The 57,671-nt window shown below is 40.3% G+C and carries 52 protein-coding genes and 2 pseudogenes (2 of these 54 running past the window's edge); 24 read left to right on the top strand and 30 right to left on the bottom strand.

Going from position 1 to position 57,671, the window contains the following annotated elements; translation table 11 throughout:
* The 3 genes from J3P37_RS00980 to J3P37_RS00970 all read right to left on the bottom strand — a co-directional run.
* Positions 1–447 carry the 5' portion of a SusC/RagA family TonB-linked outer membrane protein gene (locus tag J3P37_RS00980; RefSeq protein ID WP_256009116.1) on the bottom strand. It extends 2,811 nt beyond the left edge of the window, so 447 of the gene's 3,258 nt are visible here — the first part of the coding sequence; it begins with the start codon at positions 445–447; its stop codon lies beyond the left edge, outside the window.
* Positions 448–512: 65 nt separating this feature from the next.
* Positions 513–1,883 (bottom strand): TlpA family protein disulfide reductase, encoded by a 1,371-nt coding sequence (locus J3P37_RS00975; RefSeq protein ID WP_256009115.1) that lies wholly within the window; start codon positions 1,881–1,883, stop codon positions 513–515.
* 6 nt (positions 1,884–1,889) lie between these two features.
* The gene (locus J3P37_RS00970; protein ID WP_256009114.1) at positions 1,890–2,501 is read right to left on the bottom strand and encodes a hypothetical protein; all 612 of its coding nucleotides are present in this window, start codon (positions 2,499–2,501) and stop codon (positions 1,890–1,892) included.
* Positions 2,502–3,179: 678 nt separating this feature from the next.
* Between J3P37_RS00970 and J3P37_RS00965 the strand changes: the two genes are divergently transcribed.
* The 5 genes from J3P37_RS00965 to J3P37_RS00945 all read left to right on the top strand — a co-directional run bounded on the left by J3P37_RS00965 (position 3,180) and on the right by J3P37_RS00945 (position 13,009).
* The gene (locus J3P37_RS00965) at positions 3,180–3,563 is read left to right on the top strand and encodes a hypothetical protein (protein ID WP_256009113.1); all 384 of its coding nucleotides are present in this window, start codon (positions 3,180–3,182) and stop codon (positions 3,561–3,563) included.
* Between the two features lie 18 nt (positions 3,564–3,581).
* Positions 3,582–4,250 (top strand): hypothetical protein, encoded by a 669-nt coding sequence (locus tag J3P37_RS00960; RefSeq protein ID WP_256009112.1) that lies wholly within the window; start codon positions 3,582–3,584, stop codon positions 4,248–4,250.
* A gap of 246 nt (positions 4,251–4,496) precedes the next feature.
* Positions 4,497–6,221: a DNA phosphorothioation-dependent restriction protein DptF gene (dptF, locus tag J3P37_RS00955; protein ID WP_256009111.1), complete on the top strand. Its 1,725-nt coding sequence runs from the start codon at positions 4,497–4,499 to the stop codon at positions 6,219–6,221.
* 3 nt (positions 6,222–6,224) lie between these two features.
* The gene (gene dptG / locus J3P37_RS00950) at positions 6,225–7,694 is read left to right on the top strand and encodes a DNA phosphorothioation-dependent restriction protein DptG (RefSeq protein WP_256009110.1); all 1,470 of its coding nucleotides are present in this window, start codon (positions 6,225–6,227) and stop codon (positions 7,692–7,694) included.
* Positions 7,694–13,009 (top strand): helicase HerA domain-containing protein, encoded by a 5,316-nt coding sequence (locus tag J3P37_RS00945; RefSeq protein ID WP_256009109.1) that lies wholly within the window; start codon positions 7,694–7,696, stop codon positions 13,007–13,009. Before dptG ends, J3P37_RS00945 begins: the two co-directional genes overlap by 1 nt.
* A gap of 131 nt (positions 13,010–13,140) precedes the next feature.
* On the opposite strand, the gene J3P37_RS00940 is transcribed toward J3P37_RS00945, so the two are convergent.
* The 6 genes from J3P37_RS00940 to J3P37_RS00915 form a co-directional block, all read right to left on the bottom strand.
* On the bottom strand, positions 13,141–14,244 hold the full coding sequence (locus J3P37_RS00940; RefSeq protein ID WP_256009108.1) for an adenine nucleotide alpha hydrolase family protein: 1,104 nt from the start codon (positions 14,242–14,244) through the stop codon (positions 13,141–13,143).
* Positions 14,241–17,459, bottom strand: coding sequence for a hypothetical protein (locus J3P37_RS00935; RefSeq protein ID WP_256009107.1), 3,219 nt, complete (start codon positions 17,457–17,459; stop codon positions 14,241–14,243). The genes J3P37_RS00940 and J3P37_RS00935 overlap by 4 nt, the downstream gene beginning before the upstream one ends.
* Complete coding sequence (locus tag J3P37_RS00930) at positions 17,449–18,309, bottom strand: DUF4007 family protein (RefSeq protein ID WP_256009106.1); 861 nt, start codon at positions 18,307–18,309, stop codon at positions 17,449–17,451. The genes J3P37_RS00935 and J3P37_RS00930 overlap by 11 nt, the downstream gene beginning before the upstream one ends.
* 418 nt (positions 18,310–18,727) lie before the next feature.
* Positions 18,728–19,702, bottom strand: coding sequence for a hypothetical protein (locus tag J3P37_RS00925; protein WP_256009105.1), 975 nt, complete (start codon positions 19,700–19,702; stop codon positions 18,728–18,730).
* Positions 19,695–20,843, bottom strand: a complete 1,149-nt coding sequence (locus J3P37_RS00920; RefSeq protein WP_256009104.1) for an AAA family ATPase — start codon at positions 20,841–20,843, stop codon at positions 19,695–19,697. Before J3P37_RS00920 ends, J3P37_RS00925 begins: the two co-directional genes overlap by 8 nt.
* Complete coding sequence (locus tag J3P37_RS00915; protein WP_256009103.1) at positions 20,827–22,419, bottom strand: DUF262 domain-containing protein; 1,593 nt, start codon at positions 22,417–22,419, stop codon at positions 20,827–20,829. Before J3P37_RS00915 ends, J3P37_RS00920 begins: the two co-directional genes overlap by 17 nt.
* Before the next feature lie 259 nt (positions 22,420–22,678).
* Here J3P37_RS00915 and J3P37_RS00910 point away from each other — a divergent pair, with 259 nt between their 5' ends.
* Both J3P37_RS00910 and J3P37_RS00905 read left to right on the top strand, forming a co-directional pair.
* Complete coding sequence (locus tag J3P37_RS00910; protein WP_256009102.1) at positions 22,679–22,918, top strand: hypothetical protein; 240 nt, start codon at positions 22,679–22,681, stop codon at positions 22,916–22,918.
* Positions 22,919–23,219: 301 nt separating this feature from the next.
* Entirely contained in the window at positions 23,220–23,675 is a 456-nt protein-coding gene (locus tag J3P37_RS00905) for an HNH endonuclease (RefSeq protein WP_256009101.1), read from the top strand.
* 155 nt (positions 23,676–23,830) lie between these two features.
* On the opposite strand, the gene J3P37_RS00900 is transcribed toward J3P37_RS00905, so the two are convergent.
* Entirely contained in the window at positions 23,831–24,223 is a 393-nt protein-coding gene (locus J3P37_RS00900) for a hypothetical protein (protein ID WP_256009100.1), read from the bottom strand.
* 921 nt (positions 24,224–25,144) lie between these two features.
* Between J3P37_RS00900 and J3P37_RS00895 the strand changes: the two are divergent.
* Positions 25,145–25,243: pseudogene (locus J3P37_RS00895) on the top strand (AraC family transcriptional regulator); the annotation flags it as partial.
* A gap of 36 nt (positions 25,244–25,279) precedes the next feature.
* Here the strand turns inward: J3P37_RS00895 and J3P37_RS22985 are convergent.
* Both J3P37_RS22985 and J3P37_RS00890 read right to left on the bottom strand, forming a co-directional pair.
* A pseudogene (locus tag J3P37_RS22985) lies at positions 25,280–25,474 on the bottom strand (putative polyvalent protein kinase domain-containing protein); the annotation flags it as partial.
* Between the two features lie 25 nt (positions 25,475–25,499).
* Complete coding sequence (locus J3P37_RS00890; RefSeq protein WP_256009099.1) at positions 25,500–26,351, bottom strand: alpha/beta hydrolase; 852 nt, start codon at positions 26,349–26,351, stop codon at positions 25,500–25,502.
* Between the two features lie 644 nt (positions 26,352–26,995).
* Here J3P37_RS00890 and J3P37_RS00885 point away from each other — a divergent pair.
* From J3P37_RS00885 to J3P37_RS00875, 3 genes are read left to right on the top strand one after another with little or no spacing between them, the layout of a single operon-like run.
* Entirely contained in the window at positions 26,996–27,331 is a 336-nt protein-coding gene (locus tag J3P37_RS00885) for a hypothetical protein (protein ID WP_256009098.1), read from the top strand.
* Between the two features lie 3 nt (positions 27,332–27,334).
* A complete protein-coding gene (locus J3P37_RS00880; protein WP_256009097.1) occupies positions 27,335–27,529 on the top strand; it encodes a hypothetical protein in 195 nt (64 codons plus the stop codon).
* 55 nt (positions 27,530–27,584) lie between these two features.
* The gene (locus tag J3P37_RS00875; RefSeq protein ID WP_256009096.1) at positions 27,585–27,779 is read left to right on the top strand and encodes a hypothetical protein; all 195 of its coding nucleotides are present in this window, start codon (positions 27,585–27,587) and stop codon (positions 27,777–27,779) included.
* A gap of 192 nt (positions 27,780–27,971) precedes the next feature.
* Here J3P37_RS00875 and J3P37_RS00870 read toward each other — a convergent pair whose 3' ends face one another.
* From J3P37_RS00870 to J3P37_RS00860, 3 genes are all read right to left on the bottom strand, one after another.
* Positions 27,972–28,832 (bottom strand): Rpn family recombination-promoting nuclease/putative transposase, encoded by an 861-nt coding sequence (locus J3P37_RS00870; RefSeq protein ID WP_256009095.1) that lies wholly within the window; start codon positions 28,830–28,832, stop codon positions 27,972–27,974.
* A gap of 213 nt (positions 28,833–29,045) precedes the next feature.
* Positions 29,046–29,552, bottom strand: a complete 507-nt coding sequence (locus J3P37_RS00865; protein ID WP_256009094.1) for an HNH endonuclease — start codon at positions 29,550–29,552, stop codon at positions 29,046–29,048.
* 15 nt (positions 29,553–29,567) lie between these two features.
* Entirely contained in the window at positions 29,568–29,957 is a 390-nt protein-coding gene (locus J3P37_RS00860) for a hypothetical protein (RefSeq protein WP_256009093.1), read from the bottom strand.
* A 193-nt stretch (positions 29,958–30,150) separates the two neighbouring features.
* On the opposite strand from J3P37_RS00860, the gene J3P37_RS00855 reads away from it, so the two are divergent.
* Together J3P37_RS00855 and J3P37_RS00850 are read left to right on the top strand one after the other, a co-directional pair.
* On the top strand, positions 30,151–30,393 hold the full coding sequence (locus J3P37_RS00855; protein ID WP_256009091.1) for a hypothetical protein: 243 nt from the start codon (positions 30,151–30,153) through the stop codon (positions 30,391–30,393).
* Positions 30,394–30,624: 231 nt separating this feature from the next.
* Positions 30,625–30,996, top strand: coding sequence for an ASCH domain-containing protein (locus J3P37_RS00850; RefSeq protein ID WP_256009090.1), 372 nt, complete (start codon positions 30,625–30,627; stop codon positions 30,994–30,996).
* 215 nt (positions 30,997–31,211) lie between these two features.
* Here the strand turns inward: J3P37_RS00850 and J3P37_RS00845 are convergent, their stop codons facing one another.
* The 9 genes from J3P37_RS00845 to J3P37_RS00805 form a co-directional block, all read right to left on the bottom strand.
* Positions 31,212–32,198: a hypothetical protein gene (locus tag J3P37_RS00845; RefSeq protein WP_256009089.1), complete on the bottom strand. Its 987-nt coding sequence runs from the start codon at positions 32,196–32,198 to the stop codon at positions 31,212–31,214.
* Between the two features lie 7 nt (positions 32,199–32,205).
* Positions 32,206–32,448, bottom strand: coding sequence for a hypothetical protein (locus J3P37_RS00840; RefSeq protein ID WP_256009088.1), 243 nt, complete (start codon positions 32,446–32,448; stop codon positions 32,206–32,208).
* Positions 32,449–32,766: 318 nt separating this feature from the next.
* Positions 32,767–33,222 carry a VOC family protein gene (locus J3P37_RS00835; RefSeq protein ID WP_256009087.1) on the bottom strand — a complete coding sequence of 152 codons (456 nt, stop codon included), beginning with the start codon at positions 33,220–33,222 and terminating at the stop codon, positions 32,767–32,769.
* Between the two features lie 142 nt (positions 33,223–33,364).
* Positions 33,365–34,099, bottom strand: a complete 735-nt coding sequence (locus J3P37_RS00830) for a helix-turn-helix transcriptional regulator (protein WP_256009086.1) — start codon at positions 34,097–34,099, stop codon at positions 33,365–33,367.
* 139 nt (positions 34,100–34,238) lie between these two features.
* Positions 34,239–34,556 (bottom strand): hypothetical protein, encoded by a 318-nt coding sequence (locus J3P37_RS00825; RefSeq protein ID WP_256009085.1) that lies wholly within the window; start codon positions 34,554–34,556, stop codon positions 34,239–34,241.
* A 1-nt stretch (position 34,557) separates the two neighbouring features.
* Positions 34,558–34,692, bottom strand: a complete 135-nt coding sequence (locus J3P37_RS00820) for a hypothetical protein (protein ID WP_256009084.1) — start codon at positions 34,690–34,692, stop codon at positions 34,558–34,560.
* Positions 34,693–34,696: 4 nt separating this feature from the next.
* The gene (locus J3P37_RS00815; RefSeq protein ID WP_256009083.1) at positions 34,697–35,083 is read right to left on the bottom strand and encodes a hypothetical protein; all 387 of its coding nucleotides are present in this window, start codon (positions 35,081–35,083) and stop codon (positions 34,697–34,699) included.
* A gap of 342 nt (positions 35,084–35,425) precedes the next feature.
* Complete coding sequence (locus tag J3P37_RS00810; protein ID WP_256009082.1) at positions 35,426–35,833, bottom strand: response regulator; 408 nt, start codon at positions 35,831–35,833, stop codon at positions 35,426–35,428.
* Between the two features lie 14 nt (positions 35,834–35,847).
* Positions 35,848–38,034 carry a PAS domain-containing sensor histidine kinase gene (locus J3P37_RS00805; protein WP_256009081.1) on the bottom strand — a complete coding sequence of 729 codons (2,187 nt, stop codon included), beginning with the start codon at positions 38,032–38,034 and terminating at the stop codon, positions 35,848–35,850.
* A 214-nt stretch (positions 38,035–38,248) separates the two neighbouring features.
* On the opposite strand from J3P37_RS00805, the gene J3P37_RS00800 reads away from it, so the two are divergent.
* The 8 genes from J3P37_RS00800 (at position 38,249) to chrA (ending at position 49,242) form a co-directional block, all read left to right on the top strand.
* Positions 38,249–38,854 carry an RNA polymerase sigma-70 factor gene (locus J3P37_RS00800; RefSeq protein ID WP_256009080.1) on the top strand — a complete coding sequence of 202 codons (606 nt, stop codon included), beginning with the start codon at positions 38,249–38,251 and terminating at the stop codon, positions 38,852–38,854.
* 97 nt (positions 38,855–38,951) lie between these two features.
* A complete protein-coding gene (locus J3P37_RS00795; RefSeq protein ID WP_256009079.1) occupies positions 38,952–39,920 on the top strand; it encodes a FecR family protein in 969 nt (322 codons plus the stop codon).
* A gap of 9 nt (positions 39,921–39,929) precedes the next feature.
* Positions 39,930–43,313, top strand: a complete 3,384-nt coding sequence (locus tag J3P37_RS00790; protein WP_256009078.1) for a TonB-dependent receptor — start codon at positions 39,930–39,932, stop codon at positions 43,311–43,313.
* Positions 43,314–43,325: 12 nt separating this feature from the next.
* The gene (locus J3P37_RS00785; RefSeq protein ID WP_256009077.1) at positions 43,326–44,885 is read left to right on the top strand and encodes a hypothetical protein; all 1,560 of its coding nucleotides are present in this window, start codon (positions 43,326–43,328) and stop codon (positions 44,883–44,885) included.
* Positions 44,882–45,745, top strand: a complete 864-nt coding sequence (locus J3P37_RS00780; RefSeq protein WP_256009076.1) for a DUF4397 domain-containing protein — start codon at positions 44,882–44,884, stop codon at positions 45,743–45,745. Before J3P37_RS00785 ends, J3P37_RS00780 begins: the two co-directional genes overlap by 4 nt.
* Positions 45,746–45,805: 60 nt before the next feature.
* Positions 45,806–47,308 carry a DUF5689 domain-containing protein gene (locus J3P37_RS00775; RefSeq protein ID WP_256009075.1) on the top strand — a complete coding sequence of 501 codons (1,503 nt, stop codon included), beginning with the start codon at positions 45,806–45,808 and terminating at the stop codon, positions 47,306–47,308.
* 236 nt (positions 47,309–47,544) lie between these two features.
* Positions 47,545–47,901 carry a coiled-coil domain-containing protein gene (locus J3P37_RS00770; RefSeq protein WP_256009074.1) on the top strand — a complete coding sequence of 119 codons (357 nt, stop codon included), beginning with the start codon at positions 47,545–47,547 and terminating at the stop codon, positions 47,899–47,901.
* A 207-nt stretch (positions 47,902–48,108) separates the two neighbouring features.
* The gene (gene chrA / locus J3P37_RS00765) at positions 48,109–49,242 is read left to right on the top strand and encodes a chromate efflux transporter (RefSeq protein WP_256009073.1); all 1,134 of its coding nucleotides are present in this window, start codon (positions 48,109–48,111) and stop codon (positions 49,240–49,242) included.
* A 50-nt stretch (positions 49,243–49,292) separates the two neighbouring features.
* On the opposite strand, the gene J3P37_RS00760 is transcribed toward chrA, so the two are convergent.
* Positions 49,293–49,658, bottom strand: a complete 366-nt coding sequence (locus J3P37_RS00760; RefSeq protein WP_256009072.1) for a response regulator — start codon at positions 49,656–49,658, stop codon at positions 49,293–49,295.
* Between the two features lie 4 nt (positions 49,659–49,662).
* Entirely contained in the window at positions 49,663–52,464 is a 2,802-nt protein-coding gene (locus J3P37_RS00755; RefSeq protein WP_256009071.1) for a PAS domain-containing sensor histidine kinase, read from the bottom strand.
* A 226-nt stretch (positions 52,465–52,690) separates the two neighbouring features.
* Between J3P37_RS00755 and J3P37_RS00750 the strand changes: the two genes are divergently transcribed.
* Positions 52,691–54,580, top strand: a complete 1,890-nt coding sequence (locus J3P37_RS00750) for a PAS domain-containing sensor histidine kinase (RefSeq protein WP_256009070.1) — start codon at positions 52,691–52,693, stop codon at positions 54,578–54,580.
* A gap of 14 nt (positions 54,581–54,594) precedes the next feature.
* Here the strand turns inward: J3P37_RS00750 and J3P37_RS00745 are convergent, their stop codons facing one another.
* Together J3P37_RS00745 and J3P37_RS00740 are read right to left on the bottom strand one after the other, a co-directional pair.
* A complete protein-coding gene (locus tag J3P37_RS00745) occupies positions 54,595–55,194 on the bottom strand; it encodes a hypothetical protein (RefSeq protein ID WP_256009069.1) in 600 nt (199 codons plus the stop codon).
* A gap of 54 nt (positions 55,195–55,248) precedes the next feature.
* A complete protein-coding gene (locus J3P37_RS00740; RefSeq protein ID WP_256009068.1) occupies positions 55,249–55,797 on the bottom strand; it encodes a uracil-DNA glycosylase family protein in 549 nt (182 codons plus the stop codon).
* 117 nt (positions 55,798–55,914) lie between these two features.
* Here J3P37_RS00740 and J3P37_RS00735 point away from each other — a divergent pair, with 117 nt between their 5' ends.
* A complete protein-coding gene (locus tag J3P37_RS00735; protein WP_256009067.1) occupies positions 55,915–56,136 on the top strand; it encodes a hypothetical protein in 222 nt (73 codons plus the stop codon).
* 37 nt (positions 56,137–56,173) lie between these two features.
* Here J3P37_RS00735 and J3P37_RS00730 read toward each other — a convergent pair whose 3' ends face one another.
* Positions 56,174–56,428, bottom strand: coding sequence for a hypothetical protein (locus tag J3P37_RS00730; RefSeq protein WP_256009066.1), 255 nt, complete (start codon positions 56,426–56,428; stop codon positions 56,174–56,176).
* A 209-nt stretch (positions 56,429–56,637) separates the two neighbouring features.
* On the opposite strand from J3P37_RS00730, the gene J3P37_RS00725 reads away from it, so the two are divergent.
* On the top strand, positions 56,638–57,282 hold the full coding sequence (locus J3P37_RS00725; RefSeq protein ID WP_256009065.1) for a carbonic anhydrase family protein: 645 nt from the start codon (positions 56,638–56,640) through the stop codon (positions 57,280–57,282).
* A gap of 1 nt (position 57,283) precedes the next feature.
* On the opposite strand, the gene J3P37_RS00720 is transcribed toward J3P37_RS00725, so the two are convergent.
* On the bottom strand, positions 57,284–57,671 hold the 3' portion of the coding sequence (locus J3P37_RS00720; RefSeq protein WP_256009064.1) for an RluA family pseudouridine synthase. It continues 329 nt past the right edge of the window; the window shows 388 of its 717 coding nt (coding positions 330–717); its start codon lies beyond the right edge, outside the window; the stop codon is at positions 57,284–57,286.

The raw sequence follows: 57,671 nt of genomic DNA, 5'->3' as shown, positions 1-57,671 counted from the left end.
CCGGCTGAGCACATCGGTGCTCACCTGCCGGTTATAGAGCTTCTGGTCGATCACTTCAAAGGAGCCGGTGACCCGTTCCAGGGGAAGTTGCTGGTAGCCGGTGGAAACGGTGACCTGCTGCAGCTGGGCGCCGGAGGGCTGAAGCTTTAAAATCAGCGGGCTGCTGGTGTTTGCGTGTACCAGTAATTTCAGGGTTTTGAACCCGATATAGGAGATTTGAATTTGGGCGCTGTCTGCGGGCAGGTACAGCTGGAAGGCGCCATCGGCACCCGCGGTGGTATGGATGCCGGTGCCGGGCACAGTAATAGAGGCTCCGGCCAGTACTTCCTGGTCGGTGTTTGACAGGATGCGGCCGCTGATGGTGTGCTGCTGCCTTTGAGCGTTGAGGTGACTGGGATAAAGGTTTAGGAGGAACAGGGTAAAGAGGACTACATAGGGTGTTTTCATTGTTGAGGGTTGATTTCTTGTGATTTTTCTGATTTACCTGATGATGATTTGATGGTTTCTACTGATCAGTGGGTGAGGGTGGTATCGGGGGTAAAGGTGGGTTCTTTCAGGATGAATAGGTCCAGCTCCCGCTCCTGGCTTTGAAGCGACAGGCCTTGTTTTTCGAGTTCTTGCTGAAGAGATTTTAAGTTGCTTAAAGGTTTACTGAAGCGGAGATCAGCCGGGCTGGCAAAACCGGTTTCATCGAGTACCGGCGGAAAACCGGGAATGCGGTTTAGAGCGAGTATTAGGTTTTCCAGCGGAGCGTTTTGCATAAAGGGGGCTTTTTCTTCCGGCCCAAGGGCGACATAGCGTTTTCGGGCCGAAGATTGGGGTTTAGATTTAAACAGGCTTTCATCTTTAATCTTTAGCACCAGGCAGCTAACTTTCCGTTTTTCTATGGAGCTTTTCAGGCCCGTCATCGCATCCAGGTCATGGCGCATCCAGGGATAGACCTCTTTCAGGTCAGCTCCGGGGGGAAGACTGCATTCATAGCTATACTGGTGCTTCCGCTCCCATTCGGTCAGGTAACCGGCACCCGGGCTATAGACCAGGGCGGCGGTATCCTTGACTTGCAAGATCCTGCGGGAAGGGTTAAAGATCAAGCCGCCTCGCTGGTAGGCGATAGCATAAAGGTGCAGCAGGGTATGGTTGATCGCATAAAAGCGGGTGATCCGGCCGCTGCTGTCTTTCTGGGTTCCGGAACGGGTGCTGGCTCCGGGGATGTAGCCGGTTAGCAGGCTGTGTCGCTTATCTGTTGTTACCGGTGTCTTAATAGCCGCCAGGGGTTTGTTGTAATCGTAGGGCGCTTCGCTGTCTTTCTGCAGCCAGTTCATGGGGCCGCCAGTTAAGGCCTCCTTGATATTGGCTGCATTGAGGTATTCAGCGTAAGTGACCGAGCGGAATACACCTTTCTGATCGATCCAGATTATATGCGGGACGGTTTTGTAAGGAAAGGATTGCCTTAACAGGATATCTTCTGTAGCGATGGCCTGGTTCAAACCGGAAAGCTTTGGGCTGGCTTGCAGGTAAGCTTGTACGGTTGCTGCTTGCTGTGAAGTTACCGGAAGGATCAGCGCCCTGTCTTTAAACTCTGCCTGGAGCTTTTGTACGGTAAGCAGGTATTCGGCGGAGCTACTGCATTCGGTCGCCCAGAAATCGAGGATGATCAGTTTGCCTTTTTGTTCTGTTAAGTTGATGGTTCCGGTTTCGTGGTTGATAATATCGCTGATGCTGATCTCCGGGAGCCTCTCTCCTATCTTTAGGGGCTGCGTTTGTTGCTGAGCGTTGACTACGGTACTGATTAGCACAATAGTGAGGATTAGCAGAAGGATGCCGATAATAATCAGGAACTTTTTGAATCTTTCTGCTTCTGTATTCTTAGGTGGGTGTGTCATGTTTTCTTAGTTTTCTTTGGGGGTGGATTTGACTCTGGGCAACTCTTTGGAGATAAAGCGGAGATCATAAGGAGCCAGAGTTTTATTGAGTTCTTCGATGGTGTTTAAGGGAGTATCCAGCAGCAGGTCGATCTGGCCGGTATAACCGGTTCCATCGATCAGGGTCAACCGGGAGTCCTTCAGGTATGAAGCTTTCAGCCCTTGCAGGAACTGGCTGACCGAGCCATTGTATACCCGGCAGCCAAAGGGTTCGAAATCGAGCTGTGCTATTGCTCCAACGACCTGGATCTTATCGGCACCGGAGGTGCGAACAAGGATGAAGCTGGCAGTATCCACATTGCTGATTGTGTCGGATTGGAAAGTAGTCCGAGTATAGATACTTCCTAATTTGTAAAAGTGAAATTTTGAAATCTTCTGGACTGTCGCCGACTCAGTTGATATCTCCTTGCCTACGGCAATAGCCACAACAAGCAAGATATTTATGATAATCCCTAAAGCAGTTCTAATTGCTGAGAGCTCTTTCGGGAGATTAAGCTTATAATTCTGATCTCTTAACTTTAATTCATCTACATTCGGAAAAGGCAATAGCTTCCCCGAAAGCCATAATCTGACATCCATTGGCTTTGGATTAATTGTAAAATTTGAATGGGTCTCGAAAAACTGCTATCTATTCTATCTATAGCTCTGAATAAAAAGCATGCAGTAGGTGGGATTTAATTATTCAGGTGCGGAAATGAGGTTCTTCAGCCTTTCCTTTTCAGTCCTTGCATATAAATGAACTCGATTAGAAGTACAGCGAGGAAATGAGCGGAAGGACTTAAATGTTTTAATATTTCTCATTGTTCAAATTTCATGCAAGTGAACAATGAATATGCGAACTGGAAGTCCTGGTCTTAGAAAGAGATGGGACTTACTTTATTCCCTATAGAAGGCCGTAGGAAGCCATTGATGAGAACAAGAGCAAGCCCATCTCTCCCTGCAAAGGTAAGAGGATGGGCATTGAACTCCTGAACTTGCATCATTGAAAATTTCCTACGTTCTCTATAGCAAGATTCAGCGTCAAATGCTAGTAAAGACAGAGCAAACACTTATTAGTCCGTACTTTACGGTTACTAATTTACGAATAAATTACAAAAACACAAATTCTTAGGTAGACAATTTATTTACTCCGAGCATACGATAGTGATAATATCGTGAATGCCGGAAAAAATCGCCTCTCTATCACTATTTATTATTAACAAAGCCAAAGTTAGGAGACTAATTAAGGGACTATCAGCAAGGCAGCTATCTATCAATATGAGGCGTGGAGAAACTTATGTCTCAAAGATTGAAGATAGCTCCCAACAAAATATCTATCCTGCTGATGAATGGGCAAATCTCGCCGAAGCCCTAGGTTGTCAAATCCATGATTTATTGCCACCCGATGGTGCCATAAAAAGCGATGGTACCAAGGTAGAAAAACGAGTGATAAACTTCAGCAACGAGCCAGATGTAAGACTTGTGATGGAAGGATTGATTGAAGCCGACTATTTCAAAGAATGCAAGAGCGCTGAAACTTTATTCAGATACCTAAAACTCGGTAATGAGGAAGAAGCAAACACTGTTCGCTCCATCCTCAACATATTGGTAAGTGAGAAAATACTCATCCGAACTGAAGAAGGTTATCAGGCAAAACAATAAATTTGGCATTGAGTACTTATGCCGGAGACTGCAACGCCCAAAAAGAAAAAAAAACGTATTAAGACATCTCTTGTAGTAATGTCCAGAATGGACTATGAGATTGTCAAGCGGGTATTTGAGTTATTACCCCAGGCAGGTATCGATGATGAGGAATTTTCCTTTTTACTTGGGAAACGGAATAAATACTTCTTTGACCTGCTTAACCCCACGGAAAAAGACAAATTCAAAAACGACCAGCTGGACGTCATTCCAACGATATTGAACATCAACCACCGGGATTTATTTCCAAATGATATAGCGCCAGGAGAAACCGTTCGATTACATAAGCCATCAAAAACAGTTTATGACGACAAGATTATCTACTCGCATATAGTCGAAAAGATTGATGGCTCAATATCAAAACCCATAGTTTGGACTAAAAAAATTGTAAAAGGAATCCGGAAAAAGGAAAATAAGGATGTGCGCTTAGAAGTGCTAAATCTTGTAGAGACGGGCTACTTTTTTGAGCGTCGTCGTGCCCTGCAGATTTATCTTAAAATCAAGAAGTCAATTCCGGACTTCTCTCCTATTGATCTTCAAAAAAGCTTATCGATACTGATTAGGCAGATAAAGGGAAAGCGAAAAGCGCTGTTAGTTCAAGAAATCAAAGATGGGTGTTATTATTTCAAACCTCTTGATCTAGTGTAACTGAGGCTTAGAAAAGCAGGCCTAAATTTCTGAACCAGCACTATTCAAACTATAAGTGTAAATCATTTTCATTTCATCATTAGCAAAACTCATGTTCTCATTTTTCTTTTGTACTTTAGACGCTGCTTTTTAGCTCTAAATTTCTTCTAAGGGTTTTTTAAGGGAAAGGCGGGATGATACAGTTTTAAACCTTATTCTAGATGTCTTTATTATAGCTAACTTGGCTCTTAAAAATAGTTCTCCTTGATGTTTAAAGAGTTACTTGATAAGTTGAGTATTTCCTCACGAGAAGCGGTTGTTGATGGAACTCATAATAGTTTCGATGATTTTAAAAATTATCTACATGTTGACCGACCTGTAGATCTGGTACTAGAGAGCATTGTCATCTCTTCAGTCAAAAGTGAGCAACCTAGATTGATTCTGATCTCTGGAAACGTGGGCGATGGGAAATCTCACATGTTAGCAAAGTTGTTCAACAAGTATGCAGACCTAATGGGTTCAGTATTAGTTAGAAATGACGCCACTGAAAGTAATTATGTCAGTAAGAGTTGGATTGAGGAGCTGGAGGATTTTTTAAAGCCCTTCAGTGATGATGCGTTGCAGATGAAAAACTCCTCAAAGGTCACCAAAATTGTTGCAATCAATTTGGGTGTATTATCTAGGTTTTTAAATGAAACATCGGTCTCCTTTAGCCAGCTTTCATTGTTTGTAAGAGCCAAGGGAATATTAGAAAACCGAGCGGTGGCCCATCATTACTACGAAGAAAGTTTTTTTCAATTTATCAATTTAGCTGACTACAAGCTATTTAGCTTAAACAAAGAGGGAGCCGCCTCGACCTTGCTAGAAACTTTGTTTGAAAAAATCACAGAATTGGACAACAGCAATCCTTTCTACAAAGCATTTAACGATTTTTACTCAGATCATCCTTATAGAGACAATTGCGTTATCAGGTTCAATTACCTACAGCTTTCTAAAAAAGATGTACAGAAAGCTCTGATAAATTTGATTATATACGCAATTGTTAAATTTAAATTAATAGTTTCAATAAGGGACTTGCTCAACTTTATTTACGACATAATTGTACCCTATCCTTATCAACAACAATCGAGCGAGAGTCTTAAGTCCTTAAAAGACTATAGCGACTTTTATTTTTCACTGAAGCACTCACTTTATAACAAGTTGTTTGACTCGGAGGGACGCTCCTCCCTGCTATCCGCGATAAAGAAGTTGGATCCACTTAGTTTACGGAGTGAAAAACTTGACAACCTCATTTTTCAATTAAGTTCTTCGGAATATACAATTAGTTATTTTAAGTCTCAAAACATAGATCTTAATGTTTGGCGTAGTGATAGTTTTGATTCAGCAGAAAAACGGGAGTTAGTGAAAACTTTCGTTAGATCTCTTTATATGAACAATCTTAATGAGTTTAACCTCGACTTGGAAGATTTTTATGCCTACGCTCGGTACTTATATGCATACCACACTGGTAACGTTTCGACATTAAAGACTTTATACAAAATAGCTATTAAGGCCATTCATACATGGAATGGAAACGCACGGTCTGAGAATGAAATTACAGTCCCAATAGGGAAACATCAATTGAGCTATAATATTAGCCAAAACATCCTGATTTCTCCTACCTCCATCAAAGTATTAGCTTCGAGGGAATGCAAAGAATTGTATGACTTTGACACCTCAATAATTGTCGACATTACTGCAGGATCAGTAAATAATTCATTCACATTGGATTTTAATTTATATAAGCTGCTGAAGAAAGTAGTACATGGATATCACCCAAACAAGTTTGATAGAGATGAACACATTGACTTTCAGAAGTTTGTAGATACTATCATTTCTGAGGCATCAAAAGACGTAAAGAGCATTAATATTGAAAAAATTAATGGAAGTATAAGAAAGAGATATCAGCTTTCTTTTAAAAATGCTTTTGGATACGAATTCACAACTAATTAGAAAATGCTTTTTTCAATAGACGAACAAGACTATTCATCCTCTTTCGATGGCTCAAAAAAGGGGTTCCAGCATAATAAAGGTAATTTAATTAAACTATTTCCATTTGCAACCGAATTAAAAGAACTTCCAGAGTCATCTTTAGACCTAATCAATTTTTACGGCATTTCGGGAAAGTTTCATCGCTCATGTCTTGGAATGGAGCAAACCTCTTTGTTGCCTAAAGATCAATTGATCCAACTAATTGTAGACGAAGTAGATGCTGGACCGAATAAGGAAGACCTTGAAGACATTATTGCGGAATTACTTTTTGATAAAAATGAACATTTAATCTTATTCTCATTTCAGGTTTTACCGCATTTGGGATTTCAATGGCCAAATGCGAAGCTAAAAAACTTAGAAAACTTTATTTGCAATTTGTTAATAGATGATGAGGTTGAGAAAATAATAGAAAATACGATATCTGATAATGCTCCAAATAACATCTTGTATCAACTTGTTCTGGATAAGTTTAAAAACATTACAAATAAAGGAGTATCAACTTATAATAGAAATGGATATTACGAAGGCCCCTTAGTGAAGGAAATCCGAGATCTTTTTAAAGAAGACCTAAGTAATTTGATCCAAAACAAAGCCTTATTTACTGAGAAGGTTTCTACTCTTATAAAGTTCTATTATTTCCAGTACATATTAAAGTTGATAGCCCAGTTGAGCAATTTATTTAGTGATAATCCCAGACCTGGTTTATTCTATTTTTCCCTTGATTGGGAAAAGCTATCTAAATCAAGGTTGGCGATTGATAATGGATGGCGAAAGCTGGAAAAGTTAGTTGAACCTATGTTTGCCCATGCGAATTGTTTGGAGTTATTACATACAATTCAATCATCTGAGGGCCGGTTTCTAAAGAAATGTTTTACTTATAGCGAAATTCTGACTGACATTCAGCAAATGGATGAAGAATCAGAAAAGGGATTAACTGTAGTTGTCAATAAAATTATTAACAGGTATCGAGACAGCATTAAAGACACAGACTGGTCCGATTTCGATGCCAAATATAAAATACCTGAAGGGAAAACTTATTCCTATTACCACTCCACTTCTTTAATACATAAGCTGTACTCGATGATAAAATATCAATTCGAGAAATCCTACACTAGGAGAGCAGCATATCGCTCTTTCAATGCTTGGTATAAAGAGTTCGTCAAATTAAATTACTATAAATCGAGAGGTAGTCTTGGAGGGACCTTAAAATTAGATAAAGAGGGACTTCTTCTTTTTACTGAAATGAGTATAATGAGTTCAGGAAAAGACAAGATATTGACGAGTCACTTATGGCTACAACTAGAAAGAAGAGGAATATTACTTGATAATCAATCCAAAAGAGAAGTAGTAAATTTCTTTGAGAAAATAAACATTTTAGAAAAAAAGAGCGACAGCGGGGATGCCCAATATGTAACTCGCTTATATAATAGGTAATGGAACAAGAGAACAGATTATATTTCTATTTATCTAAATTGATATTAGATTTTTTCACAGCCGGCACTCTGAAAGATGGGAGTAAGTATCAAATAAGGTTTGAGAGGGAATCAGATGTCCATCAATTATATAGTTGTTTAAAAACCTTTGCTGAAGCGGCGTACAAAGACGAAGGTATTGAAGTTATCTCCTATCTATATAATGATTATGATACCTATGCACTAAAAATAAAAAACACAAAAGTTATTATTGCTAGCCATAATAACGAAGACCTACTTACCGGTCTTAGGAATAATTTTCAAAAGGTATCACAGTTCGAGAGTAATTCTGCCATTTTTTTTATTCACTCATCTGAACTTGAAAGTATAAACAAAGGAGCAGAGAGCCTAGCCAGTAGGGATATGCCTTTGCACTATGAAACGGTTAGTAAAAACATTATTGCAGAGTTTTCAAAAGAGCCTGAGTTTACCTCAACTCAAAAAGAATTTCTGCGAGAACTGATAAAATCAGAATCGAGTGACTACCAAATTGAAAACTCAAATGTTTTCGATCTGAAAAAATACTTAGTTATTTTAATAACTAAAAAATTGGTTAAAGAAGATTATAACCTGCTAGGTGTATTTTTTGATGAAAAAGTTCACAATGAAGAACTACCAAAGAGAGAAATACGGCAAAGGGTTCTTAAAAATCGCAAGTACTTTTCGGAGATTTCTCAGAACGAGGAACTAGGAACTTTGGATGATTACCTAGAAAGACATTTTGATAAAAGTGGTCAAAAAGCCCTTTCAGATAGAGAAAACTGGCAAAATGTATCTTTTGATCAAATATTAAAGTATGAAGAAAATAGAGACAATATTAAGTTTAATGAGTATATACCTAATACTGACGAAGTCACTAGTGAAGAAAATATTATCTGGGATAAAGAAGAAGGGAACAGTGCGAGCAAAGCGAAAATTCGAAATATTATCATTTTTAATCCTAAGTTACAACATGAACTTTCAGTTGATTTAAAATTTAAAAAGAGACCTTCCCTTGATGCTTTCTCGGGGCCAGTTTTAGCAACTATTGAAGAAGAGTCTAAGTCGCTACATATCACACTTCCAATACAGACTCCGACTAACTTCAACACCTATAGGCTTGGATACACAGAAAAGAAGGACGGTAAAACAAACACTTACGTTTTTAAAGTTCTTGTAGTACCTTTCGAAGAGACTATTTTAAGACCCGTCAAAACAAAGTATATAGTTCAGATTCAGCAAAGTGGCAAATTTGGAATCGAGTTTTATTCTGATGATTATTTACTCTTCAATGAGGATGGATTAGAAACGGAGCCATTTTTATTCTATCCAAGTAATGCCTATGAGTTATCTTCAGAGCAATCTTTAAAGCTCCAATTAGGAGAAGTCGATGTAACGGACAGCCTATCCCTTCCTTTTACCCTAAATTACAAGTCAGCTTCAATCTTTGCCAGATTCGTAATGTCTGGCATTAAACCTGCGCCAATAGGGGGGCAAACTGTATGGAGTAAAAAGAATATAAATAAAAAATCCTTCTATTACCTTAAAAGGACAGATGAAAAGCGTCCTGATAGAGAAATTATTACTCTCGAGCATTTTAATACAGTCTATTTCCCGACTGGAGATTTCAGGGAAAATCTAAGATTAGAAGAAGAAATAATTGATCTAGGATATTCTGAGATTGTCATAACTGGACATGGAAAGCTAGAAGATAGAACAGGTATTTTACCTCCCGACTTAGATGAGGCATATAAAAATATCATTTCCTATTTCCGGTCGACAATTAAAGGAAGTTATAGAATTTTACCTAGTACTATCTATGTTGCTGGAGAACTCAGGACGTTATATCGGAAATATATAAAAATTTATCTATTTCATCTTAACAACATAGAACAAAATGGCTCCCTTTCAAGAGCCGAAAAGTCTCTGTTACGGATTGGCACAATTAGGGAACAAGGAAATTTAGAGCGGCTAAAACTTTCCCCCTTACATCCACTTTTAGTAGCATACCAATTAACATTATTAGATTCCTTAGACGAACAATTTTGGAATAATGAAAACGGAGAGCTTGCAAAGAAATTTTCCCCTATCAATCTCCTACCTTTTATAAATGATGGAGGTGGCGAGAAAGAGTATTTTATAGGCATTGATCAAGATCAATCTCCCGAATGGTTGTATTATGTTAATGCTACGGTTGAAGGTCAGTCGATAAATCGAAAAAATGTCCCTGAGATGATGTCTTCTAAAATCAGGGAGTTTGTGAAACACTTCTCATTCTTATACATTGAAAAAAATGCTCCAATACGCTTAAACTTAATTAATATTGGAGACGGGAGAGAAACTCTGCAGGGGATTTTTGAATATTTTAGTTCGGCTACAAAAGAACTTTCAAATAACTCTAAGAATCCGAATGACGTTTTCCCAATTTCCATCAACATTTATGGCTCAGAAAGTTTCGTTACTTGCTTTGAGCAATTTTCTAAATTCGAAAGTGCCGAAATCATTAAAAACGAGTTTGGCATAAACCTGGAGCAGTTGCGGGGAAAACTTGAAGTTGAGGACTTCTTGAAACTTTATCATGAAAAAGTTCAGTTTTTCCTTAAAACTGACTCAAGTATAAATGAAACAAAATATGAATATGCTCATATTACTTTCCATCAATTTGACGAAAGTGATGTGGAGAAATCCGATAACAACACTAGCGAAATAGCGTCTGGGGTATCACTAGGAGGTATTTTATCTGACCTGCCGTCTATTTATAGTCAAGGAAATTACCGCACAGGCTTTGGCATTAAATACTTAGAGGAATTTGATGGGGATATTTTGCTGCAACTGTCTAGAAAGCTTAATTCTCTCGCCCATATAGAAGGAACCTCACAAATTTATAAAGATCATTATGCTTTTGCCTCAGTAATAAACAGTAAAGTCAAGCAAAACTTGCAGGAGGTTTACTCAAGTTCACAATGGGTTACTTTTATTAATCCTCGTGTTGATTTAAGCTTTTTCAAAAGTGATAAAGATGTTGTTATAATACACTACACAGATCAGTACAGTACATCTAGTGGTTTTGATTCTATAACGGTCACAAGTAAGTGGGAGCAGTACGAATACATTCTTAAAGACTATCTGAAATCGAAAGTCGAGAACATTGATGGTGCAATTAAGCCTATTATTGATATGTTCAATGCAATAAACGGTTATTGGCTGTTGAAGCTTGGATCGCAGAACCCTTACGAAAAGGTAGAAAAAGAGAAAATAAGCATTCTATCAGCAGTAAAAGAGTTGTTAGCAATTCTTGATCATCCAAAAATAACTTGGGTGGTACTGTCTTTAGAAGAAATTCTTAGGGTGACTGGGGGAGCTGGATTGAAACAAAAGTCAGGGTTGTTTTCAGTGAAGAATCTAAATAAGACTGGGCAGTTTAGCGACGATTTACTAATGGTTGGTCTTGAAGAAATCGAAGGGGTTCTACAGTTATATTTCTACCCAGTTGAAGTAAAGATTGGGAATAACGCGTCTAAGACTATTAAGAAAGGGGTTATTCAGGGGAAAAATTCTTTTGAGTTAATAATAAAAACTCTTTGCCAACCAGGCTTAAGCGGAAAGATCTACAGAAACTATTTCTCAAAACTGATTTTAACTGCAGCGCAAAAATTGGCACTTTATAATGTTTGGCCGGATTACTCATCTAGGTGGGAAGATATTGAACAGTGGCGAGGCAAGCTTTTAAATGATTCATTTTCTATTGGGACCTTAAATTCTTATATCGGAAATTTCGGTGTGCTATCATTTAAAGAGAATTCATCTTACGGCAAGCGAGATATAGCCTTTAGAGAGAATTACTTACAAATAAACTTGTTTGAGTCTGACGGATTAAATGATTTGGTGCAGTCCGTTGAGAAGTTGAAATTGCGATATTCTGATCAGAATGCAATTGGCATCACTATTAATGACCTTTTGGAGCATAAATATGCTACTTCGATTGTCCGAAACATCCTTGAAGACACTGACTTTCTTCTTGCTTTAGAGCGGGAGGATGAAATTGAGGTAAAGAATGAATATCCTTCAGACATCGAGGATATTCCTGGTGAAGAAGTCCTTACAAAAGAAAATGTAGAAGACCCTCTACAAACCTATTTAACTTCTCCCTTAAAAGTATTGTTTGGAAGCCAAGCTAGCAATGGCAAGCCTATCGAGTGGTTTCCAACTTCAACTAATAAGGTTATGCATATGAACACTGGAATCATAGGTACTATGGGAACAGGAAAAACTCAATTCACAAAGTCTCTTATTACTCAATTAATAAAGAATACTCATCAAAATGTCGATTCAAAAAAGCTTGGCATTCTAATCTTTGATTACAAGGGAGATTACATTAAAGACGACTTTGTGAATGCTACAAACGCGAATATCTACGAATTACATAAATTACCGTATAATCCCCTTGCCTTAGCTATTGGGAAGACGCCTAAACCACTGCTGCCTTTACATACGACTAGGACATTACAAGAGACAATTTCAAAAGCCTTTACTTTAGGAAATATACAAAAGACAGCATTAAGAGGCATTATCATGCAAGCTTATGCCAATGCTGGTATTATAAAAGATGAACCCCAAACCTGGGTAAGAACAGCGCCAACCATTAATGAAGTATGTGAAATTTATCTAGATAGTGAAAATCCGAAAATAGATAGCTTGCACGCCGCGCTAACCGAGATTTATGATTATGAAATTTTCGAGGCAGATGGAGCAAAAACAAAGCCATTATTTGAACTTATAGATGGCGTAACAATAATTAATTTAAATGGGTACAGCACGGATTTGCAAAACTTAATAGTTGCCATTACGCTTGATCAATTCTATTCTCAAATGCAGATCCACGGGCATAGCAAGATTGATGGTGACTTAAGACAAATTAATAAAATTGTCCTTGTAGACGAGGCGGACAATTTCTTAAGTAAAGATTTTGAATCACTCAGAAAGATATTAAAAGAAGGAAGAGAGTATGGTGTGGGAACTATTTTGTCAACTCAATTTTTAAATCATTTTATAACTGCAGAAAATGAGTATTCTAACTATATTCTTACTTGGATCATCCATAGAGTGAATGAGATTAAAGACAAGGAAATTGCCACATTATTTGATTTACCGAACAGAAATGATAGGGACGCTTTAACAGGAGTGATTAAAAGTTTAGACAAGCATTATAGCATTGTTAATCTTGCAGGAAGCCCTCCAATTAAAATAAAAGACAAAGCATTCTGGGAACTTTGCAAGGAGGATTTAACGACAATATAGTACTGGCTTATTTTATTACAAATTAAACAAGGTCCAGAGGGGGAATAAGTCAGGTCCTAAATATGTGGTAAATCTCTCCGAAAAGGAACAATGAAGTTCGTTTTTGGACGATAGCTTCACTATTCCGAAGGCTAAATAAAGCAAGAAGCACAACCTTCCTCTTCAGCATCAAGTATGTTATCAATCATGAACGGTGAATTTGAATCGCTAGTGCGAGATTGACGAACTAGATAGTCCTCTTTAATTTGTTTCACTCTTTCTGGCCGACTCAACTCTTCTAAAGTTTCATCTTGGTTCCAGGTATAATCTCCCCGTTCATATTCCATTGCTCGATTAAAAAGCTCAGGATGTTGCTCTAGTAACCATACCCACTCTATTTTTTGTTGATAGAAACAAAAATAACATCCTGAACGGCTTCTACAATAACTACCTGTCTTGTCATTAACTTGAAATTCTATCTTATTATAATACTCTGGAATACCTACCCCACTTTGTTCTAAAATGCTGAAGATATCATCTATTTTTAAGATCCGATCGTCATCAATCAATGAAAAACCAGGCTCTGTAGCAAGAGGATATGATGTAGTTTTAAGAAACTCAAAGACGAGTCGGTTAAATAACTTTGTATTAGTGCGAAGCAAAGAATGAAGTTTTTGCTTTTGATTAAAATTAGCCGTTAAAGGTGTACCAAGAATTTCACGAAAGTAATCGCCCTCAAAAGTTGGAATTAATCTATCATAGATTTCGCCAACTTTGATTCGATTTGGTTCGATCAAAACCTTATTGATAACATCTTCACTCCAAATATTCTGCCGGAATGGGAAAATTGATTGAATATTGGACTTAGTCGAAATATAACCTTCTCTATCTTCGTCTCCTCGAATTCCTACATAAGATATGACAGAATCGTCCCCTACAAACTTTTCAAATGTGTCAAGCTTCAAGCTCTTGGTACACCATCTATTCACAGGAGAGGGTAAAAAGCCACCTAGGGTTTTTAGCTTATGGTCAAAAGGATTCTTATGACTACCATTGAAGGCTTGCAAACGTATAATTTTCTTGCCAAGGTAAACTTCAAGGTTGTCGATCAGTTTATACGTTGCATCTAGCTCCTTACCTGTATCTGAAGTATAATATTCAATATCAAGGTCAGGATAGTTGTCCTTCATATAAATAGCTAGTGCTGCACTATCCTTACCTCCGGATATACCGAGTACATGTCTTACTTTCTTCATTTCTCCATCAACTCTTTTAGTATCTTTGATAAAGCGGCCAAATCAGTTATAGTATTATTTGAAAGTGTTCTTCGTAATTCCACCTCCACTTTCTCCACTTCTTGGCTTCTGCTTTTAGGAAGCCTAATTATCCTTTTACAAAGGCCTGCATCAAAAGAACTGATTTCTAAACTTAATAAATCTTCCTTTTCTATTGAAAAATTTGTTTGAGATAGAGAGGTCAGACTGTCTAGTTCAAGAATTAACAATTCGAACTGGTCATAAAGCCTTATTTCCTCTTCGTCGGAGAATTTGTCTAAGGTATTTCCAGTTACAGGCTGCATTATAGAATTAAGCCATGCTCTTTTGTCATCTAGGTCTGATTCTAATCTCTGTAGGAAACGTTTTTGTCTAGGCAATAATAAATGCTTTTTTATACCTTGAAATCTTTCTCTAAGCCTTGATTTATAAGCGAGGAATTCCATTTCCTCTCCGAGTATTTCAGAACAGATGAATTCTTCAATTCTGGCTAACAGCTCGTCGTAGGCACTCCGTAATTCTCGAACTGCATCTTGCAACTTTTCTGTATACTGATGTAATTTACTTTCGTTTTCCAAAAGTTGGTTTAAGTCAAAGCCTAGTGCAGAGGGAAAAGCTTCGAAAAAAGTTTGTTCCGGATCTTTAGCTTTGGAGATAACGTCACGAACTTGTTTAGCCTCTTTGCTTAATCTATTAGTATTTTTAGAATATTCCGGCAAATGGCGATAAAAGCTTAAAAAGGGCTTAATCGTTTCGATAAAGCTTTGGTTTCCTGGCTTAATTTCCGAAGATTGATTTAGAAATGTTCGGTAGCTATTGAAGAGATTCAATTTAACTCCAATTATATCGAATGCTTTTACCTCGTACTCCTCTGGATTTTTAATTATTAGTTCTAGAACTTCATACGATAGCTGGGGAATATATCTATCATCACAAAACAAGGCAAATTCATTTCTTCTAATAAATAAAAATGTCGGTATCCAAAAGTCTATCAATCCCTGTTTGAGCTTGTACGGTCTTTGAGATAGTATACTTTTCAATTCAGAGACCTTTCTCTTGGAGACTTTTGCTGTATTCAAAAAATCTTCTGAAGCATCCCAAATGAAATGAAATTGGTTCTTAGGATCAACTATAATGTGATCAGAGATATTATCGTATAGCCGAATCCCATTTTCCTCAAGGAGAGCGAGAGCTATAGTTTTTTCTGGTGGAAATTTGTCAGGGGCAAATCCGAGGTCCTTCTTATCCCAGTTCTCTACTAGTGCTTTTAAATAACCACGTTTAGCACTATGAATAGAACCAGAAAGTTTATGCTTATTAATCAGTTCATTGTTGAATCTAGGAGCTTTGTCATAAATCCTCAAACATATTTCTGACAGTAATTTATTGAACGTTCTTTTGTTTACAACTCGTTCCTGTACTTGGCCCTTAAAAACCCATTGAACATCCTTAGAGTTATAGAGATTAGTTAGAATTTTATGATTTAGTAAGTTTTGTTGATGTAGCAATATCTCGCTAAGCTCTTTAATTGCGACTTTGTCATCTATATTTTCATCAATTACTTTTTTAGTTTTCTCGATTTCAAAAAGTAACTCCTTAATGGCATTTGAATTTTTATATAATCCAAACAAAATAGCTTCTTTTTGTCCATCTGAAAAATTCTTAAGTTCCTCAGGTGCCAAGTTATCATTGAAAATTAAATTGATGTACCCATCCGTCTCGCCTTCTGCCACTATGCTTTTAGGGTACTCAGATATAACAAATTCAAAGAGACGTGGAGTTCCTGATTTATAGGTTGCCTCTTTTGCAACAACAGGAGGTAATTTGTAATATCTGTTTAAAAGCGTAGTCACATCGTTTACTGCATCAACTTTCTCTGACGCCTTCGACAACGCCAAAGGTATATCTAGATCAGTTCCCTCTGTAACAATAAATCGCGTTGAATAATTGCGATACAGGATTACTTTATAAGTACTTTCAAGACTAGCAATGAGATCGGGAGCATCCTCTATACCTAAACAAATCTTACAGTATTGTTGCAAAAAATGCCTGTCCAATAAAGCTCCAGGACTCGAAAATATATTAAGTAGCCCTACTGTTTTAACAATTGAAGAGTAATCTTCGATTCTGTTCTCCACTTTTCTCTCTACCAGGTCAAGTGCGGCTTTTATTGCTCTCCAAGCCACAAGATCCGGATTCCCATAGAAGTACAAGTAGGAGTAGAAATTAAAAATCAAGTAATCATAAACATGTGATAAATTGTAAAATCTATCATTCCGTCTCGAATGCTCGTTGAGGCTGGTAGGATCAGTAGACTGAAGGAAAGAGAATAGTGACCTTTCATTCTGCCCATATTTCTGCAGAGCATGAGTCAAAATATGAGCAGAAAGTAGATCCAACGGGTACAAATTCTCCGCAACATTTTGAAGGTCTGTGGATAAATGAGTGAAGGCTTTCGTACTCTTGAAGAGATTTAACCCAACTTCTATCTCATTACTTTTTCCTACCCTTTTCGCCTTAGAAAGTTGTTGAGCGGCTAAAAACAGGAGTTGTTCGACAGGTTCATTGAAAGTTAATTCTCTGAACCTGCCTTTAACTTTTATCCACTCATTTTGTTGACGGATATTTAGATTATAAGAGTAAGCATCAAAGCTTTGATGAACAGCAGTTATTAACAGAATATTATTATCTGAATTGTTTACAAATTCCGCTAGCTGCTGAACAAAATACAGCTCCTTTTCTGCCGAATGCTTAAAGGCATATTCTAAAAACTTTCCAAATTCATCAATAAAAAGTATAAGTAATTTTTTGTCGCCGCCTAGATCATAGTATTCATTATATATTTGAGAAAAGATTTTTTGGGGTAGGATCCCATAATCTTCAATATCGAAATGATCAGCGAGGGCTTCCTTTATAGAGCGAAACTCCCCTAAAATATTTATGAACTTTACATTAGCATCTTCTAATAAATCTAATTGAAAGTAATTAGATAATCCAGACAAATGTCTTTGTAACGCTAAAATGAAAGCAGACTTCCCGGTTCCATAAGAACCAATAATTCCAAAAGATCTCACGCCTTCCCTGAAATCATTAACAATTTGATTTGCGATGACACGAGAATTTGGCGTCGGAATGTACTCTATATTTTTATCAATATCTCTGACGATATTGATAGAGGCAACATTCTTAATTAGCATAGTAATGATTTAAGATTTCTAGAGGGGTAATTTGCCGCTTGATTTGTAATTCTTTTATTCCAGCGTGATCACTATAATTAATGCAATCGTACTTTTTAGATATTTGCTCAAGCCTACTAGCTAAAGAAGTTCGGGATACTGCGAGAACCGACGTTACATTATTGTGATCTTGCTCAATAGTTGAGATACTGATTGATGACGAATCTGCTGCACAATTATCAAGAATGATGTACAAAAACAGAGCTTCCGGTAGTTCATCTCTTTCTTTGTTTTCTATGGAATATAATTCTTCTCCCCTTTTTCCTAAAGGCTTTATAAGGTTTAATTCTGTGAATAGCCCTTGAAATATATCTTCTTTTACCTTGCCATCACTTCTTATATACATCTTAATAAGAACACCAAAGTCGTCAAATATAGTCTTTTCATTTACTTGTAAAGCTTTAAGCTGTTCTGCTTTCCGTTTCAAAAAACCGAAGTAGGTGTTCTTATTGAACTCTATTTTTTCTCTCCTGAGCTCATTGAAAATTAGGCCATAGGAAGAAGCTACCCCTTTCTTCACAAGATTATAATGTAAAAGCCACAAGCTCATCTCATCTTCCAAGTACGGATCCCACCCCTCATCATCTAGAAGATGGATTGCGAAGTTGGTCAATTCATCCTCCTGAGTAAGTATATCCATAGCCCTCATCCAAAATCTAATAGCTGAAACCATGTTTTTACCCACACCAAGATCAATGACAGCGTCCTCACTTTTAAAGGACTTATTAGCTTTGATAAAATCGTATCCCTTTTTCAACCAAAGCTGTCTACATGGAAAGGTGTCGTGGCCCGAAAAACTAAATTTAGGCATAATGAAACAAAATATATCTAATTTACAAATTTACGATAATGAGAATCACTAATGCGATTTCCTAACTAGAAGTTCCTAACAACTTGCACTCTCAAACATGCTAAAAATATTAGCAAAAAACAAATAATTGCATAGCGTTATGTTAATTCAGTAGGAATGCATAGAGGAGTGATATTCCATAAGTTATGGTATGTTGATAATTAACAAATCGATGTCAAATGCAATTGAAAGCGAAATAACACACGAGAGTCATATGGACGACTTAAATTCATCATCTATTATTCTTTCATCGCAAATTTGTTTCCTTTCAACTAATGTAAAGCTACCTTGCTCAAGCCAATCAAATAAATAATTGAACCCTTGGAAACTCTTTCCTTGTTTTACCTCTGCAGATTATCCGGGAATTTAGACCATTTTGTCACAACCACTTACTTTCAGGCACTTTTATAGTATAATTACGTTTCTGTGTTATTACACCATTTTCTAAACCATAAACCTTATTATTATGATTTCCGTTATAATCATAAATCTCCAACTGGCCATTTTCACTATCTGTCGAAAAAAAAATAATAGAGTTTCTCTTCTTTAACCCGGCTTGGAAGATATCGTTAACCCTTTTATCATGCTCATTAGCGCGAGTCAATGCTCTGTTGAATCTAGCCCCGTTTAAAATTGCCATTATATACCCCCACTTTAACAAATACGCATCATCTTTCTTCAATTTATGCTTGGTCTTTAAACAAGTACTGATGACACCATGTGCGGGAGCAGGAACTAATGAGGGATTCCACTGTCCCCACTCGAATTTGTTATAAAATGCAAAATACTTCTGACGGAAAGTTACATACTCGTCATCGTCTGGAAACTCCCCTTTGATATAGTGCTCAAAAAATATTTCTAAGAATAACAGATCAATCTGTACTGCCGTAATTGAAGCTAAAATCGGATTCACCTCACGATCGTAGCTATTGATTTTGATTATAGATATCGGCTGGTCAGAATCGGACAACAGCTTAACATTACAGCTTTTTAAAACTTCTATCTCAAAAGCCTCAATAGTAGATGAACACGAAATTGATTTAAATGGAAACTCTTCAAATTGAGATATTGTGTAATAATTGTGTTTTGAAGAACCATTCCTTTTATAAACCTGAAAACAGTGCCTGTCTCCATCCACAAAGTTGCTGATAATTGATCTCACTGTATATAACCCGAGATCGTCGTATAGGCTTAGGAGGTCCAATTCCAAAAAGATCTCAACTTCGAAGATGTTTTTTTGTTGAAGTAAGGTAAAATGAAAGTCTTCAAATTTCAAAAAAAAAGGCTCCAACTTACAGTCATTAAATAACTTCTCTAGAAATTGTGCTCCTAGGAAGATTTTTGTTTTAAGCATCTTGATTCAAAAATAGCTGTCTATAGTCTTGATCAATTTGATCGAAAAATCCCGTAATGCCTCTTACCCGTAATTCCTTAATCGGCATTCTTCCTTTAGCGTCAATTAAAATCTCCTCAACACTTGTAAATACTGAGGCCTGTTCTTTAAAAAAATAAAAAACTTTGACGTCTTCATGTGAAACTAATGAAGGTTTATTTGAAACGGCTAACCTTATACCGTTTAAAACATGATCACTATGAGTTTCAACAATAATCTGCACCCCTGAGTTGGCGCATCTAGCTATCAGTTCACCAATCTTAGACTGCGCTCGCGGATGCAAGTCACTTTCAGGGTTCTCTAAGATCACAATATCCCCTGGTTGTGCTATAAGTAACGAAGTGATAATAGGAAGAGAATAAGTAAGTCCGAAGGCAGAATTAGATGCTGAATAAGAGTCCCAGTTTAAACCATTAAAAGAGTCAAAGTACAATTCATACTTTGTAGCAACTGTTTTTAAAATATTCAGTCTGACATTGTCTGAAATATGATTAAGCCAATAATTAATTTGCGCTTCTAACGGTAAAGGATCTCCTTCACTATCTAACACTAAGCAAATTGAAGGTCGATATTTCGAATTTTGTTCTTTATCGAAAGACTTTTGTCCGACTTCAGAGATATATGACACTGCGAATTCACCATTCTTACCTAAATTTTTATTTTCAATTGCATAAGTATTTTTCACAAAATGCGCATCTGGGGAGACTCTTGAAGCACTTATATATTGAAATCGATCTTGCGACAGTAACGAATTATCCAATAACGGAGTAAAATCTATCTCTCCTTTTAATACGGTGTCCCCTCTCTGATCTTTTGTAGAGAAAAGAAAACTAGTATCATTAATGGAAATTTCGATTTCCGAACATTCAGATTGAGAGTTCTCGATGTCTTTAATGCTGCCCAGATTCCCCGTGTATGGGCCGTCTAAGGATATTCCGTATTTAAGCTGATTGCTTTGATAAGCTTGCCTTAATAATAAAATAGCTTGAATTAAAGAAGATTTCCCAACGCCGTTTATACCTGTAATGACATTTAATTTTTTTAAATTCAATGTCAAGTCCTTCAATGCTTTAAAGTTTCGAAGCTTAATTTTGTATATCATTTAAAAACATCTTGACAAATTTTTCAACTGTTTCAATATTAGTTTTCAAACTTTCGATTGTCTCGAAATATCTACTATCAATCGATTTTTCAAATTGGGGTTCATCAAAAAGCTTAAGTGCTTTTTTTGCAAACAAAGCTTTATGTTCAACTAAAATGGCTCGTTCATCATCATTGAGTCGAGAGAACAAATATGTCCATACGCCGAATAAGTTGCTATTGAAATTTTTCGGGCCATCAAGATGAACCATCGCTTTCGTAAAAATTATTTCAGAAGGAAATATGGAGCTCAAGGCACTCAAAGTAGCTTCAAAGTCAGATTTGAAAACCTTTAACTTGTTCCTCTCATAACTATTTATACGTTCCATAGCTTTGTCGAGAAAATCCTGAATATTGCCAGCGTAATCATGTAAATAATTGAGAACTCTAAATGCTACATATCTTAAGCAAAGCTCAGCATCAGCCATTCTTTCCTTCCCTGTTGCACCTTTTTCTGGAATTATAACGTATTTATTTATAACATCCGTAAGGTTCAAAATATAACGAGATGAAGTAAATTCGGAATCTTCATCTTCGTTAATTGCGTGTCGAATTTCCTGCCTATTAAGTATAAGGGCACTTACATTGATATTTTTAAATATTTTATACCTAACACTTTTGGGCGTTCCCGGATAGATTGCAAAATAAGAAAGCTGTTTTTCTTCAAATTTACGTTGATATGTCCGCCCTAGATCGGTATAACATTTACCTTCTAGACTGGGGATATAATCCAGCTTAGTTAGTGCTAGCTGATTATCGTAGAAAGATTTTATGGCGCTAATTCGTTGAAGACCGTCGACAATTAGCCATCGATCATCGTTGGTAACATCGAAAAATAGTGGAGGGATTGGCATATTTAAAATAATGGTCTCTATCAGCCTACTTTTTACATCATCGTTCCACAAGTTCGATTTTCTCTGAAAATAGCCGTCTAACCGAATCTCGTTTTCATTTAATCTTTTATAGATATTATCTATTGTAATCACATCGCCGCGGACATTGATCTTTTTTAAGTCTTCCTCATCGATAGTAGAATTTCCAGGAGATATATAGGTTGGAAGATTAACCGCATCTAGAACCTCGGGATCGATATCTATCTGCTTAAACTGTTTAGCAATGTCCAGAAAATTCCCGTTAGATCTATTGGCAATATCCTGTATCTCTTTAAGAAAATATAAACGTCCTGTTTCGTGCTGCAAAAAGGTTGTCAAAAAACTGTGAGGACCTTTGATAATAATAAAATTATTTGAAGGAACAATTTTTTTTTTGAATTCCTGTGTCACTCGCAATAAGGTGTAGCCATCCTCATTTTTATAATTGAAGATTAGATAGTCGCCATAGCCGACATCTTGAACTCCTGGTAATAGGCTTTTACTATTTTTTGCTATAATATATTTAGCATTAGTTTCAGATATTGCTATTCCTCGCTCGATATTTTCAGGAAGCAAGTAAAGAAAATTTGAAGGTTTTGATGATAACTGGGAAGATGCTACTTTCAGTCCTGTCAAAATATCATCAGCTAAATCCGTAATTCTCATTTATTTTATATAGTAAACTTTTTTTTAAATTTCAACCTAACCTTATAATCATATGAATCTCCAAATTTTTAATTCGTTTAGCAACAATACACTCAAAAGGGCAAAGAATAGCTATTGTGCGTCTTTTAATGAACAAGCTTTTTAGATTGAATTATTCAAATGTATAACATTATTTAAAGAACTCGAAGTTTCTATTCTCGTAGCAGCAATTATTGCTCTAGACACTGAAACTGTAGCCTCTTAAGTCTTGTTATAACTTATGCGGGTTCTTTTCGATACACGGCCAAACGCTAATGAGCAATCTGAACTAATAGCTAAACCCCTTTACAAATTAGCACACCATACCCGGGCTTCCACAGCCTATGGGAAAGCTCCGCATAAACCTGTCCTTTTGATTTCGTTAATTGATCTAATCGAAAAAGGATTAGTTACAGGCAACAGAATACAAGTCGATACAGATCTGGTAGCGGCATTCCAGAAAACTGGAAACTACTGGTAAATAACCTTCATCAACCGGATTTCACGCAGCCCTTTTATTACCTGCAAAGCGAAAGAGTTGAGGGAAAACAGATCTGGTTTCTGCAGCCGAAGCTGGGATGCCAGATAAATGCACATATAAAAAGCGTTATTCGTCTATCGCAGGTTTTAGAGTATGCATACTTCTCATCTGAACTTTACCTGCTGCTTACTGATCCGTTTACAAGGAACATTATAAAAACCACGTTGATTGACACCTAATTCCTCTAACCAGGAACCAGTACCTTCAAAGCAAGGAAAAAGGGACAGGCTATATTCATGACATGGAGGCTTATCTGCTTAACGAACCACTGGCACAGTATAAGCCTGTCAATATAGAAACAGAGGAGGATGTATTTGTAAGAGGAGGTTTGTTTAAGAAGCTGGTGCCAAAGGTATATGACTCTACCTGCAGCTTCACCGGAATGCGTATTGAATCTACGTTCGGCTATAATTTTATTGATGCCTGCCACATTGTTCCTTTTAGCGTAAGCCAGGACGACAAGGTGAACAATGGTATTGCGCTTTGTCCCAATCTTCACCGCGCATTTGACAGAGGCCTGATATCGGTTGATCATTCCTACCGGCTTATGGTATCTGCTCATGTAGCGGAGGTTGAAGATCATCCTTACAGCTTAAAGCAACTGGAAGGCAGGAAAATAAGGCTGCCATTTAATAGCCGGTACTATCCTTCGCCAGAGAATCTGGATTGGCACCGGAGGGAGGTGTTTAAAGGGTAGTGACTAACTGATGGAAGAGTATTAAGCCCGTTTCAGGTCATTAATTCCTTGAGACAGGGGACAGCATAGTCTGGACTATTAAAGTACAATATCTTTGCAGATTGATGTCAATAGCAGTCGCTCAGCCCAAAGACATTAAACTTTCTTGCCACTAGCTAAATGGCGGCAAGTTCATCAACTTCTGCAAGTATCCTCTTAATTGATTTCTCATCATAATAAAAAGGGCTGACCAAAGTTTCAATGAGTTCAATCTTTTCAGGCTTATCCATCTTTAACCAGTTGTCAGTTTGCAATAAATAGTTGATTATAATGCCTCGTTCTTTTGGCCAATTATCTATATAAGAATCCTCTTTATCATATTCTAGATTATCAATTGTAGGTATTTCCCTTACTTTATTCTCAAGCTCACTCGAGACCTTATTAAAAATGTCTTTGAAAAATGGGCTGCGAAATAATTCAAGAGCCCTGTCGTCATCGACTCCAAACTTTAAGGCCCAAAATGCTTTATAAACTACTTTTAAATCATATAATTCTTTTAGTTCTATCATGTTATTTCTTGTTTCGGATTTGGGTGCCTATTTACGATAAGTAGTAGCGTTAAATAGACTATTGAAATGAAAATAACCCTGGCCACCTATATTATTCGGTGGAGAATAAAAATGTGCTTGAACTCCATTCACTGACATTCATTAGGGTGTTTTACCAGCGCATTTACAAGATCTCGTAATTGTATTTCATTCATTCAATCAAATAACCATCAAAAAAGACCTATCTGACAATCAATATATTACAGAAAAAACTTCATAATCTTGATAAAATCATCAAATAAAGATATGATTTAATTTCCCTGTCGCTTATAACGAAGCCTACAATTAAAAAAGGTTATTTAAATAGCAGAGGTTGCAAAAGCTACTACCCTACCCTACTTGTCAACTTCCCACTCTCCCGCCAGATATACGGAGGCATAGACTCTTTTAATGTAGATCAACTGCGGCTCAATATGCTGAAATGCCATGAAGTTCTGCAGGGTTAAGGGCAACGTCGACTGAAGCTTGTAATTCTGAATTTTAGCGATCAGTGGCTTCCCGGATATTTCTAAGGATGGCCTCCTTTGCTTTTTTCTCCAGGATGATGGAGCATTCCAAGGGGCAGATGCGGAAACTCGTCTTCGATCTCTTTGATGATAGGCATCGATATACTGCTATACTTTTTTCTCTTTAAATAAAGGAGCCTTCGATATTGACGGATATCAAGTTCTTTGCGCTGTATTACACCCCACTAATGTCCTCTGCACATTTTGGAAATTCGGTGGTTCGAATCATTACGGATATGGATTTTTAGATTGTTAATTTGTTTATCAAGTATTCAGACGCGTTCGTGTAAAGAAACCAGCATTTCGTGTAATAGTTAAAAAATTAACCTAAAATAAATCCACTTTAAGTATATATTCGTATAGAACAAGAGGAAATTATCATTTGGGCTTTGAACATCCGCAATCCTTTAATAAGCTCTTTAAAAGTAAAACCTCCCTTTCTCCTTCAGATTATAAAAGAAGTCTTCTGAATTAGAAAGGGAGGTAGTGTATAAATTCTGAAATGAATGTTTCAGATATTATCGATGAAGAAAAGAACACCTTTATCTGACAGCACATTCTCATCGTGTAGGTCTTCAAAGATGAGCCCGAGTGCTAGATTAAAATAATCATTGTTCTTTTTAAGCTTAAAACCGTTAAAGTTCACGAATTGTCGAACCAAATCAAGGTTGGTAGGTTCAGCACTTACTACAAATTCCTTTCTGACTACGGCGTGAAGTTACTCTGAAGCTTCAAAGCAAAGCCTCTTCTATATCGTTAATAACCTCTTTATCCTTAATAATTTTATCATGGCCTACGTTGGGGTAACTTTTACCAACTATTTCAGGATTAATATTTAAAAAATCCTGTAGGTATTTATCGGGATGAACGACGTCCGCCGGATCGTAGAAAACGATGCTTTTAACAGAGGAAGATCGTTGATACACTTCCACCAGATTGAAGTAGGAAGCAGGGGTATGAAACAGGTTCTCAAATTCAGAAAAAAACTCATCCTGAGCTGCTAAAGGAGCTTCCACAAAGCCGAGCGTAGCCTGAAAATTTTCTTTAAGCCTAATGAGGGGTGCGATACTAAGGAGTAGTTGAGGTTTAAGAGATACTTCCTGAGCGGCAATTATGTTAGCCATTGCACCGAGTGAATGTCCAATTAAAATGTCGGGAGATCCGAAGGCAAGGATGATTTGTTTTACTGATTCAATATAAAGTAAAAGATTAGAGAGTTCTCCCTCAGAGCTACCGTTACCCGGAGCGTCAAAAGCTATAATTTCTAATTCCGGATTAGATTTCAAACGTGTTATCAAATCAAAAAAATCAATTGCTTTTGATCCCCACCCATGTGTAAGGAGCACTTTCCTTCTTCCTTTACCCCAACGGAAAGAATTTATTGTTAGTTTGCTTTTAGCGAAATGAGGATCAAATACCTGCAGTACTTGTTTTTCAGCCTCATCTAATAGTTGTTGCTGCTGAAGGCGAACGGGCATTTTAGGAGAATAACAAATTACTTTCCACAGAATATCTTGATATTCTAGTTTGTTATCTTTTGGAAATGTTCTTGCTGTTTGAAGAAGGCTCTTTAGGTGTTTCATTTTATTTAGTAGTACAAGGTATTAGTATTAAAGCTTTTCAATAATAGCTTTTTTTGTTAAGTCGGCGACAGTATTTTGAGACTAAATTCGGTTAATTTGCGGGTATAGTTCCTGAATTTTACGATCCTGCTCCAAAATTTTGCCACATTTTTATATTATTTTGTGACATGAATTCTGTGCATCAGGAAATAAAAAATCTGAACATAGCAGTCAAATAAAAAATGTTAATATAACCTTTCAAGCATAGTTGAGAATAAAAGATATGAGGAAATATTCTCAGAAACATATCAAGAGTTCACTATGTAACCCTTCCTAAAAATCAGACTGTTTAAAAGACGAAAACTCGCCATTAAGAAATCTAGTATAATTTCTGACAATAATCATCGTCGATTGCCAGATTTGACACTCTTTTCTGTTCTTTCCTCTTTCTTTCGATTTGCGTATATTCGTATAATGTCCGATGATTCAATTTATCACCTTAATCTATTTATCGACGACCTCACTAATAGCATTCGTCGGGTAGAAAGCGGTGAGAGTTTTGAAACAGGTATATCGCTTGCTACCGGTGAAGATATAAAGTTGCTATCAAACAAAGTGGATGGCATTTTTCCTGGAAAACTGAATTTAACCGGGTTGACCGGCAGGTGTTTAAATTAACACTGGTTGATGAACCTAAAATCTTGCAAGGATTAATCAGCTTAAGTGATATGGATGGTTATGTTTATGTGAATCTGGCAGAATGTGCGCCCATCAATTTTGGTCCTGATAAAAAATATGAAGGTGTTGGTGGAAACCTTTTTGCTTACGCCTGTAAAATATCATGGGATGCTGGCAATGAAGGTTTTGTGTCGTTTAAAGCGAAGACCCAATTGATTCATCATTACGAAAATGTTTTAGGAGCAGTACATAATGGGGGGCATACTATGATTATTTATCCTCAAGAGGCATTATTTTTGATTAAACGATATTTTAAAGTTTGAATTATGGGATATATCAAAGAGCCCAAGAACGTTGACCTGGTGGTTGGACCATCAATTCTTACTTCAGCTACCCGGAAAACTATTCTCCAGGCGATTGCCCAATATAAGAAAACAGGGCAAAAACCCCTTAGCGTGAAAGTCGATAAAGGCCCGGTAGAGGAATCTGTACATATCGGTCCAAGAAAAAAGACTAAATAGCAGGTTACTGTGTTTGTCAGGTTGATCTCTTAACCAGAGCTGATAGTAAAAAGATATGAGGAAATTTTCTCAGAAACATATTAAGAATTCACAATATGTACGTCCCTATGTAGACGTTTGGGTAACGCGTGATGCTTCGAATGGAAGAATTGCATCAAGAGAGCAAGTCTTAAATAAATTTGAGGGGATGACGAATGGTATTGAAGAGCTAAAGGCTGTTGTAATTCCCGGCTATAAAACCAGAGGATAGAGATAGGGGTTTACCCAAGTTTTCGTCAACGGCAAAGGGCCAATTTAGGATTTAGAATAGTAACAAAAACACTGCTACTACTTACCTGTCGTCACCCATTCCCTATGTTCACATTTTTGTTTTGTTCACTTTAAAGTGAACACTTCGATTAAATGCACAAATAGCTTTGGCCTCTTTTCGAGGCTATTACATTTACAACTTTTCAACTTCTTCAGTTGAAAGACCAGTCGCTTTAGCTATATCAGCAGTAGGAATGTTCAGTTGTTTGAAATTACGTGCAATGGATATCCGCTCCTTTTTGGCAGCTTCTTCCGCCGCTTTCTCGACCGCAAAATCAAGTTGATTTTGCCTGTCCCATTTGTCTTTTAAACTGGTTTCGTATGCCATGCGTTCCTCCTTTGTTAATGCAGCAACCTCTGCTATTTCAAATAATTTCTTGAATATAGGTTTCCTTACAAACCTGGGAATATCAACAAATTTACTCAAATGCTTAATTACAAACAACCATTGCTCCAGATCGGTTTTAAGGTCATCTTCGGCTTTGTCAAAAACCGCCAGCTGGATGTAAATAAAACCGAGTTTGTGATAAAATTCTTTTCCCGTTTCATTATCCACCAGACTTACACGACGGATATACTGCCCGGGAAGGTTGTCCTCAAAGGAGAATCGTTCCATCAGTGCGATCAGGTACACAGGGGGCAGCTCATATTTCCATAAGTCAACGGCTCCCTTTGGAGCAATGTCGCTGATAAAGCGGGAAGAATAATACAGGCAGCGGTCTTTGAAGAACCTTTGATCAGTTCGCTGAATCTCCACCAAAAAATAGTTCCCTTTATCATCTACGCAAGAAATATCAAGAATCGCTTTAGCCGTATTTTGATCTTCCCCCTGATGTTCGTTCTTGAGAAAAACCAGGTCTGTAATCTTGTGTTTGCCAATAAAGATCTCATTCAGGAAAGCTATCAAAAGAGGTTTGTTGGGCTCGCACCCAAATAATTTCTTAAATCCGAAGTCGGATGTTGCGTCAATATATCTGCCTGGAAGTGTTAACATGATCATGTATTTGGGCAGTAAAATACAAGTTGATGAAATCGATGACCATGATGGCTGTCATAAAATTCATTGTTTTACCGCAAAACCGTGAAGGGTTACTCTGGGAGTCTGGAGACTCCTTTTTTATTTATTAATCCGGAGTTCGCTGCGCTTAAAACTCCGGACAGGCCCTGCCCTCCTCGTTTCTCGAAAGCAATCAAATAAATTCGTTCATTACCCCTTAAACACCTCCCTCCGGTGCCAATCCAAATTCTCTGGCGAAGGATAGTACCGGCTATTAAACGGCAGCCCTATTTTCCTGCCCTCCAGTTGCTTTAAGCTGTAAGGATGATCTTCAACCTCCGCTACATGAGCAGATACAATAAGCCGGTAGGAATGATCAACCGATACCAGGCCTCTGTCAAAAGCGCGGTGAAGATTGGGGCAAAGCGCAATACCATTATTCACCTTGTCGTCCTGGCTTACGCTGAAAGGAACGATGTGGCAGGCATCAATAAAATTATAACCGAACGTCGATTCAATACGCATTCCGGTGAAGCTGCAGGTAGAGTCATATACCTTTGGCACCAGCTTTTTAAACAGACCACCTCTTACAAATACATCCTCCTCTGTTTCTATTTTGACAGGCTTATACTGTGCCAGGGGCTCGTTAAGCAGATAAGCCTCCATGTCATGAATATAGCTTGTTCCTTTTTCCTTGCTCTGAAGGTACTGGTTCACACTAAAGAACAATGTTTAGCGGAAAGTAGGTGTCTCAATTAACGTGGTTTTTATGATGTTCCTTATAAGCGGATCATTAAGCAGCAAGTAAAGATCAGATGAGAAGTATGCATACTCCAAAACCTGCGATAAACGAATAACGCTTTTTATATGTGCATTTATCTGGCATCCCAGCTTCGGTTGCAGAAACCAAATCTGTTCTCCCTCAACTTTTTCGCTTTGCAGGTAATAAAAGGGCTGCGTGAAATCAGGTTGATGAAGGGTATTAACCAACAGTTTCCAGTTTTCCTGGAACACCGCTACCAGATCTGTGTCGACATGAATTCTGTTGGCTGTAACTAATCCTTTTTCAATCAGATCAATTAAGGAAATTAGAAGAACAGGTTTGTGCGGAGCTTTTTCCATAAGCAGTGGAAGCCCGGTTAAGATGTGTTAACTTGCGAAGGTATTTAGTTAGTATTTCAGGATTGCTCATCGACTTTTGCGACATTAGAAAAAGACGTTTGTGAGCTGTAATTATAATTTAATGTTAAGTTTTTCAAATGAAAACTTCGAAGGTTCCGTGGCATTCTATAGCTTTATGGATTAAAGTAAAGGAGTGAAAATAGAAGTTTTAGAAGAACGGATGGGAAACATTGAGGATACTAAGTTATCCTCTATTCTCGGGTTGATACTAGATGCTGTTAGAGATTTTCCTTTAATGGGAACGAATGATACCGAATTGTATTTTAATGAAGTCAGAAAATTAATTGGCTCGGATGAAATTACTCAAAGTTCAATTGATGACTATTTAAACCTGAGTTACAAAGAAGAACGTGAGAGTGATATTTGGATCTGTTAAAGATATTAAAAGGAGAAAGCTACTAGGGAAAAAGCTTATCGTGCAAGAGGCATAATGGCTAATATGTGAGCCAGCTCAATTGTCGTATCACTGATGCGACAATTTCTTTTTCAGGAAAAACTTCCGCAAACAGATTAATAGAAGTTGAAAAGGAAGTTCAGATTTCGACCCGTCTACGGTAAAGCCAAAAGTCGATTTTGTTCTGGTTGACATTAGACCTAGGAGGAGTAAGTGAAAGCATTATTGTCGATTGAACCAGAGTTTGTAGCAAAAATATTTAGCGGCGAGAAAAGGTTTGAATATAGAAAAGCAATTTTTTCCAATGAAGCTGTGAAAACCGTTGTCATTTACTCGACTATGCCAATAGGTAGGGTGGTAGGCGAATTTGAAGTAAATAGTATTTTAACTGATTCGCCGGAAGAAGTATGGAAAAAAACCAAGGAACTTTCAGGGATCAAAGAGAGCTTTCTTAATGAGTATTTTGATGGGAGAGATAAAGCTTATGCTATTAAAATTGAGAAAGCTATCATGTATGAAAATCCCAAGGATTTAAGTGAAGTAATCAACAGGAAGGTGCCTCCCCAGTCATTTTGTTACATATAGCGAAAAACGGAAATGGTTTTGACGGGAGAGAATGTTGGAATCTTTAGCAGCTGCTAAAAACTATCCAGACAAATACGCTAAGCCGCCTAACAATCATCTATGCCAGCAGTCGAACTGGGACTATACCGGCTGCTAACTTAATTAATAATGAAGTTTTGAAATACAAAAAGCTCCAATTGGAGCTTTTTGTATTTCAGTTTTTTTGAAGCTGTGTTTTATTGGTGAGCATATTCCTTCAAGTTACCTTGATGGTGACTTACGCGACCTCCATAGGTCGATGAACTAAATCCATAGTACCATTGCCTGCCATCTAATCCATTGAAATATAGAACCAAATTTCCATCATCTTGCAACTTCATGTAGCTCCTGTAAGCATTTCCTGATCTAAGGGATCCAGAGGGTGCTTGAGAAGCACTTGCCCAAATCTCACCATTAAGGTTGCCGTTAGTGTGATACCTTTTAAGAGTGATGTTTCCATCTAATTGATAGAACAATTTATAGATCCAGCCTGTACCACTTGCTTGCGTTCCGCTATTCCATAGTGGGTTGAATGCATTATCATAAATGACCAAATTACCATCTGGCTGTAGTGTTAATCGGAATTGTTGGTTGGGGGAATAAATGCTGGCATCGCTACCGTTAGATGTCAATAATGGTAGATCAGATGGACTTATAAAGTCGGTTGGTTGATAAGTTCCGTACAGTTCCGCATTTTGTATCCAAGCGGCTGGCATTAGACTTGCACCACTAACAGGCAAAGCCGTGTAAAAGTTTGAAGATAAATTGTAGTAATTTGTCCATATGCCAAGACCATCGTCTACATACTTAACCTTTATTGTTACATAGCCTCCTACTTTACCGCTTCCTATTGTAACAGGTTGAACTTTTCTTAATTCACGTTGTCCGCCGTAATCGTTAGTGGAAACTGAAATTTCGGAAGTTAAATCAGTGACAATATTATTTTTTACATATACAACTGTGTATTTGACTAACCCAGAAGCCCATCCGGTGTTTGGTGAAGGTGCTACTGCTCTCGAAATAGTGAAGTTAATTTCAAAATAGGTAGATTCAGTATTGCTAACAACTATATTGCCATTTTCGACAAAATTAGGGTGAATCTCAACCTGCGTTATAAATACTTGAGAATAAATAGATTGAATGGTTATGAAAAACACTATAACCGTAAATAAGGTCTTTTTCATCTTGAGGTTATTGATTTTCATATGTTAACTTGTATTCATTTGCTCCGTTATATCGCTGCTGAGCCTCCTCCAGGTCTTCCCTATATACTGTGTTTGGTACATAGAATTGTTTTTGATCACTATCATAAACGATCCTATCTTCAGTTACATTTAATGTTATGGACAGAAATCGCACTATTTTCTCATAGTTTTCAATGGTGGCTACAGCGTCATCTTTGGGTATTGATTTCTCTTCTTTTTTGCAACTCATTGTACTTATCAAGCACGCTACAACGGCTATTCGTAGAATTCTTTTTGTAGTGATCATTTCGTATCTTATTAGGTGTTTATGCTTACTCTTTTTAAGATTTTCAGCATGCTTGAAATAATTTGGCTGTTGCCTTTCCGAGTCCGGAAGAGGCTCCGGTAATAAAAATTGTCTTTTGCATGATATTTTGTATTAGTTGTATGATGCAAAGTTGGCCAATAGATAATGACGCGAATTATTCTTTTTGGTTATTTAGCAAGCCAAATTGACGATTCTTTTATTGATGACTGCCCGCTATTTGCGGTTACTCCCAAACAATTATTAGATGAGTGGTTGCGGCTTTGATAAATCTTGTATAGATTTATGTCCTATTGCATTGTTATTTTCATCCAAAGGTATAAATGAGTTATATGCAACTTCAATTATGTTTCCTTCTACATCCTGACAGTAAAAAAAGAGGCCGCCGAACGGAGGCATTGTAAGTTCCTTAATTATCCTAACACCTTTGCTGATCAGGTCATTGTAAATATCTCTAACTTCTTGTTCAGTCGTAACATTATAACCGAATGTGAACGACGCACGTTCACTAAGCTCAGTACCAATAAAAGTTGCTAATTCGCTTTTTTTAGCTATGCTAAACAGGAAACCATTCATCTGGTAGATGACTATATCTTTATTTTCAGCCGTTGGCTTCCACCCGAGCTTCTGCTCGTAAAAGTCCTTCATTGCGGGCAGATCGTTTGCTGCGATTGTTAATACGGTAAGTCTTTGTTCCATTGTTTGATTGTTAGATTTGTTATCATCAGTTATACTGCAACACTTAATTCGTAAATTTCAACGATGCAACGGTTCCATTTACATCCTTTGGTAAAGCAAATGTACAAGGGCGGTTGAAGTCAGAGTTTGTAAAAAAACGACTTTACAAAACAGAAGGCGTCTGTCCTGAGAATTTTTTTATCTCTTTGCAGAGGTGACTGTGGTCATAGTAACCATATTTTAAAGCGATATGGAGTAGAGTAGTACCGGGCGATCGCTGTTGTAGTTCGCGCATAGCAGATTTATTGCGAATAATACTTATAAACTTTTTTGGCGTTAACCCAACTTCCTTTTTAAAAATCCTTTCCAATTGCCGTGCAGTAATACAGCACTGATCTATTAACTCTTCCACCCCCACCCGTCCCGACTTATTTTGAATATCATTAATAATGCGTGGTAACGGACTTAAATTTTCTCTACTAATATTCTTTGCCGAGAAATATTCATTTAAATACGCGTAGGAGAATTTAGAAACTTTTAGAAAATCGGGCGCGAGCTTTCTATCGAACTCAATAGTCGCATCCGTTATCTCGTGCAAGGAACAAAAATTGTGCAGGCAATTAAAACCGAATGGCTTAAAACGGATTCCAATCAAATCTGCATTTGGAGAGATATAGCTTATTTGGTACGAGGTCATTGCGCCAACAAGGTAAGTGTTACTGTGTTGCAGAGTGTGGTTCTCAACTTTACAGCTTTCCCCGAAGTTGAAAATGATGTCGACGCAGCCGTCCGGAAGGATTCTATTGCGATAGGTCTCCTTATCATTATTCTTCAACACCCAGTAGCAGTCAATGAATTGCCTAAGTGCCGGCACGGGTAAAATTTCCTTGTATTGCATGTTGTCTATTTCACTGCATGCACTGTATATTATATATCAATCCATTTTTCATCCAGTTTTGATATATTTTGTTATCAATACTTCGTCAGGGACCAAAATACAGTGTCTTAACCAAAGTAGAAATAATAAACGGATTGAATTATCGTAATCTGTGTCTATTAAATGCAACCAGAAAGTCGGGCTGGGCAGACATTTGTTCGGAATGCGCAGAAGTCAAAATTTCGGGATTTGTCTTAAGCAACTTCGATTCAACCAGGGTATGGAGCTGAAGGAGCATTTCCGGAAGCCCTTTTTCTGACACTGTTGGATGGTATTTTTTTTCAAGTTCGGCTTTCTGCTCGCTCGATGCCAGGCACAGATCCCAGCCTTCGCCGACTTTGAACCAATATTCTTTGGCACAATTGTCTAAATCAAACATATACATCCTGGCCTGAAATTCTACTGTCGTGTTTTTCAAATTATTTCTTTTTAGTTCCTGTTAATGGTTCTGCCTTTGAAACTGACTTTTTACCGGACTGGTAATCAGATTCTGATTTCTTAGTTTCTGTGCTGGCCGCTTTCTTAATGTTCTTGCCGCCTTTGTCTTTACTCATAGTATTAGTATTTATCGGTTAATGTTAATTGTTTGATCGCTGAATCTCTTAGATTGATATTTAAATCTTCATAATGATCAAAGCGGTATTGATATACTTTCTCAGTGCTGCCCGGACCTTCTGCAATTAATGCAGCAATGTGTTTGAGAGCACCTGATTTAGCCATTTCCATTGCTTGTGCTCTGCGGTCGTATCCATAAAACATCTCATTTTCTGGTAGAAGCGAGTAGCAACGTTCAGGAACTGAGAGTTTTTCGGCTGAAAGACCTCCTGTGCGAGTTTGCCCTTCAACAGGCATGACTATCTGTTTGAAATCATTAAAGGATACTTCCGTTACCTTCGTATCATTCTTGAAAACACGGTAAAACTTATTGAAACGATGTTTCTCCATAATTTTTCTGATAAAATGTTATATTTAAGGAGTACCGGATCAGAGGAGGTAGTTCCCAGTGGAGGTAAAAATGAGATTGATAGGTACCTTATAAAGGTAACATAATTTATGGGATCCCTACCATATTTTATATTATATTTCAAATCACTGCTATAGCCGGAGCGACTCGGCCTTCATGTAGCGGATCACAGATCCTTTGATAGGGCTTCGGAATAGCATATTCTGAAGAGCTGGGAGAATATTCCGAAGAGCTCGTAACTTGGTTCGCTGGATATAGCAGGGAGTGATTTTCCCCGCTATATTCTCAGCATTATATGAGTCTGTAAACTTACTAAGTTCGTTCTATATCGAAGTGATTTCGATAAGCTTCTGTTCCGTTAATGGTTTGTTAAGGAACTGACACACATATGGGCTTTGTAAAGCAAGTTCTTTATCTTCCGGATGCAAAGACGATGACAGCATAATGATAATGCACTTCTTTTTTATGTTTTCGGGCAGTTTATTATATTCAGCCAGAAACTCAAAGCCATTCATCTCAGGCATGTTGATGTCAAGAAAAATAAGATCTGGGAGCGCTTCCTCATCTCCTGTATTAGTGCTTAAATAATCAAGGGCGCTTATTGCTGACTCAACACTTACCACTTCCTCTGCAAATGAATATTTAGAGATTACTTTTTCGGCAAGAAACCTGTCGATCTTAGCATCGTCCACAACCATTACCTTATGGTAACTAAAATTATTGATTTCCATTTCTTTATTTAGATTTAAGCCAGGTTAGGCAAGAATATTTTGAATTCAGTTCCAAAGCCCGGTTTTGATTTAAATTCGAGCGTCCCATTTAACTTGTCTATGGTTTCTTTAACGAGGTACAGCCCCAGGCCGGATCCGGTTGATTTAGTAGAAACACGGAAAAACATATCGAATATTTTTTGATGATGTTTTTCGTCTATACCGATCCCATTGTCTCTAACGATAATGTTAACCCCCTCGACATTAAAACTAACGTCTATCTGCACATATGGATCAGTAATATTAGGATTATAATATCGCATCGCATTAGAAACGAGATTGTTTAATATAACTGAAACTCTGCCTTTGTCGGAATAAAAATCGCTGTTTTCGGGTATATTCACTTTCATACTGACATCGGATTTGCCGTTGCTCATGAATTTCAGAGAACTGTTAACCTCTTTAAGTAGTTCCCGGAAGTCGACCTTTTGCTTTTTTACTTCTACTCGTGCATTTCTTGAGTAGTCCAATATGTCAAGAATGAATATATCAAGCTTCTCAATACTTTCCTTCATTAGCTCGAAGTTCCCGAGCATTTCTTCATCTTCGGTTTCTGTTTGAGAATACTCCAATAGGCCTAAAACAGAGGCTAATGGTGCCCGGAGATCATGCGATACACTGTAAACAAAACGATCCAGTTCATTATTGGTTTTTTTAAGTTCCTCATTAGAAATCTCCAACGATCTTTCGTGTGTCTTCCTTTCGGTGATATCCCTGAAATTAGCAACATAGCCGCCCACTGCCTCCTCATGTAAAAGGTTAGTTACATGCCCCTCTGTCCAGATCCAATTCCCTTCTTTATTACGGAATGGGAACTCAAAATATACCGGCACGCCAGGATTTTCAGATAAGGGCACCAACATTTCCTGCACAGTTGCATGATTCTCGGGGTAGATATAATCAAGAATCGAAGTGTTTAACATTTCTTGTGGTGAAAAGCCGGTCATCCCGGTCATAGATTCACTAACAAAAGTAAACTGCAGGCAGTCGTTCGCAATAGTTATAGCATCATTTGAGTTTTGAATAAGCGATCTAAACTTTAACTCATTTTTTTTCAAAGCATTTTCTGCTTGCTTTTTTGCTGTGATATCCGAATTAATGCCGTCAAGCCGGATCAGTTTACCATCTATGTTTAAAGTGGGAGTTATTCTCGTCTCTAACCAGCGTATCTGGCCGTCTTTATGACGTATCCGGTATTCGTTATGGATCGCTAGACCACTTTCCAGCCGAGGTACTTCACTTAGGACGGTCTGCTTGTCCTCGTCTAAGATAACCTTTAACCAAAGCTCTGGATCATTTTTCATATCTTCCGGCCCATATCCGTAAACCCGCTTGCAAGCAGGCGACATCTGCAGCACCTTGTTTTGAACCATGTCGGTTGACCAAAACACCTCCTCCATACTATCAAAAAGCGTCTGCAATTCGGCATTAGCGCTTGCGAGTGCGTTCTCAGTTTCTCTGGTATGGGTTATATCAAATGTAATGCCTACCATTTTTGAGGCTGCGCCGGTTAGGGGATCTGTCTGAACACTTCCCATATCTCTGACTAGCCGTTCAGATCCATTTCCCGAAAGAATGCGATATTCAATATCGTACGTCCCCCTGGATGATATAGCTTTACTTACCTCACGCTCAAAAAGTCCTTGATCTTCAGGATGTATTAAAGCCAAATAGCTATGATAGGTAAGGTCAATTGAACCGGGTTTGACACCTAGTATATTAAAAAGTTCGTCAGACCAATAGTCTTGTTTACTATCAATGTTTTCAGTCAGATCGACTTCCCAACTACCGGCCCTGGCAATTTTTTGAATGTTTTTTGAATGACTAACCTCCTTTTCTAATTGCTTGATCTTTTTAATCTTGGTTGACGTTAGTTCCTTTACTATTTCTGCACGGTCTATAACTTCAGAAACAGTCGCAGCCTTCGCCTTGAACAATTCTTTGTCACCACCAAGTATTGTGAATGTGTCTGACAAAATGGAATCCAATGTTGAAATAGCTGCCGTTCCCGGGTGTTGACACCTTAAGAGAAGCTCTTCGTTTTTACGTTCCAAATCCAGAAATGCTTTATTTATCGAATCAAGTAAACTTTTATCGACTTCAAGCTCGACAGCTGGTGGTTTATTTTTATCTATTATTTCTTGTAAGAGAGGATGCAGCATGGTTTGATTCTACGAGAAATAAAAAAGAAAGTTGCGCTGATCTGAATTAGTAAATTTTATCTACTTCACTTCAAATGAGGTGCTTATCAATAAAAGGCAAGCCGTTTCATGTTTCGAGGCACCTCACTTTAAATTTAGTATACTTAATAATATCCTAACATCAGCTTTATAGTCTCTTAGTTTCCTGTATCTACTTTTGGATGCTCATTGTGCCATGGATCATCCAGATAGAAGAACGGATTTAGAATTGTTTGAAGCCATCCGGAAAGATGATCATCAGGCTTTCGACGTTCTGTATCAGCGTTACGGCAGGCAGCTTTATCTATTTATGCTAAATAAGGTTCGTAAAGCCGAAGCTGCAGAAGAACTGGTAAATGATGTATTTCTGATTCTCTGGGAAAAGCGCGACAGCATTAAGATCAGCACAAACGCAGCAGCCTACATTTTTACGATCGCCAAAAACCTGACCCTGCAGTATATCCGAAGCAGCCATAATAAACAACAATTCATAGAAGAAATTGCGGCCATAGAGATCCCTGCTTCCGCAGCAGCCGACGATGCCATCTATTACCAGGAACTTACTTCATCTTTAACTGCTATTATTAACGAGCTTCCCGAGAAATGCCGTGAAATATTTTTATTGAGCCGTGATAAGGAAAAAAGCAGCAGGGAGATTGCCGACGAGCTTAAGTTGTCTGATCAGACGGTGAAAAACCAGCTGAGCAAAGCCTTACGTGTGCTTCGCTATAAGTTAAATGAAGCAACACACTTCCTTTTTAATTTTATGATACTGATCCTCAGTATTTTGAACGAAGGGTAAAATTATTTTTCATTTCCGCGTAGTACCAGTTCTACTATTTTGCATCTTCATTTATAGAGGGCGGCAATGTCCGTTGTTAGAAAAGGAATCTTAATACATGAATAATAAAGAACGCGAGCGCTTACTTTCGGAGTTTCTGAAAGGGAATAATCATCCTGAAGCTGAAAAGCAGTTTGATGCCTGGTTCCGGCAACTAAATGTCGACAGGCAGCAACAACCCGATCAGGAACAGCTCCGCCAGGCAACAGACCGCATTGCGGCACGTCTTCGTAAAGGTCGCCAGGGGGCTGTCGTGAAACCTCTTCGCCCTGGATTATTACGCTTCACTGCCGTGGCTGCTTCAGTTCTTTTAGTCATAGGACTATTTTGGCAGACCCAGGCAGACGGTTATTTGTATGGCCTGTTTCACCCTGTAAAAACTACCGTATTCCGGGCAGATAATGGTCAAACCAGGACCCTCACCCTTCCCGACGGATCCATTGTTCAGCTGAACCGTAATTCATGGATCTCTATCGACAATCATTTTGGAAAAAACAGACGCCGTGACGTGATCTTACATGGAGAAGCATTTTTCGAAGTTTCAAAAGACAAATCTCATCCTTTCCTGGTGAAGGCAAGCAACGCGGTGGTACGGGTGCTTGGAACCCGGTTTAACGTTTCCGAAGATCAACGGGGAAATAACGTAATGGTAGCGGTTGAGGAGGGAATTGTGACCTTAAGGGATCAAAGCCAGCAGGCGGAGGATGGACTGCGCCTGACCGCCGGACAAAGCGCAATGCGTTTAAGTGACGGTACAGTTAGGCCTCTCAGCGCGAAACAAATACACAATTACTTCAGCTGGCGAACCGGGCAGCTTAACTTTAATGACACCTCCCTTAAGGATGTAATAGATCAGCTACAATTGATCTATCATACGCCGATAAGCGTATACGAGGATGTTGATGCCGGTCAGCATCTCACTTTGGCTTACAAATATGCTCCTCTACCTGAGGTGCTGGATGTAATTTGCCACTCCATGGGTCTTCAATACACACAAACTTCAAAAGAGATACGAATACAGAAATAATCTAATTACATGATGAGAATCAATACTTTACACTATTGCAAAATGGTGTTACTGGCCATGCTTTGCCTGTTTGCAGGCCTGAAGAATGGAAGTTCCAGAGAAAATTTTGGTAACCCTGGCCGATCTGTATACCCTGATTTAGCGGGTAACCAGCAAAAAACCATAACCGTAAAGGCTGCAGCGATCAGCCCGCAGGACGCTTTAGCTCAGGTGGCTAAACAGGCGGGACTGGGCGTCAGTTATAACAATAGCCTCTTGCCTAAGACCATCCTGAAATTGAACCTTGAAAAGGTTTCGCTGGAAGTGGCCCTGGAGACAATTCTGAAAAATACCGGCTTGAAAGCAGAAGTGACCAAATGGAACACTCTTACCCTGGTTAAAACGACGGCTAAAAACCCAAACGACCAGGCCGGTGGCAGCCCCGGCACCCTTAAAGGCCGCATTGTAGAATTTGAAACCTCGCAGCCACTGCCCGGAGCATCAGTTAGGATACTCGAGCTGAACAGGGGCATACAGTCAAACGGAGAGGGGTATTACCGCATTACCACTATTCCTGCCGGAAAGTACACCTTACAGGTCTCCTTCATTGGATTTGCCACTTCTAAGGTACAGGTAGAGGTGCGGGCCGGAAAAGAAGATACGTATGATGTGAAACTACAGGGAAGTAACCAGCTTGGTGAAGTGGTTGTTTCAGCTGTAGGCAAAACCCGCCGGCCTGTCCCCCATACCTCCGAAAAGCAGGTGCTGGAACAGGTGAAGTCTGCTTCGGTTGTTGTGTCGGCCATATCTTCAGAGCAGATCAGTAAATCTGCCGACCGGAATGCCGCTGAGGCGGTGCAAAAAATAGCGGGCGTCACCGTGGCCGACGACAAGTTTGTCATCGTCCGGGGGCTGAACCAGCGTTATAACCTTACCTATCTGAACGACAACGTTGCCCCCAGCACGGAGGTGTATAGCCGGGCCTTTGCACTTGACCTTATTCCCAGCCGGATCATAGACCGCATCATGGTCTATAAATCCGCCGGACCGGAAACTCTGGCCGACGCTACGGGTGGTGTAGTGAAAATATATACCAAAGATGCCAAAGCAGTAAAGCACTTTGACATAGAGCTGCAACTTGGCCATAGGCAGGGAACCACCTTCAACGATAACTTTCTCAGCTACAATGGGGGTAAATGGGACTGGCTGGGCTTTGATGACGGCACGCGGAAACTGCCATCGTCCGTTCCGGGTTATGATCAGTTGAACCTGGCGCAATTAACGCCGTCTCAATATGCCAGTAGCTTTAATCCTACCTTGACGCATCAGGTGATGCGGGCATTGCCCAGCATGCAGGTGACGGCAAACTACTACAATGCGTTTCGGATATCGGGAAGGACAATTTCCACACTCACTTCTTTAAGTTACAAAAATGAATACCTGAAGGCAGACATATCCCGTCAGGAGGGGTATCCCGAAATTTCGTGGGGCACAACAGACAACAAGAACAGGGATGACCGCAATGCCCAAACCTCTCAACTGAACCTGTTGCAAAACTTCACCTTTCGATTGCGCGACAGCAGTAGCCTTTCGTTTAAGAACTTTCTGTTGCTGCAAGGACAGGATGCCGCCATCGTGCGTCATAGCCAGTCTATGAACACCGATATCTCTTCTGCCCGGGCCAACAAAGACAATATTCTGTCGTTCAACCAACGCCTCCTATATGCAGGTAACCTTGGTGGCCTACATCACTTTGGCAAGGGAAAGCACCAGGTTCAATGGAATGGCGGGTATACCTTCAGTCAGCAATCCACACCAGATCAACGGGTAGTGCGGCTCACCGGACCAACCAGCCGGGTTGCGGTTGGCGATACCACCATTCAATGGCGGGCCAGGGGACAGAACCTGGAGTTTAGTGACACCTTCGACCCGGTCCCGATGCGCCTGGGCTCGATATCCCGCCTGTGGATGCGGAACAGCGAGGGAAACTACAATGCTTCGGTAGATTACGCTTACCGGTGGAAACCCTGGCTTTCGTTACGTTTGGGAACCTTCCAGCAATGGAAAGAGCGCCGGCTTTACAGGCGAATTTATACTGTGCATGAGGGAGATGTCACTAACCCGGAGGACATTTATTACCAACCTGGTAGCAGCGGCCTGTACATAGATCCGCAATTGGTACGCTTCCGTGAGCAGGATCTGCCCTATGTGTGGAGCAAAGAATACCTCCGCGATGACTATGCCGGACTGCGTGTACATGACCGGACTTCAGGTGCTGACAGCTACACCGGAACGGAGCAGAATAACAGCGGTTATTTTGCCCTGCAATTCACACCTCTGGACAGGAAATTTGAAGTCTATGGTGGTTTGCGCTACGAATATAACCGCCAAAAAATTGGAGCGGCCATTCCCCGGCCAACTACGCCGGGCATTAACATCCCCGTATACATTGAAAACCCGATGGAAACCTGGTTACCCTCGGTTAACACCTCATGGCGCCCGGGCGAAAGCTGGGTAGTGCGGGCTGCCTATGCGAAGACGGTCAACCGCACGGAGTTCCGGGAAGTTGCTCCTTACAAAGAACTGGATTTTGAGAGCAACACAGAGATCAGTGGAAATCCCGACCTCAAGTCGGCAACGGTGAACAATTACGATTTCCGCCTGGAGTTTTATCCCCGTGGAAATGCCAGAGGAGAAACTATCAGTGCGGGAGTTTTTTACAAGGAACTTAGCAACCCGATCGAGCGGGTCAACACCTCAAACCGGGTAATGAGCATGTTCCCATCCATTTCTTACCAAAACTCGGCCTCTGCAACCATCAAAGGACTGGAGATTGAAATGAACAAAAAGCTGGACTTCATTCCTGGTAAGCTGTTCCGTAATCTCTCGGTCATCGCCAATGTCTCGCTTATTAAAAGCGAAACGCAGAATGATACTACCAATGCATCCACGCTCTCGTTTACGACAGACAAACGTCCCTTACAGGGGCAGTCGCCTTATATCATCAATGCAGGGCTATACTATGATAATGCGGCATGGGGTACCCGAATTGCAGCTATTTACAATACGTCGGGAGAAAACATCTACGCCGCCGGACGCGGATACCGGTACAACGATTTTATCTCCGGACCGGAGTACCGGAGCAGTCTGATCGAACTGCCCCGGCATGTGCTCGATATATCCGTTACACAGCGTCTTGCCGGCAGCCTGCAGGCCAAGCTAAGCATACAGAATTTACTGGATCAGTCTGTACGAATAGCAGAGGACTTCAATTTTTCTAATAAGTATGAACCCTTGCGTGCTACGGGTGAAATGGGCGAAGTTGAAGGAAGGCCGGTAATGGACGGCGACAATATCGCCTCCAGTTTCCACCCCGGCAGACATGTGGTACTTAACCTGTCCTATTCATTTTAACGACAAGGAATCATGAGAAAGAACAAGAATAACATCAGCTGGTTAGCGTTGACGGTCATAACAGCTTTCCTACTTCAGGCTTGCGACAAAGCCGAAAACTACTACGAAAAGCTGGATGCGCAGCCGGAAGTGATCACCAATTACAGATCAGTGTACGGCGTTGGCGACACGCTGGTGCTGCAGGGCCGCTTGAATCCCAAAAATGGCTTAACTGTCCGAATCGGAGATGTAGAGGCGGATGTATCCGACATTCGCAGCATAACGTATAAGCGAAGTGATGCAAGCAATGCGGTTTTCGATTCGATTGAACAGGTTAACATCGTCATTACGGAAGGAATGGGCATTGGCCGGAACAGAAAAGTGGCGGTCACCTCTGCAGGATTTACCGTACAATGCCCTGCCATTGAGATTATCGAAGGTATCAACAGCGGTTATTTGTCCGATCCCGTTCAGCTTGTGCAGCATGCCCGGCTTTCTCCAATAGACATTCCGCTGTTCTGCCAGAACGGAAAGGGGACGGTGTTCTACTGGAGTTTGTCCGGCAAAGGCCTTGTCCGGATCGATAAAGATGGCAGCAGCAGCACCGTGCTGGAACCAGGCGTACTGTCGGATAATGAGGGCAGCTTCATTGTAACCACCTTCCATGCAGGAGGCGTTGATCCGCAGGAGCGTTATGTTTATTTCTCGGCCACGACGACTGACGGAAAAGCGGACAATGGCAGCAACGAGATCTATCGTCTGTGCCGATATGATATGCAGAATCGAGTGTTTACCACCTTGAACAGATCGTCTTATCCGAAAACACAGAATGAACGTACGCTCGAAGTCTTCCAACCGTTTGAAGGAAACATCGGCGTAGCCAAACTGTTCGCTGCCGATGGCATCTACCCGGCCAGCAATGGAAACGTTTTCCTGTGGCTGCCGCAGTCCAGCACCATCGGCAGGTTGGATGCATCCGGTAGGCTGACCTACCTCTTCCGTCTCGGTGCATCTGTGCCTCCAATCTATAATCCAACTACAGGACGTAATTATACCACAAACGAAATCCGGCTCATGTTGCCCGGAACCAATATCAGTACTTCCATTAACACTCTCGTCCGCGGAGTACTTCCGGATGAGAACCTGCTCTTTGCGCGGACCGGTAATATTGCAGCAGAGGTAACTCAGATCGATCTGACCAATGCAGCAGTGTTACACAGTGTAAGCCCGGAATATGCTTCCATAAGCAGAAACGAGCCTCTCTACATTACCGGCTCATTTGATATCCTGAATGCAGATCCCGGGAGGGGAATTGCGGGTACTCCGGATCCACTTTTCGGATACATGCCCCTGCCGGATGCCAAAGTGCTGATCCTGTATTATCAGGAACTTAATAGCGATACATTTCCGGCGCTGGCTACCTTGAATTTTAAAGAAAAGGCAGGGCGCAGGTATAGCCCGGGAAAGGTTGTCCGAAACAACTACCGGATGATGAACCGCGGGGCTGATATCATGCTCAACTACGACGAGGAAGGCATGATCTATATGACGGCCAATAATGGCAGCGTAATCATAAAAACCCAAACACGATGAGAAGGAAAATAACAAGTTATTATTATTTGATCCTTGGGCTGCTGCTTTGTTCCGCAGCCTGCCAGAAAACGGAACAGATTGCCGGCGAGGGACAGGATACCTACATCAATTTCTACAATGCCTCCGAGGTCTTGCAGCAGTACCGTAGTTACTCTGAACAGAACCAGATCATCATAAACGACAGTGTCCCCGGCGCCAGGAACCGGCCTCAATTTTCCAGTACGGATGATTTCAGGCAGTTTCCAAGGCATTTAACCGGTACCGATGCGGTAATCGATGGGCCCGCCGGCGATATCTACTGGCTGCCGATGATGGCTGATACCTACCGTTTTACCTATACGTCCGTAAACAAAAACTACCTGGTGGATACCGCGGTAACCCTGTTGCCCAAGACTTTCACCACACAGTACCTGGTGGAAAGTCCCGAAGCAGAAGAGGCCTATCGTATCCTGACCGTTCCTGTGGAACGGAAAGGGATAGCCGGCAAGGTGCGTGTACAGGTGGTTAATTTGTCGCCCGACTTTGGCAATCTGGAAGTAGTTCGCGTGGGTCAGGAAGGTCGCCAGATAGCTACCGACCTTCCAGGAGATCTTTCCTTCGGCAGCTATAGTCCCTATGCGGAACTGGATACTGCCGGCAGTTCGGAGACCTATGGAAAGCTGGTGCTTCAGTTCCGTAAAAGCGGCAGCAGCGAAACCGTTTTGACCGCAGCTATTGATGCCATACCTAAAAGTTCCCATACCATCGTATTCCAGGGATTTGAAAGGGAAACGCCCCGCCGTATTAAAACGGGTGATGGAGAATATGAACAGGCGATTGTTGCCCCTAACCTACGGGTGAAAGTCAGACGGGTCTTTTAAACCTCAGATACTCAATAACAGAAATCGACAATAATTAAATAAGCAAACAATTAAAAAATAATGAAAACGACTACATTAAAAAAGTATGCAGTTCTTGCTGTTGCTGTATTAGGCTTTACAGCTTGCAAAAAGGATGATCCAGCTCCTGCTCCAACTCCCGTTGAAGCGGTGAACCTCAGCATAGAGGATCTCAAAAAACGCAGTACCGGTACAATTAGCGAGGAGAACAAAGTTTTCCGGATCAAAGGTTTTGTCATCTCAGACAAGGATGGCAGGAACATCGACGCCAAAACAGTGGTGCTGCAGGGAGGGAACAACAAACAGGGCATCGTTGTCAACTTTGCAGCCAACCATAATTTTGCTTTAGGCGATGAGGTACAAGTGGGCGTATCCAACCAGAAGCTGGAGCTGGTAAACGGTGAAATTGTACTGAATGCGGTACCGGTGGATAGCGCCAGCAAAACGGGTACCGGCAGCATTACTGCAAGGGAAACCAGCATTGCCGAGATTGTCAGCAACAAAAGCGAATGGAATGGTACACTGGTAACAATCGGAGGCGGTATGTTCAATGGTAATGGTAAATACAGTGCCTCCCTTACTTATTCTGTTGAGAGCGGAACCATCAAAACGCCGGTGCTGACTGGTGCTTCCTTTGAAGATACGGACTATCCGGTAATGACAAATGGCTTGACAGGCGTCGTCAGAATTTCCGGGGAAGAAGTTCTCCTGAACATCCGGAATACCTCCGATGTGAAAAGCCCGGAAACGTTCTTGTATGTAGAAGATTTCTCAGGCGCGACATCGACAGTCTACTCTAGTTTAAGGACCGTCGCTACTAATCAAGCAGTATACAATGCAAATATTTCAACGACACTGACGGCAGCATATCCGAACTTTCGCGGGGATTATTGGACGGCGAACCAGGTTTCCGGATCTGGCACCCAGATTATCAAGAATCTGTCAGCAGGCAGCACAGATGCCGACGCTTCCTTTCTTACCCCCGGCAGAAATTACTATTCTGTTTTGCCTTATGCACTGACCACAACCTATGCCCGCCTAACAAATCCAGAGGACTCATGGTATAACTCAGGCTATAGCCGGTTCGCGAGTACGCTTTCAGTATTTGCGGGAGCGGGATCAACAAATACATTGGAAAATATCAAAAGCATCACAGTTGTGTTGGCCGGGAGCAAGATGAAAACTGCTGATTTCGACCCTGACGGGCTGATAACAACCAATGCGTCAGAGTTTAGCAACTTCGATGCTGCCAAAGATGGCTTTGTGGTCTGTTTGTATACCAATGAGCTGGAGAAAATCGATGAATCTCCCGTTTTCCGTAATCAAGGTGAATGGCAGACGGTAAAATTTGACGGTATACATGAGAAGTTATCCGCGCTGACCGGTAATAAGCGGGATTTACGTATTTCGTTTGGAAGTACGATCAATCAGCGCGGAACGGCGGCCATTGGACGAAACGGAGCATTCACAGCTGTGTTTGGATCTCCTATCGTGATCGACAAAATTATTTTTGAGTATACTCAAAAGCCGTTCTGGGCGGAATAATTTAGCTCAATAATTTATTTATGCAGGGCATCAGTACCGCGACGCATCAGCATCTGGCTGATGCCCTGCTTTCAAGCACATATAGCTATTATTACACGGTTGATACTGGATATGGCGGGCTCTGTTCTTGCGCGGGGTGTCGACAGCAAATATATGGCCGGAAACCATCCCCTTATTCAGGAACTGACATTACTTGATAACGCCTTCCGCTATCAGAAATTTTAACTACTCGAAATATGCAAGGCATCAGTAAAAGGCAGCACCAGCATCTCACAGAAGCACTGCTTCAGTTAGAGCGTGTATTTAGCCGTATAGAGCAAAAGCTGGATCAGCAAACAGGCAAACGTCTCAAAGTAATTCCCGCATCCGCAGAGATCGAAGCCAGACGCAAGGAACTGGAAGAAAGTTATGAACAATACCAGGCGATGTTGGCAGCGCTCGAAGCGCATGTAAAACAATACCAGAAACGCTTTCTTCAAATAAAACAACAGGATATCGGAAACCGCATACGTGAACTGCGTAAGCAATTACCACCCGACAGCAATGAGTTACTGTTCCTCCGCGAAAGCATTGCCAGCGCTTACGGAGCTTAAAACTAATGAAAAAGCGGGCTGTCCCTCTTATTGCTAGACTAGCTTCTAAAGGTGTATATAGTCTCCAAGCCATCCTAAAGGATTCTAATTTTACAGTGAAACCTGACCAAACTTTTGTTAAACTTGTGCCATATGGACACCGCAATTCAAAACTTTGCTCAAGCCTTTGTAAGCGCTGATAACAAGCTTTTACCGGGATAATCTTACATGAATAAGCCAAATAACCCGGATGAACTAAAAGTCCTGGCGAAGCTATTCCTTCGTTTAGGGTGTCTTGGCTTTGGAGGGCCGGCTGTTCACATCGCGATGATGGAAGAAGAGGTGGTTAGGAAGAAGCAGTGGTTCTCGCAACAGCATTTTCTTGATCTGGTGGGGGCGACAAATTTGATACCCGGTCCCAACTCAACCGAATTAACCATGCATATCGGTTATGAAAGAGCGGGCCGCAAGGGACTTTTTTTTGCGGGTGCCTGCTTTATTTTTCCGGCTGTGGTGATCACCGGACTTTTTGCCTGGCTGTATCAGAAATACGGACAACTGCCGCAGGTGCAACCTTTTATTTATGGAATAAAACCGGCCATCCTGGCCGTCATTGTTTCCCTGATGATCGGCCTCGGGAAGAAAGCCCTGAAGAGTGTCGAACTAGGCGTCATTGGAATCCTTGCTGCACTCGCTGTTATTGCCGGCTTTAATGAGGTCTATGTTCTTTTTGCCGGTGGCATTCTTGCAGTTCTTATAAGTAAAATAAGGCAACCTAAAAAAACGCTTGAAAGTATCATACCGCTTGTTTTGCTGCAAAACAGTAGCTGGTGGAATGATCATGGCTGCCTGAAATTGTTCTTTATATTCCTGAAGATAGGCTCAATCCTTTATGGAAGCGGATATGTCCTGTTCGCATTTCTTGATTCTGAATTGGTAGCAAGAGGGTTGTTAAGCCATCAGCAACTGGTTGATGCCATTGCTGTCGGACAATTTACGCCCGGTCCGGTATTCTCTTCAGCCACGTTTATTGGCTGGCAGATTGGAGGGATGTATGGTGCCATAGCAGCTACTATCGGGATATTTCTTCCATCCTTTCTTTTTGTAGCACTGTTAAATCCTCTGTTGCCAAAACTGAGGAGTTCTGCTATTTTTAGAACCTTCCTGGATGCAGTAAATATGGTTTCTGTTGCTATTATCTTAGCTGTTGTAGTAGAGATTGGAAAAAATGCTCTTTCTGATTGGAGAACGGTCTCGATTGCCGCTCTCAGCTTCGTCATCTCCTTCTACTTTAAAAAATTTAATACCGCTTATATCATCCTTGGTGGAGCGCTTACAGGCTACGGCCTGAGTTATTTCTGAGCTAACGTAAGAAAGTAACAAAGCCATTCAGGCTTCCCGGGCTCCAGTTTTCAATAATTACCTGTAAGCAAATTAATTTTACTAATTAATACATTCATCTCGAAGGGCTTGGCAAGGAAATCGTCAGCACCCGCTTCTTTCGCCGACTTCTCGAGTTCACGACTTGCGGATACCAGTATAATGGGTATACCACGGGTTTGCGGCTTGGCCTTTAGCTGCTTACAAATTTCTTTCCCGTCTTCTCCAGATAACCAGATATCCAGGAGGATAAGGTCCGGAAGGTCGTCAGTAAGTGCTAAAACATCCGATCCTTTACTTAATTTGGATACGCCGAAGCCTTCGAAATCCAGCATTACTTCTACGGAGTCCAAAATGGCCGGGTCATCATCCACGACTAATATTTTCTTTGTATTCATTGACTTAACTGGCATTTTTTTGCGGAAGAGAAAAGCAAAAAGTAGACCCTTTTCCTACTGCACTGTTTACCCAAATCTCTCCGCCTTCGCGCTTAATAATTTCTGAAGAAATGTAAAGCCCCAAGCCTAAACCGGGGAAAGTATGTTCTTTAGTGCCGCTAACCCGGTAGAATTGCTCGAAAACCTTATCTTTTCTATCGTTCGGGATACCAATACCAAAATCCTGCACACATAACTTTACGTTTTCATTCTCAAGCCGGGTATATACCACAATTTTGTCTGCATCAGGAGAGTATTTTATGGCATTGGTGATCAGGTTGGTAATGACCTGACCTACCCGGTCCTTATCGGCAAAAACGTTTCCAGTTGGTTCCAGATTAGGCACAATGATATGTTTTGCAGTGGTGCGTTGAAGTTCTTCGATAATTTCTTCAACCAGGTTGTTAAATTCAAAGTAATCATCATTAAACTGCATTCTCCCTGTCTGGATTTTGGTAACGTCTAACAAATCACCTATCAAAGAAGTCAGTTTATTCAGCTGAACATCCATTTTATACACCAGTCCGGCTTTTCTGTCGTCCCCCTCTTTTCTCAACATTGCTTCGAGCACCTGCGTATAGGCCTTGATACTGGTGACAGGCGTTTTCAACTCATGACTGGCTATTCCAAGGAAATTGTCTTTTTGTTTTTCTAGCACTTTAGATTCATGAATATCGGTATTCGTTCCGATCCATCTCACTATATTTCCTTGCTCATCCCTTATAGGCACTGCTCTGCCTAAAAACCAGCGGTATTCGCCCGGCTTTTTAAAGTCCTTAAACCTATATTCTATCTGGTAAATTTTTCCTGATTTTACGCAGTCATACCAAATCTCTTTAACTCTTAGAAGATCATCAGGATGCAGCACAGGCTCCCAGCTTTGATCGCCAAAGGTATTCTCATCAAACCCTGTATAGTCGTACCACTGCTTATTATAATAATCCAGGTACCCGTCTGGTGTTGCTGTCCATACCATCTGAGGCATGGAGTCGGCAAGCTCTTTAAGTCGATTTTGACTCAACCTTAAAGCTAGTTCGTTTTGCTCTATTCGCCGCCTGGATATTACCTGCTCAGTAACATCAATACACATTACCAGTATTCCAATATTGGTATTACCATCACTTATAGGTTTATATGTGAAGTTGAAATAATATGTTTTGAGCTCACCGTTTACCATTATCTCGGCCCGGCTTTCATTGTTCTTGTATTCTACCCCGGTATGATACACCTCTGCAAGTAATTCCGGGTACTCCTGACCCTTAAGTTCAGGCATAAAATCAAGTAATTCGCGGTTAAGAATACTTCTGTCTCTGCCCCAGATATGCAACATGGCATCGTTCACCAGTTCGAGCACCATATTCTCCCCTTTAAACAAAGCAGTGGCAACAGGTGCCTGCTTAACCAGGTTTCTGAATTTTGCTTCGCTTGCTTCGGCTATTTGTCTGGATCTTACCTGTTCGGTAACATCCACTGCGACTGCAATAATATCTGTGGTTTCCCCTGCACCGTTTTTTATCGGCTGGTAAACGAAATTGCAAAAGATCTCTTTCAACTCGCCCTGATGTTCAAGCATCACCTTCGCCTCGCTTGCAGCATAGGCATTACCCGACGTAAACACATTGTCGAGTAATTCCAAAAACGGCTGACCTTCGATTTCTGGTAAAGCCTCGGGGATAGTTTTACCAATAACTGCAGGTGTCTTACCCCATATTTGCAATATATTCTTATTAGCTGAATCGATCAACAGCTCGCGGCCATGCATTACTGCGATAGCTACGGGCGCCTCCTGCATAATATACTTCAATCTTGACTCGCTGTATTCCAGATCACTAACCGTTTTATTGAGGTATTCTTGCACTTCTAAAAGTTCATCGTTTGTAGCTGCTATTTCTTCGCTGGCAGCAGCTAATTCCTCGTTTGTAGCAGCCAATTCTTCATTCAGTTCCTGTTGTTGCCCGAAACTATTTTCTACCGCTTGTCTTGCTAAAACCTGTTCAGTAACATCTACCGCCATATTCAATATAGCATAGACCTCACCCTCTGTGTTGCGTAAGGCTTTGTAGCTAAAATTAAAATAAAACGTCTGAAGCTGTCCGTCGACCACTAAATTCACCCTATCTTCAGTGGCTCTGTAGCTAACTCCAGTTGTATACACTTCCTGCAATAGATCATGAAAAGGCTGCCCTTCAAGTTCAGGCAGGGCTTCGTGCAGTGTCTTACCAATTACTGATACATCTTTACCCCATACTTTTATCATCGCATCATTCGCGATTTCGATCTTCATTTCCCTGCCAGTGTAGACGCCGGTTGCAACATCTGCATTCAGCACCAGGCCTTTAAAGCGATTTTCACTTGCTTCCAGCTCTTTTTTGGCTTTTACTTGCTCCGTGACCTCATTCGCAATAACACTGATACCATTGATTTCTCCTATAGAATTGCGGATAGGCGAATAAACATAATTGAAATAACATGTTTCCAAAACACCATTTCTTATGAGCTTTGCCAGCGTCTCATAACCCCGGTGTTCAACCCCTGTTTCATACACATTCTTTAAGATGTCGGGAAATGGCTGGCCTTCAATTTCGGGAAGAGCTTCAATAACAGGCAAACCAATAACAGAAGAATCTTTGCCCCATAATTCCAGCATCCATTCGTTCGCATTTTGTATAATCATATCGGAGCCTGCAAGGAGTCCAATGGCCACCGGTGCCTGGCTGAAAAGTTGTTTTATACCTACTGACAATTCTATAGAAGATGGATCTGACATTTCGATGAGTCCTTTTTATTGGGTTGAGGCGGCAAATATATGATATTTAAGCGAGTAAGATTAAGATCATTAAAGTGTTAAAGCGATTTAGCGAAACCTGCAGAGCCCGTCCAGCCTGAATATTAACTGCTCCTGCTCCACTCGTTTCACACAGAACTCTAGTCCAGAACTTTTTAACTCCTTTAAGCGTTATCTATCCTGATCTAGTTTTTCTACTTTACGGGCTATGAGTTTTGATACATCAGAATTTAACGAAGGCTATGCAGAGAACATTTACAGTACGATCGTCGAACTCTCTCCTCTGCCGGTTTATGTATGTGCTGGCAAGGACATGACCGTCATTGTTGCGAACAAGGCTACCCTGAAGGCCTGGGGTAAAGATAAATCGGTAATTGGAAGGAAGTTCAGGGATGCTCTTCCTGAAATGGCAGATCAGCCATTCTTTGACCTGTTAACCCGCGTTTATACCACAGGTGTTGCTTATCATACGGAAAATGATCGGGCTGATTTCCTGATGGACGATCGGATGCAGACCTTCTATTTCAAATTCAGCTATCAGCCTCTCAGATCTAGAGACGGTGCAATCTGGGGCGTTCTTTGTATCGCCACAGACGTCACTGACCTCGTTTTAGCTAACAAAAGAGCCGAAGAAAGTGAATCCAGGTTTAAAAGTTTGATCTTACAAGCGCCCGTGGCCTTATGCGTGCTTAAAGGGCCCGAGTACATCGTTGAAGTTGCAAATGCAGAGGTTCTGGAGATCTGGGGCGTACTGGAGGAGCAGGTTCTGAACAAGCCCTTGTTCGAAGGCATACCTGAAGCAAAGGGGCAAGGTTTGGAAAGTCTTCTGCATGAGGTTTATACCACCGGTGAGGTTATTTTAGAGGAGGAGAGATATGTAGACTTGCCCAAGAACGGTGGCACCGAAAGAAAAGCGATCAACTTTGTTTACGCGCCTTATTATGAAATAGACCGCACCATTACAGGTGTGATGGCAGCTGCTGTTGATGTTACAGACCAGGTACTTGGCAGACAAAGGGTTGAAGAAGCCAATAAACAGCTTGAAAAAACTCAGCTGCGTCTCGCTTTAGCCTTACAGGCGGGCCGGCTGGGCACCTATGAACGAAACCTCAACACAGGAAAAATGCTTAGCAGCAGCCAGTTTAAAGCAAACTTTGGATTTCCCCCAAATAGAGATGTGTCTGTGAACGACATTATGGAAGGTATATTACCCGAGTATTTGGCCAAAGTTACTGAAGTACAATCGCAGTTTGAAAAAGACGATGTTGTATATAATATCGAATTCCCTGTGAAATGGCCTGATGGCACCATACACTGGGTGCTCGTCTCAGGAAACACCATTCAGAATGAACTGGGAGAAAGGATTATTTCCGGGGTATCGCAGGATATCACAGAGCAAAAGCTCTTGCAGCAGCAAAAAGACGATTTTATCGGTATTGCCAGTCACGAGTTAAAAACACCTATTACATCGCTGAAGGCATCTCTACAATTGCTGGAGCGCTTGAAAAACAATCCTGCCTCTCCCAAGCTCCCTGCTTTGATCGACCAGGCAAACTCAAGTTTAAAGAAGGTGACCGTTCTCATTGAAGATCTGCTGAACACCACCCGTATGAAAGAGGGGCAGCTGGAATTGAAAAAAACAAAGTTTGTTCTTTCAAAACTGATTAATGATTGCTGTCAGCATGTGCGGGCCCTTGGAACGCACGATATTGTGGCAGAAGGCGACCTGGATCTGGAAGTATACGCCGACTCTAACCGGCTGGACCAGGTTTTAATTAATCTTGTAAATAATGCTATAAAATATGCTCCGCAATCAAAACTGGTGGTGATAAAGATCAAAAAAGCCGATAACCAGGCAAAGGTATCTGTTATTGATAAGGGGCCGGGAATTCCTAAAGAAAAGCAAGCTCATTTATTCGACCGGTACTACAGGGCTAACGAAAATGGGCAGCCATACGCCGGGCTGGGACTCGGCCTTTATATATCCTCAGAAATTATAAAAAAGCACGACGGAAAAATAGGCGTTGAAAGCGAAACTGGCAAAGGGAGTACCTTCTGGTTTGAAATTCCTCTGGGTCTCGACAAGGATGAAGTATAGTTATTCGTCATTCATTATCCTATTTCATTTAATATCTCATTATCCAAATCATGCATCTTTTGAAACAGTTCGCACAGCAGCTGCATATTTGAATCAGGACCTTCAAGAAATTTTATGTTATCTACATAGGGATATTGAAAAGAGTCATAGAGATCATCGGGGACATCAGCCCTGTAATGAACAAGTTGCCAGGCCCTTATGTAAAAGGAACACATAGTAGCGTAAATGAATACCGGCAGCTTCGAAAGCAGCTCTGAATACGTATTTTCTTCCGGTGGTTCAATTTCACCGCTATGCTCCAGACCTTCCCAGTTTTCAATCGCCTGTTCCAGCTCTTCATCAGTTAAGGAGTTGATATTGGCCAAAGAATTCATTGTTTCCGTCAAAGCTTCGATCATCTTGATCAGTATTTTCACAGAGGGATTGTCCAATGCCTCCAAAATAGCCATATCAACTGGAATTTCAGACTCGCTTCCGAATACCTCGAACATATCTTTCAGTTCGTTCTGGATGCCAAAATTCAAGCCGCAGATGTATAGTTCCCTGCTGGTGTAATGACATAAGACATAGAGGTATATTACGTGTTGACGATAGTTGAACTCTGTACTATCCATAGAGACTGCTAACCTATTTTGTTAAAATCCTAAATTAAGAAATACTTGCAAAATCTAAACGCGCAAACAGGTTGTTTGCCCGACAATTGTATCTTTCCATTGCTGCAATTTTTCCACGCTATAAAAACGCGCAGGAGTATCCAGCTTGCAAACCCTTATATTTTTTGAGGCACAATGCCCGGCCACCTTGGTCATTTGGGCCCGCATGTTTGGAATCCCCGCAAAGGTTTTTCTCGTAAAATAGACCGCTTTCAAGTTTGGCAAAGTATCAATAATACCGGTTAGATCCGTCCACTGGTGCACATGACTGTCCACAGATGCATCTTCAGTAGCATCCCCATTTTCCTCATCAGCATCAAGCGCATAGATCAGATCAGCAAAGTCTATCTTCCGGGAGGCCATAAACTTTTTCTTTTCGGCTAATGATGCCTCTTTTAATGGCGCCATGCCCCAGCACTGAGGTAATAGATGCCATAAGAAGTTTCTTGACCGCCCATAGAAAAAGTCGGACGGTTCGGTATCCGGAACAAATATTCCAATAATGAGTATCTCGGTCAGGGGCTCCACTTTATGCTCCCTGAATTTATGAAGAACCACAGCCATATTGTCTACAAATTGCTAATTTGAGCTTTTTTCTTAAATTAAAGAGAACAAGGCGTTCCATAAGCCCTAAAAATTGAAACATTCAAAAGCTCCAGCTTGTTGTTCAGGAAAAAAGTTATGATACCTCAAGATGCAGATCAGTACAGTAATCCTGACAATACCCCAAAAGGAAACAGTTCTGAACCCCGTTTACCGGGTGAAGAAAATGAAAACATAAATGAAGGTGCAAAGCAGGAAGATCAGATCGATAAACTGCAGCCGGACGATGAAGCCGATAAAGCGCCTAATAAACTTGGCTCTCCACCCTCACAAGATATTGATTATGGGGGAGATGACTAATAAAATGATTCAGGCATTAAATGCCTGAATCATTTTATCATTTTTTAACATTATTGCCGTCTCGTTCTTCTTGCTTATTTAGGGTATCGGGATCTGGGGTCAAACCTTTTTCGGCTTCAAGAGTAAAAGAGGCCTCTGACGCTTCGGTGGCTTGCTGGATCCTTTCCATGTCGGAATCATAATCATCCTGATTTGCACTCTGATTACTGTTGTCTACTGTATTATCCTCTACCGAATCCTTCTGGCTCTCCTGATCGTTATTATCCGGATCTACATTTTGTATGTTATTCATGCTAATGTTTATTTAATATTCAATTAAATAATGCTGGAAGCCCTGGTTTGTTTTATGTTTCTTTTTATGAGGCAGCCTTTTTAAAAATTTATTCAGGCCTTGTAATCAACATCCATTTAATTAGTTTTGTGAGGAAAAACACACAGCCAGATACTGAACACAGTGCTGGTAAGAATTATTTAATTATCAACCTTAATTGAACTAAGAAATTGAAAACCTTAACAGAAACAGACCGGAATGCACTTACACCGGCAAAAGCTATTGAACTTTTGGAAACCGGAAACAAACGTTTTGTCAACAATCTTAAATTCAACCGCAATCTATTGCAGCAGGTTAACGAAACTTCGAGCGGACAATTTCCATTTGCATTCATTTTAAGCTGCATCGACTCCCGGACCTCAGCCGAACTTATTTTTGACCAGGGTCTGGGCGACGTATTCAGCTGCCGTATCGCAGGCAATGTGCTAAACGAGGACATTTTAGGCAGCATGGAGTTTGCGTGCAAACTGGCCGGGTCAAAAGTAATAGTGGTGCTGGGCCATACAAAGTGTGGTGCTATTAAAGGCGCCTGTGATCATGTAGAGATGGGCAACCTTACAACCCTTCTTAATAAAATTCAACCAGCAGTTCAAGATGAAACCAGCACTACAGAGAACCGCAACTCAAAAAACTCTGTTTTTGTCGAAAATGTCGCGATGATTAATGTCCATCGTACACTTCAGCAAATTACAGAGCAGAGTCCTATTATTGCTGAAATGGTTGAAAATGGCGACATAGCACTGGTTGGAGCGATGTATAACGTTGAAACCGGCATCGTTGACTTTTTTGAAGAAAACATTCATGAGAAAGCATGAGCTATTTGTAAAATAGCTCAAACTTTTCCCAAAAGCCATCCCGGGGCAGAGGAGCAGCGATATCTATCTCTTCCTTCTTTACCGGATGCAAAAACCTTAACCGCTTAGCGTGTAAGCAAATGCTTCTTTTCAGGCTGCCCCGTGGATAACCATATTTGTTATCGCCAACAATGGGGCAGCCTAAAGTAGACAGCTGCACGCGTATCTGATGCGGCCTGCCGGTGATCGGATCAACCTCTATTAAATAGTATCCGTTTAACTCACCAATGAGTTTGTAATTTAATTCAGAACGCAAACTACCCTTAACCTCCTGATCATGGGCTTTTGTGACATTCTTCTGCGGATTCTTCACCAGGTAATGCACGAGGTTACCGCTTTCAGGTACCGGT

Source organism: Desertivirga xinjiangensis (assembly GCF_024436435.1).
GTDB classification, from domain to species: Bacteria; Bacteroidota; Bacteroidia; order Sphingobacteriales; family Sphingobacteriaceae; genus Desertivirga; species Desertivirga xinjiangensis.
The sequence above is the reverse complement of the archived record's forward strand: the minus strand, read 5'-3'. Positions and strand labels throughout refer to the sequence as shown.

Excerpts from the sequence above, each read along its gene's own strand:
- J3P37_RS00780 (WP_256009076.1), top strand. The coding sequence starts at position 44,882 with ATGAGAAGGAAAATAACAAGTTATTATTATTTGATCCTTGGGCTGCTG.
- J3P37_RS00830 (WP_256009086.1), bottom strand. The coding sequence starts at position 34,099 with ATGCAATACAAGGAAATTTTACCCGTGCCGGCACTTAGGCAATTCATT.
- J3P37_RS00875 (WP_256009096.1), top strand. The coding sequence starts at position 27,585 with ATGAGGAAATTTTCTCAGAAACATATTAAGAATTCACAATATGTACGT.
- J3P37_RS00795 (WP_256009079.1), top strand. The coding sequence starts at position 38,952 with ATGAATAATAAAGAACGCGAGCGCTTACTTTCGGAGTTTCTGAAAGGG.
- J3P37_RS00790 (WP_256009078.1), top strand. The coding sequence starts at position 39,930 with ATGATGAGAATCAATACTTTACACTATTGCAAAATGGTGTTACTGGCC.
- J3P37_RS00805 (WP_256009081.1), bottom strand. The coding sequence starts at position 38,034 with ATGCTGCATCCTCTCTTACAAGAAATAATAGATAAAAATAAACCACCA.
- J3P37_RS00940 (WP_256009108.1), bottom strand. The coding sequence starts at position 14,244 with ATGAAGAAAGTAAGACATGTACTCGGTATATCCGGAGGTAAGGATAGT.
- J3P37_RS00810 (WP_256009082.1), bottom strand. The coding sequence starts at position 35,833 with ATGGAAATCAATAATTTTAGTTACCATAAGGTAATGGTTGTGGACGAT.
- J3P37_RS00730 (WP_256009066.1), bottom strand. The coding sequence starts at position 56,428 with ATGAATAACATACAAAATGTAGATCCGGATAATAACGATCAGGAGAGC.
- dptF (WP_256009111.1), top strand. The coding sequence starts at position 4,497 with ATGTTTAAAGAGTTACTTGATAAGTTGAGTATTTCCTCACGAGAAGCG.
- dptG (WP_256009110.1), top strand. The coding sequence starts at position 6,225 with ATGCTTTTTTCAATAGACGAACAAGACTATTCATCCTCTTTCGATGGC.
- J3P37_RS00925 (WP_256009105.1), bottom strand. The coding sequence starts at position 19,702 with ATGCTTAAAACAAAAATCTTCCTAGGAGCACAATTTCTAGAGAAGTTA.
- J3P37_RS00905 (WP_256009101.1), top strand. The coding sequence starts at position 23,220 with ATGGAGGCTTATCTGCTTAACGAACCACTGGCACAGTATAAGCCTGTC.
- J3P37_RS00935 (WP_256009107.1), bottom strand. The coding sequence starts at position 17,459 with ATGCTAATTAAGAATGTTGCCTCTATCAATATCGTCAGAGATATTGAT.
- J3P37_RS00970 (WP_256009114.1), bottom strand. The coding sequence starts at position 2,501 with ATGGATGTCAGATTATGGCTTTCGGGGAAGCTATTGCCTTTTCCGAAT.
- J3P37_RS00975 (WP_256009115.1), bottom strand. The coding sequence starts at position 1,883 with ATGACACACCCACCTAAGAATACAGAAGCAGAAAGATTCAAAAAGTTC.
- J3P37_RS00930 (WP_256009106.1), bottom strand. The coding sequence starts at position 18,309 with ATGCCTAAATTTAGTTTTTCGGGCCACGACACCTTTCCATGTAGACAG.
- J3P37_RS00750 (WP_256009070.1), top strand. The coding sequence starts at position 52,691 with ATGAGTTTTGATACATCAGAATTTAACGAAGGCTATGCAGAGAACATT.
- J3P37_RS00735 (WP_256009067.1), top strand. The coding sequence starts at position 55,915 with ATGATACCTCAAGATGCAGATCAGTACAGTAATCCTGACAATACCCCA.
- J3P37_RS00745 (WP_256009069.1), bottom strand. The coding sequence starts at position 55,194 with ATGGATAGTACAGAGTTCAACTATCGTCAACACGTAATATACCTCTAT.
- J3P37_RS00945 (WP_256009109.1), top strand. The coding sequence starts at position 7,694 with ATGGAACAAGAGAACAGATTATATTTCTATTTATCTAAATTGATATTA.
- J3P37_RS00785 (WP_256009077.1), top strand. The coding sequence starts at position 43,326 with ATGAGAAAGAACAAGAATAACATCAGCTGGTTAGCGTTGACGGTCATA.
- J3P37_RS00870 (WP_256009095.1), bottom strand. The coding sequence starts at position 28,832 with ATGTTAACACTTCCAGGCAGATATATTGACGCAACATCCGACTTCGGA.
- J3P37_RS00800 (WP_256009080.1), top strand. The coding sequence starts at position 38,249 with ATGGATCATCCAGATAGAAGAACGGATTTAGAATTGTTTGAAGCCATC.
- J3P37_RS00965 (WP_256009113.1), top strand. The coding sequence starts at position 3,180 with ATGAGGCGTGGAGAAACTTATGTCTCAAAGATTGAAGATAGCTCCCAA.
- J3P37_RS00840 (WP_256009088.1), bottom strand. The coding sequence starts at position 32,448 with ATGAGTTGCAAAAAAGAAGAGAAATCAATACCCAAAGATGACGCTGTA.
- J3P37_RS00755 (WP_256009071.1), bottom strand. The coding sequence starts at position 52,464 with ATGTCAGATCCATCTTCTATAGAATTGTCAGTAGGTATAAAACAACTT.
- J3P37_RS00845 (WP_256009089.1), bottom strand. The coding sequence starts at position 32,198 with ATGAAAAAGACCTTATTTACGGTTATAGTGTTTTTCATAACCATTCAA.
- J3P37_RS00740 (WP_256009068.1), bottom strand. The coding sequence starts at position 55,797 with ATGGCTGTGGTTCTTCATAAATTCAGGGAGCATAAAGTGGAGCCCCTG.
- J3P37_RS00860 (WP_256009093.1), bottom strand. The coding sequence starts at position 29,957 with ATGGAAAAAGCTCCGCACAAACCTGTTCTTCTAATTTCCTTAATTGAT.
- J3P37_RS00880 (WP_256009097.1), top strand. The coding sequence starts at position 27,335 with ATGGGATATATCAAAGAGCCCAAGAACGTTGACCTGGTGGTTGGACCA.
- J3P37_RS00820 (WP_256009084.1), bottom strand. The coding sequence starts at position 34,692 with ATGAGTAAAGACAAAGGCGGCAAGAACATTAAGAAAGCGGCCAGCACA.
- J3P37_RS00910 (WP_256009102.1), top strand. The coding sequence starts at position 22,679 with ATGCGGGTTCTTTTCGATACACGGCCAAACGCTAATGAGCAATCTGAA.
- J3P37_RS00915 (WP_256009103.1), bottom strand. The coding sequence starts at position 22,419 with ATGAGAATTACGGATTTAGCTGATGATATTTTGACAGGACTGAAAGTA.
- J3P37_RS00920 (WP_256009104.1), bottom strand. The coding sequence starts at position 20,843 with ATGATATACAAAATTAAGCTTCGAAACTTTAAAGCATTGAAGGACTTG.
- chrA (WP_256009073.1), top strand. The coding sequence starts at position 48,109 with ATGAATAAGCCAAATAACCCGGATGAACTAAAAGTCCTGGCGAAGCTA.
- J3P37_RS00815 (WP_256009083.1), bottom strand. The coding sequence starts at position 35,083 with ATGGAGAAACATCGTTTCAATAAGTTTTACCGTGTTTTCAAGAATGAT.
- J3P37_RS00890 (WP_256009099.1), bottom strand. The coding sequence starts at position 26,351 with ATGAAACACCTAAAGAGCCTTCTTCAAACAGCAAGAACATTTCCAAAA.
- J3P37_RS00760 (WP_256009072.1), bottom strand. The coding sequence starts at position 49,658 with ATGAATACAAAGAAAATATTAGTCGTGGATGATGACCCGGCCATTTTG.
- J3P37_RS00900 (WP_256009100.1), bottom strand. The coding sequence starts at position 24,223 with ATGATAGAACTAAAAGAATTATATGATTTAAAAGTAGTTTATAAAGCA.
- J3P37_RS00770 (WP_256009074.1), top strand. The coding sequence starts at position 47,545 with ATGCAAGGCATCAGTAAAAGGCAGCACCAGCATCTCACAGAAGCACTG.
- J3P37_RS00835 (WP_256009087.1), bottom strand. The coding sequence starts at position 33,222 with ATGGAACAAAGACTTACCGTATTAACAATCGCAGCAAACGATCTGCCC.
- J3P37_RS00775 (WP_256009075.1), top strand. The coding sequence starts at position 45,806 with ATGAAAACGACTACATTAAAAAAGTATGCAGTTCTTGCTGTTGCTGTA.
- J3P37_RS00960 (WP_256009112.1), top strand. The coding sequence starts at position 3,582 with ATGCCGGAGACTGCAACGCCCAAAAAGAAAAAAAAACGTATTAAGACA.